The organism is Phytoactinopolyspora halotolerans, from assembly GCF_010550675.1.
GTDB lineage: Bacteria > Actinomycetota > Actinomycetes > Jiangellales > Jiangellaceae > Phytoactinopolyspora > Phytoactinopolyspora halotolerans.
Genome location: NZ_JAAGOA010000027.1, coordinates 1 through 57671 on the forward strand (window position 1 = coordinate 1; position 57671 = coordinate 57671).

44 protein-coding genes and 3 pseudogenes (1 of these 47 running past the window's edge) are annotated in these 57671 nt (G+C 62.6%); 21 read left to right on the forward strand and 26 right to left on the reverse strand.

Annotated elements, in window-relative coordinates:
• Positions 1–127 (forward strand): annotated as a pseudogene (locus tag G1H10_RS33470) (IS630 family transposase); the annotation flags it as partial.
• Positions 128–170: 43 nt separating this feature from the next.
• Entirely contained in the window at positions 171–1181 is a 1011-nt protein-coding gene (locus G1H10_RS27360; protein WP_163743960.1) for a zinc-binding alcohol dehydrogenase family protein, read from the forward strand.
• A 444-nt stretch (positions 1182–1625) separates the two neighbouring features.
• On the opposite strand, the gene G1H10_RS27365 is transcribed toward G1H10_RS27360, so the two are convergent.
• Entirely contained in the window at positions 1626–2714 is a 1089-nt protein-coding gene (locus tag G1H10_RS27365; protein WP_163743963.1) for a LacI family DNA-binding transcriptional regulator, read from the reverse strand.
• Positions 2715–2771: 57 nt separating this feature from the next.
• Between G1H10_RS27365 and G1H10_RS27370 the strand changes: the two genes are divergently transcribed.
• From G1H10_RS27370 to G1H10_RS35265, 3 genes and pseudogenes are all read left to right on the forward strand, one after another.
• On the forward strand, positions 2772–3905 hold the full coding sequence (locus G1H10_RS27370; RefSeq protein WP_163743965.1) for an MFS transporter: 1134 nt from the start codon (positions 2772–2774) through the stop codon (positions 3903–3905).
• 354 nt (positions 3906–4259) lie between these two features.
• A pseudogene (locus G1H10_RS27375) lies at positions 4260–5508 on the forward strand (IS256 family transposase).
• A gap of 339 nt (positions 5509–5847) precedes the next feature.
• A pseudogene (locus tag G1H10_RS35265) lies at positions 5848–6043 on the forward strand (hypothetical protein); the annotation flags it as partial.
• Positions 6044–6326: 283 nt separating this feature from the next.
• Here the strand turns inward: G1H10_RS35265 and G1H10_RS27380 are convergent.
• The gene (locus tag G1H10_RS27380; RefSeq protein ID WP_163743967.1) at positions 6327–7538 is read right to left on the reverse strand and encodes a hypothetical protein; all 1212 of its coding nucleotides are present in this window, start codon (positions 7536–7538) and stop codon (positions 6327–6329) included.
• A complete protein-coding gene (locus G1H10_RS35165; protein WP_163743968.1) occupies positions 7535–8086 on the reverse strand; it encodes a DUF4365 domain-containing protein in 552 nt (183 codons plus the stop codon). Before G1H10_RS35165 ends, G1H10_RS27380 begins: the two co-directional genes overlap by 4 nt.
• A 761-nt stretch (positions 8087–8847) precedes the next feature.
• Between G1H10_RS35165 and G1H10_RS27390 the strand changes: the two genes are divergently transcribed.
• Positions 8848–9189 carry a DUF6011 domain-containing protein gene (locus G1H10_RS27390; protein WP_163743971.1) on the forward strand — a complete coding sequence of 114 codons (342 nt, stop codon included), beginning with the start codon at positions 8848–8850 and terminating at the stop codon, positions 9187–9189.
• A 112-nt stretch (positions 9190–9301) separates the two neighbouring features.
• The gene (locus tag G1H10_RS27395) at positions 9302–9916 is read left to right on the forward strand and encodes a hypothetical protein (protein ID WP_163743972.1); all 615 of its coding nucleotides are present in this window, start codon (positions 9302–9304) and stop codon (positions 9914–9916) included.
• A gap of 625 nt (positions 9917–10541) precedes the next feature.
• Here G1H10_RS27395 and G1H10_RS27400 read toward each other — a convergent pair.
• The gene (locus tag G1H10_RS27400) at positions 10542–13391 is read right to left on the reverse strand and encodes a family 78 glycoside hydrolase catalytic domain (protein ID WP_163744121.1); all 2850 of its coding nucleotides are present in this window, start codon (positions 13389–13391) and stop codon (positions 10542–10544) included.
• A gap of 594 nt (positions 13392–13985) precedes the next feature.
• Between G1H10_RS27400 and G1H10_RS35285 the strand changes: the two genes are divergently transcribed.
• Positions 13986–15257 carry a glycosyltransferase gene (locus tag G1H10_RS35285; RefSeq protein WP_512700326.1) on the forward strand — a complete coding sequence of 424 codons (1272 nt, stop codon included), beginning with the start codon at positions 13986–13988 and terminating at the stop codon, positions 15255–15257.
• Here G1H10_RS35285 and G1H10_RS27410 read toward each other — a convergent pair.
• Positions 15250–16062: an ABC transporter ATP-binding protein gene (locus G1H10_RS27410; RefSeq protein WP_163743977.1), complete on the reverse strand. Its 813-nt coding sequence runs from the start codon at positions 16060–16062 to the stop codon at positions 15250–15252. The genes G1H10_RS35285 and G1H10_RS27410 overlap by 8 nt on opposite strands.
• Positions 16046–17053, reverse strand: a complete 1008-nt coding sequence (locus G1H10_RS27415; RefSeq protein ID WP_281354432.1) for an ABC transporter ATP-binding protein — start codon at positions 17051–17053, stop codon at positions 16046–16048. The genes G1H10_RS27410 and G1H10_RS27415 overlap by 17 nt, the downstream gene beginning before the upstream one ends.
• A 115-nt stretch (positions 17054–17168) precedes the next feature.
• Between G1H10_RS27415 and G1H10_RS35175 the strand changes: the two genes are divergently transcribed.
• A complete protein-coding gene (locus G1H10_RS35175; RefSeq protein WP_376778668.1) occupies positions 17169–18221 on the forward strand; it encodes a zinc-dependent alcohol dehydrogenase in 1053 nt (350 codons plus the stop codon).
• 143 nt (positions 18222–18364) lie between these two features.
• Here G1H10_RS35175 and G1H10_RS27425 read toward each other — a convergent pair whose 3' ends face one another.
• The 6 genes from G1H10_RS27425 to G1H10_RS27450 form a co-directional block, all read right to left on the reverse strand.
• Positions 18365–19399, reverse strand: a complete 1035-nt coding sequence (locus tag G1H10_RS27425) for a Gfo/Idh/MocA family protein (protein ID WP_163743982.1) — start codon at positions 19397–19399, stop codon at positions 18365–18367.
• 9 nt (positions 19400–19408) lie between these two features.
• Positions 19409–20185, reverse strand: coding sequence for a sugar phosphate isomerase/epimerase family protein (locus tag G1H10_RS27430; protein ID WP_163743984.1), 777 nt, complete (start codon positions 20183–20185; stop codon positions 19409–19411).
• A gap of 195 nt (positions 20186–20380) precedes the next feature.
• Positions 20381–21340, reverse strand: coding sequence for a zinc-dependent alcohol dehydrogenase (locus G1H10_RS35180; RefSeq protein WP_163743986.1), 960 nt, complete (start codon positions 21338–21340; stop codon positions 20381–20383).
• A 56-nt stretch (positions 21341–21396) separates the two neighbouring features.
• Complete coding sequence (locus G1H10_RS27440; protein WP_312856647.1) at positions 21397–22047, reverse strand: ABC transporter permease; 651 nt, start codon at positions 22045–22047, stop codon at positions 21397–21399.
• Between the two features lie 291 nt (positions 22048–22338).
• On the reverse strand, positions 22339–23295 hold the full coding sequence (locus G1H10_RS27445) for an ABC transporter permease (protein WP_163743990.1): 957 nt from the start codon (positions 23293–23295) through the stop codon (positions 22339–22341).
• A 77-nt stretch (positions 23296–23372) separates the two neighbouring features.
• Positions 23373–24932: an ABC transporter substrate-binding protein gene (locus tag G1H10_RS27450; protein WP_312856648.1), complete on the reverse strand. Its 1560-nt coding sequence runs from the start codon at positions 24930–24932 to the stop codon at positions 23373–23375.
• An 820-nt stretch (positions 24933–25752) separates the two neighbouring features.
• Between G1H10_RS27450 and G1H10_RS27455 the strand changes: the two genes are divergently transcribed.
• The 4 genes from G1H10_RS27455 to G1H10_RS27470 all read left to right on the forward strand — a co-directional run bounded on the left by G1H10_RS27455 (position 25753) and on the right by G1H10_RS27470 (position 30553).
• Positions 25753–27351, forward strand: a complete 1599-nt coding sequence (locus G1H10_RS27455) for a glycoside hydrolase family 13 protein (RefSeq protein WP_216853712.1) — start codon at positions 25753–25755, stop codon at positions 27349–27351.
• A 1-nt stretch (position 27352) separates the two neighbouring features.
• Positions 27353–28411 (forward strand): aldo/keto reductase, encoded by a 1059-nt coding sequence (locus tag G1H10_RS27460; protein WP_163743996.1) that lies wholly within the window; start codon positions 27353–27355, stop codon positions 28409–28411.
• Positions 28412–28539: 128 nt separating this feature from the next.
• Positions 28540–29535 carry a UDP-glucuronic acid decarboxylase family protein gene (locus G1H10_RS27465; RefSeq protein WP_163743998.1) on the forward strand — a complete coding sequence of 332 codons (996 nt, stop codon included), beginning with the start codon at positions 28540–28542 and terminating at the stop codon, positions 29533–29535.
• Positions 29536–29539: 4 nt separating this feature from the next.
• Positions 29540–30553 (forward strand): glycosyltransferase, encoded by a 1014-nt coding sequence (locus tag G1H10_RS27470; protein WP_163744000.1) that lies wholly within the window; start codon positions 29540–29542, stop codon positions 30551–30553.
• Here G1H10_RS27470 and G1H10_RS27475 read toward each other — a convergent pair.
• A complete protein-coding gene (locus tag G1H10_RS27475; RefSeq protein ID WP_163744002.1) occupies positions 30535–31989 on the reverse strand; it encodes a trehalase family glycosidase in 1455 nt (484 codons plus the stop codon). The two genes, G1H10_RS27470 and G1H10_RS27475, sit on opposite strands and share 19 nt — an antisense overlap.
• A 300-nt stretch (positions 31990–32289) precedes the next feature.
• Here G1H10_RS27475 and G1H10_RS27480 point away from each other — a divergent pair, with 300 nt between their 5' ends.
• Positions 32290–33303: a zinc-dependent alcohol dehydrogenase gene (locus G1H10_RS27480; protein ID WP_163744004.1), complete on the forward strand. Its 1014-nt coding sequence runs from the start codon at positions 32290–32292 to the stop codon at positions 33301–33303.
• On the opposite strand, the gene G1H10_RS27485 is transcribed toward G1H10_RS27480, so the two are convergent.
• Positions 33300–34151, reverse strand: coding sequence for a TIGR03621 family F420-dependent LLM class oxidoreductase (locus G1H10_RS27485; protein ID WP_216853714.1), 852 nt, complete (start codon positions 34149–34151; stop codon positions 33300–33302). The genes G1H10_RS27480 and G1H10_RS27485 overlap by 4 nt on opposite strands.
• A gap of 227 nt (positions 34152–34378) precedes the next feature.
• On the opposite strand from G1H10_RS27485, the gene G1H10_RS27490 reads away from it, so the two are divergent.
• Positions 34379–35167, forward strand: a complete 789-nt coding sequence (locus G1H10_RS27490) for a TIM barrel protein (protein ID WP_246220023.1) — start codon at positions 34379–34381, stop codon at positions 35165–35167.
• Here the strand turns inward: G1H10_RS27490 and G1H10_RS27495 are convergent.
• The 4 genes from G1H10_RS27495 to G1H10_RS27510 form a co-directional block, all read right to left on the reverse strand.
• A complete protein-coding gene (locus G1H10_RS27495; protein WP_163744010.1) occupies positions 35164–36426 on the reverse strand; it encodes a glycosyltransferase in 1263 nt (420 codons plus the stop codon). The two genes, G1H10_RS27490 and G1H10_RS27495, sit on opposite strands and share 4 nt — an antisense overlap.
• The gene (locus tag G1H10_RS27500) at positions 36423–37406 is read right to left on the reverse strand and encodes a glycosyltransferase (protein ID WP_163744012.1); all 984 of its coding nucleotides are present in this window, start codon (positions 37404–37406) and stop codon (positions 36423–36425) included. Before G1H10_RS27500 ends, G1H10_RS27495 begins: the two co-directional genes overlap by 4 nt.
• A gap of 10 nt (positions 37407–37416) precedes the next feature.
• Positions 37417–38616: a nucleotide disphospho-sugar-binding domain-containing protein gene (locus tag G1H10_RS27505; RefSeq protein ID WP_163744014.1), complete on the reverse strand. Its 1200-nt coding sequence runs from the start codon at positions 38614–38616 to the stop codon at positions 37417–37419.
• A gap of 346 nt (positions 38617–38962) precedes the next feature.
• Positions 38963–39454 carry a hypothetical protein gene (locus tag G1H10_RS27510; protein WP_163744016.1) on the reverse strand — a complete coding sequence of 164 codons (492 nt, stop codon included), beginning with the start codon at positions 39452–39454 and terminating at the stop codon, positions 38963–38965.
• 635 nt (positions 39455–40089) lie between these two features.
• Here G1H10_RS27510 and G1H10_RS27515 point away from each other — a divergent pair.
• Positions 40090–40395: a helix-turn-helix domain-containing protein gene (locus G1H10_RS27515; RefSeq protein WP_163744018.1), complete on the forward strand. Its 306-nt coding sequence runs from the start codon at positions 40090–40092 to the stop codon at positions 40393–40395.
• Here the strand turns inward: G1H10_RS27515 and rfbA are convergent.
• A complete protein-coding gene (rfbA, locus tag G1H10_RS27520) occupies positions 40359–41231 on the reverse strand; it encodes a glucose-1-phosphate thymidylyltransferase RfbA (RefSeq protein WP_163744124.1) in 873 nt (290 codons plus the stop codon). The two genes, G1H10_RS27515 and rfbA, sit on opposite strands and share 37 nt — an antisense overlap.
• Positions 41232–41840: 609 nt before the next feature.
• Between rfbA and G1H10_RS27525 the strand changes: the two genes are divergently transcribed.
• Positions 41841–42701 (forward strand): IclR family transcriptional regulator, encoded by an 861-nt coding sequence (locus G1H10_RS27525; protein WP_216853716.1) that lies wholly within the window; start codon positions 41841–41843, stop codon positions 42699–42701.
• On the opposite strand, the gene G1H10_RS27530 is transcribed toward G1H10_RS27525, so the two are convergent.
• On the reverse strand, positions 42695–43375 hold the full coding sequence (locus G1H10_RS27530) for a GNAT family protein (RefSeq protein ID WP_163744020.1): 681 nt from the start codon (positions 43373–43375) through the stop codon (positions 42695–42697). The two genes, G1H10_RS27525 and G1H10_RS27530, sit on opposite strands and share 7 nt — an antisense overlap.
• Positions 43376–43762: 387 nt before the next feature.
• Between G1H10_RS27530 and G1H10_RS27535 the strand changes: the two genes are divergently transcribed.
• Together G1H10_RS27535 and G1H10_RS27540 are read left to right on the forward strand one after the other, a co-directional pair.
• Positions 43763–45040, forward strand: coding sequence for a hypothetical protein (locus G1H10_RS27535; RefSeq protein ID WP_163744022.1), 1278 nt, complete (start codon positions 43763–43765; stop codon positions 45038–45040).
• A gap of 486 nt (positions 45041–45526) precedes the next feature.
• Positions 45527–46516 carry a Gfo/Idh/MocA family protein gene (locus G1H10_RS27540; protein ID WP_163744024.1) on the forward strand — a complete coding sequence of 330 codons (990 nt, stop codon included), beginning with the start codon at positions 45527–45529 and terminating at the stop codon, positions 46514–46516.
• Positions 46517–46681: 165 nt separating this feature from the next.
• Here G1H10_RS27540 and G1H10_RS27545 read toward each other — a convergent pair whose 3' ends face one another.
• The 6 genes from G1H10_RS27545 to G1H10_RS27570 form a co-directional block, all read right to left on the reverse strand.
• On the reverse strand, positions 46682–48007 hold the full coding sequence (locus tag G1H10_RS27545; protein ID WP_163744026.1) for a TFIIB-type zinc ribbon-containing protein: 1326 nt from the start codon (positions 48005–48007) through the stop codon (positions 46682–46684).
• A gap of 111 nt (positions 48008–48118) precedes the next feature.
• Complete coding sequence (locus G1H10_RS27550; protein ID WP_163744028.1) at positions 48119–49108, reverse strand: AraC family transcriptional regulator; 990 nt, start codon at positions 49106–49108, stop codon at positions 48119–48121.
• Between the two features lie 341 nt (positions 49109–49449).
• Positions 49450–50049 carry a helix-turn-helix domain-containing protein gene (locus G1H10_RS27555; RefSeq protein WP_163744030.1) on the reverse strand — a complete coding sequence of 200 codons (600 nt, stop codon included), beginning with the start codon at positions 50047–50049 and terminating at the stop codon, positions 49450–49452.
• Between the two features lie 733 nt (positions 50050–50782).
• Positions 50783–52420 carry an aminotransferase class I/II-fold pyridoxal phosphate-dependent enzyme gene (locus tag G1H10_RS27560; protein ID WP_163744032.1) on the reverse strand — a complete coding sequence of 546 codons (1638 nt, stop codon included), beginning with the start codon at positions 52418–52420 and terminating at the stop codon, positions 50783–50785.
• Positions 52421–52813: 393 nt separating this feature from the next.
• Complete coding sequence (locus tag G1H10_RS27565) at positions 52814–53548, reverse strand: class I SAM-dependent methyltransferase (RefSeq protein WP_163744034.1); 735 nt, start codon at positions 53546–53548, stop codon at positions 52814–52816.
• Between the two features lie 512 nt (positions 53549–54060).
• Positions 54061–55233, reverse strand: coding sequence for an MFS transporter (locus G1H10_RS27570; RefSeq protein WP_163744036.1), 1173 nt, complete (start codon positions 55231–55233; stop codon positions 54061–54063).
• A gap of 398 nt (positions 55234–55631) precedes the next feature.
• Here G1H10_RS27570 and G1H10_RS27575 point away from each other — a divergent pair, with 398 nt between their 5' ends.
• Together G1H10_RS27575 and G1H10_RS27580 are read left to right on the forward strand one after the other, a co-directional pair.
• Positions 55632–56000, forward strand: coding sequence for a winged helix-turn-helix transcriptional regulator (locus G1H10_RS27575; RefSeq protein ID WP_216853717.1), 369 nt, complete (start codon positions 55632–55634; stop codon positions 55998–56000).
• A gap of 525 nt (positions 56001–56525) precedes the next feature.
• Positions 56526–57671: the 5' portion of an alkaline phosphatase gene (locus G1H10_RS27580; protein ID WP_163744040.1), read on the forward strand. It continues 819 nt past the right edge of the window; only the first 1146 of its 1965 coding nucleotides appear in the window; the start codon lies at positions 56526–56528; the stop codon falls past the right edge of the window.

Genomic DNA, 57671 nt, shown 5'->3' on the forward strand with positions numbered 1-57671 from the left:
CGACGTCCGCGCCTGGATCAACGAATGGAACACCAGCCCAAAACCGTTCACCTGGACCAAGGACGCCGACGAGATCCTCGAAACCCTCGCTGCATACTGCCAACGAATTAACGACTCACGACACTAGTGGCCCTTGACGGTAACTACAGTGTTTGGGGAATCGTGGACGCATGAGCAAAGCAACCACAGCCATCGGCTACCACAAGAATCTCCCAGTCTCCGATCCCGAGAGCCTGACCAGCCAGCAGGTAGACGTTCCCGTACCCGGGCCGCACGACCTACTCGTCGAGGTCCAGGCAGTCTCGGTCAACCCCGTGGACGTCAAGCTCCGCGCCGGCGCTTCCGCCGACGGATTCAGAGTTCTGGGATTCGACGCCGCAGGCACCGTCCGTGACGTCGGAGCGAACGTCACGCTGTTCCGTCCCGGCGATGAAGTCTTCTACGCCGGCAGCATCGACCGGCCGGGGACTAACCAGCAGCTACATCTGGTCGATGAGCGAATCGTCGGCCCGAAGCCGACGGCGGTGTCCTTCGCTGATGCGGCCTCACTGCCGTTGACCGCGATCACCGCTTGGGAGTCTCTGTTCGACCGGTTTGGCCTGACCAGCCAGAGCAGCGGGACACTACTGGTCGCCGGCGCTACCGGTGGTGTCGGGTCGGTCATGCTCCAACTCGCCGAGGCACTGCTGCCAGGTGTGCGAGTCGTCGCCACCGCCTCAGACGCGGAGCGAGAACGCTGGGTGCGAGAGCTCGGTGCCGAAGAGGTGGTCAACCACCACGCTGACCTGGCCGCCCAAGTTCTCGACGTCGCCCCGGATGGCGTGGACTGGCTGTTCACGGCTCATTCCGAAGGCCAGATCGAAACCTATGCCCAGATCGTGCGGCCCTTCGGACAGATCGTCGCCATCGACGACGGACCGCGCGACGTCTCAGCGCTGAAGCCGAAGAGCATCGCCTGGCATTGGGAGCTGATGTTCACCCGCCCGCTCTACCAGACCCCGGACATGATCGAACAGCACCATTTGCTCAATCAGGTCAGCCGGCTCCTCGATGACGGAAGGCTCCGCCCGACGACGACGCGGACGCTGACCCCGATCACACCGGAGACGCTGCGCGAGGCTCACCAGCAGATCGAGGAAGGCCGAGTTGTCGGCAAGATCGTCCTCCACGACTGGCCGTGACGACACACGCCGCGACGCCACACATCATCGGCCAGAGCAGTGCCCGTAGCCCGGCTGGGCGGACCCAGCCACCGTCACCGTGGGTATCGGCGGTGTCCCGCCCCGCGTCTCCCTCGGTGGAACATGCGCATATGCCGCCCAGCTCACGCGGCCGTGGAGCCTGCGACGGACACGACGCAACGGCCATAGTCGGAGATCGCGATGCGCAGCCCTCGGACGGTGGCGCTGCTCCCGATCAACGTAGCCCACACGCAGCGCACTCCACATGGGTGCGGTTGAGAACGGTGATCTCTCACACGCCACGCGCCGACCGCGTAAGCTGCTTGGCCATCGACGTCACCGAGGAGCTGCCGCCACCCGGCGAAACGCCAGTCGAGCGCTGGCGCGCGAATCCGAGAACCCTTCTGAAGGTTGCAGCTCTTCACGACACCGCGAAACATGCGATTACGTGATTGGTGGCGGGGCGGTTGAGCTCCGTACGACTAGCTCGGTCGAGTAGGTGACGTCTTCGATGGGACGCAGGCCGAGAAGCTGTTCGGCGGCGGCCTGGCCCTTCTCCCCGTGGGGTTGGCGAATGGTGGTCAGTGCCGGAGTCGACCACGCCGCCGGCGGTGCGTCGTCGAAGCCGACGATCGACAGCTGCTCGGGTACGGCGATTCCCCGTTCAGCGGCGGCGCGCAGGGCTCCGAGGGCGAACTCGTCGCTTGCGGCGAGCAGTCCGGTTGGTCGGTCCGAGCTGTCGAGCAGCTGGGCGCACGCGTGATATGCGGCTTCCCGTCCGTAGGGGGATGCTTCCACGACCGGCACGTCTGCCCACCTCAGGCCCGCGCCTTCTATCTCGGCGCGGTATCCGCCCAGGCGTTCCCTGCTGACGTGGTATCGGGCAGTTTCTTGGCGGGCTAGGTCGGCTCGTCCGGAGAAGCCGTCGCCGTGCAGAGACGCGGTTAACACGGCCAAGCGCCGGTGCCCGAGCTCGAGCAGGTGCCGGGCGGCCGCGGCCGCGCCTTCGCGATCCTCCACACCGACGTGCCCCGCCCCCGGCCGCGCCGGCCCGTCGACAACCACGACGGGAAGGCCACGGCTAATCGCGACGTCCACCCGGCTGTCGCCGTCGATGTCGCAGTGGCAGATGAACCCGTCTACCAGGGTCTGTCGGATCAGGTCCTCATGTGGACCGAGCGGGATGAACGCCAGGCCGACGCCGGCGCGTTCGCACACCTCCCCGATGCCGGTCACGAACAGCACTTCGGCCGGGTCGGTGAGCGCGAAGGTGAGCGGGTCGTCGAAGACGAGTCCAATCGCGCCCGCCCGCCGACGGCTGAACGTGACGGCGATGGGATCGGGACCTGGATACCCGAGTTCACTCGCCACGTCCAAGACCCGCCCCCGCAGCTGCGCACTGAGCTGGTCTGGACGGTTGTACGCGTTGGACACGGTGGTCTTCGACACGCCCGCGGCTTTCGCTACGTCAGCGAGCGTGACACCGCGGCCGCGCCGCCCGCCGCCCGCTCGCTGGCCCTCGTCACCGTTCACCTCTGCATGGTAACGTCCTGAACTAGTTCAGAAGCTGAACTAGTTCAGGAGGGTGTCGTGTGGCGACTGCCGGCTCATCTGGCGGCGGCCGGGGCCTTTCTCGTCGCCGGCCTAGTATTCGGTACGTGGGCGGCGCGGATCCCCGCCATCAAGGCTGACCTGGGCCTGACCGACGGGCAGCTCGCGCTTGTGTTGATCGCGCTCAACGGCGGCGCGGTGGCCGGTCTACAGGTGGGTGCCTGGATCGTCGGCAGGCTCGGTGACCGAGCCACAGTGCGCCTCGCCCTGCCGGGCTACGCCCTCTTCCTGGTGCCCATCGCGCTTGCTCCCAACCTGCCGGCACTGACGGTGGCGGTGGCCATGTCGGCTGTGGTCAACAGCATCGTCGACGTGGCAATCAACACGAACGGAATTGGAGTCGAGCGTCGATCCGTACGCCCGGTGCTCTCCCGGCTCCACGCGCTGCTCACCCTCGGCGGAATCGTCGGGGCAGGCATCGCCGCCCTGGCCGCGCGGCTCGGCATCGGAGTCGTGCCCCATTTTGCGGGTATCGCGGTTGCCGCTGCGGCTGCGGCGATCGCGCTCTCGCGGTGGTTGGCGCCGGATCACCCGGCCGTACCGGTGACCGACGCGACGCCGGTTAGTGGTCGGTGGATCCTCGGTCTCGGCGCGCTGGCCTGGTGCGTCACGCTGGGCGAGGGCAGCGGGAACGACTGGACGGCCGTCTATCTCCACCGGCTCGGCGCCAGCGAGGCCGTCGCAGCAACCGGTGTGGTCGCCTTCTTGGGAGCGATGACGTTCGGCCGGCTGATGGGCGATCACCTGCGCGCCCGCTTCGGCACGGTGATCCTGTTCCGCGCCTCGGCCGCTACGGCCGCCGCAGGACTCGGCACAGCTTTGCTGATCAATGTGCCTGCCGCTGGCTTCGTCGGCTTCGCCCTGTTGGGCCTCGGCGTATCTGTGACGCTTCCGCTGTTGCTGGGCGCGGCAAGTCACCGGGCAGCGAACGCCGGACGGTCACCCGCCAGCGCGGTGGCGCAAGTCTCCATGGTGGCCTACCTGGGAAGCCTCTCCGGCCCTATGCTCATCGGCGCACTCGCAACCACGACAAGCCTCCGCACAGCTTTGATGGTGCCCGTCGCTGCAGCTGCCGTAGCCGCCGTCGCCGCGCGCATCATTGACCGACATTGAGCGTCGTTGCGGGCCCAGCCCGTCGCCATTCTTGGTATATTCCCGACCAGTGCCGTAACTTTACGACCCGCGTCGCCGGCCGCCGGCGGGGAAGGCTGTTGATCGCAACAGCGCACCGGGAGACGCCGTCGGCAGAGGCCATCTTGCGCACCGTGACCCCGATGGCCGGTGACGATCGGCGTGGACGTCTCCTTCGTTGTGGCTCTCGCCGACCGCGGATCGGTGGGTACGTCTGCAGTAGTGCCCCATAGAGTGGTGTAGCGCTGGTGGCCAGCCTCGTCGCGGACGTGGGCGCGGTCACCGTGTGATCCTTCGAGTCAACCTTCCACAGAATCCTCGAACGGAGTCATCACGATGACCGCACCTCATATTGTCGACCCTGCCGGCCTGCTCGCGGAAGCCCTGTCCGAGGCGTCGCCGGATCTGATGCGCAGCCTGCTGCAGACCATGATCAACGCGTTGCTGTCCGCGGACGCCGACACGGTCGTTGGCGCGGAATGGGGCAAGCCCAGCCCTGACCGGACGGCACAGCGCAACGGCTACCGGCACCGCGAGCTGGACACCCGCGTCGGCACCGTCGACGTCGCGATCCGGAAAGCTGCGCTCGGGCACCTACTTCCCGCAAATGGCTGCTCGAGCGCCGCAAGCGGGCCGAGACCGCGTTGATCACCGTGGTCGCGGACTGCTACCTGGCCGGCGTCTCGACGCGGCGGATGGACAAGCTCGTCAAGACCCTCGGGATCCACTCCCTGTCCAAGTCGCAGGTATCGCGGATGGCGAGCGAGCTCGACGAGCACGTCGAGCAGTTCCGCCACCGGCCCCTGGACGAGTCCGGCCCATTCACATTCGTCGCCGCCGACGCGCTCACGATGAAGGTCCGCGAAGGCGGACGAGTCATCAACGCCGTCGCCCTCATCGCCACCGGCGTCAACGCCGACGGCCGACGAGAAGTCCTCGGCCTGCGGGTCGCGACCAGCGAGACCGGCACCGCCTGGAACACCTTCTTCGCCGACCTCACAGCGCGCGGCCTGACCGGGGTGCGCCTGGTCACCAGCGACGCCCCACGCCGGACTCGTCGAGGCGTCGCGGCGAACCTGCCCGGCGCTGCCTGGCAGCGCTGCCGGACCCACTACGCCGCGAACCTGATGAGCGTGACCCCAAAGAGCATGTGGCCCGCCGTCAAGGCCATGCTGCACTCGGTCTACGACCAGCCTGACGCCGAGGCCGTGCACGCCCAGTTCGACCGGCTCCTGGACTACGTCGACGGCAAGCTCCCCGACGCATTCGACCACCTCGACACCGCCCGCGCCGACATCCTCGCATTCACCGCATTCCCCGACACCCCTGTGGTCACAAATCTGGTCGAACCCCCAACGAGCGCCTCAACCGGGAAATCCGCCGCCGCACCGACAGCGTCGGCATCGTCCCCAGCCGCGATGCCATCACCCGCCTCGTCGGCGCCGTCCTCGCCGAACAGACCGACGAATCGGCCGAAGGACGCCGCTACCTCGGCCTCGACATCCTCACCAAAAGCCGCCTCACCCTCGTCCCCGACACCAGAAACGAAGCGACCACCGAACCCGCCCTCGAACTCAGCGCCTAACACCCAGATCGAAGGACACCCCGCTACACCACTACCAGGGACTTGACCACGTCTGCTGCGCAGGTGATGGAGTTTGAGGATCTCGCATGTCCGCACGTGGTGTCTGTGGAAGGAGCGAAAAATCCTGCGATGCGCGTCGAAACGGGGGGGAGGTCTCCGTCCATACCGCATCGCTGTGCACGCGCTGACGCTTCTCATCGCTGCTGACTGAGGATCTGCCGCTACGTTGACACATACAGAGCGTCGATCCAACGTCTCAGCTAGCGTGTTTCCTGTCGCCGTCATGCGACGGCGGGTACGCCACTGGGCCTCACAGGGGAGACTTTAAATGGATCGCGTCGCGAGATCCAAGCCCGCATCGGGCTCGCGATCCGCAACATCATCAGACAACTCCGCCCCCTTCGCTCAGCGACCATCGCCATCAAACGGCACCCAACGAACCTTCGACACTCAGATCCCGGACGCGACACAGGCCCTCCTCGGCGCGATCCACGACCCAAACTCACGCACTAAGCGCATGAGCCAACGCAAGTGAGAGTCTGACCTGGGATGTCGCCAAGTCGTGGCGGTGCCGCCCAGCCATTGCTCGTTGAATACGACCTGCTCCGCAGACCGTGAGGCTTGTTCCCCCTGCTCATACAACTAGATCAGAGCAGACGTTCCACATGTGGCCATTGACGGAAGGCGCCCCACAGATCCTGACCCTAACTCACACCAGGCCACCCGGCCATGGACGTTCGACCTCTGTGACGAGTCCCAGCGGGTTATGCCCGCCATTCAGGAAAGTCCGCCTGGGGTGCAAGCCGTGCGCAGGATGATCAGTAGCCGGCCTCGAAATGTACGTCGCCCTCAAGCCACATCGCGTTACCCCTACGTGTCAGGGCTCCCGTTGCTGCGACTGGAAGGCGTTGGCGGTGCGCCCTGATGGCATCATCGTATTTCGTTCCAGCCAGGGAAACTTTGGCTTGGCGTCTCGTTGACTTGCCGATCACACCTCGGATTGTGACCACTCCCTCATCATCGTCGCCATCATCGCGCTCGAGGCGAATAACCTGACCGAATATTGTCTCTGTCGCAGGCGCAAGTTCCCTAAGCCCCAGCCTCTCCTGTAGGGGCTCAAGATTAGGTATTACGTCTCGATTGATCTCCACGTCTTCCAAGTCTGGCCTCATCGCAGGTTCGCTGGGCGCCCAAGAAAACGAAAGGTCGAGCGACCTAAGTCCTTCATACTTAGTCATGCGTCGAATAGACTTAACTAAATTCGCACTCAGTCCCTGAAATACCGCGTCATCCACACTAACTGAGCCTGTCTGCATGGCGGCCTCTCTAGCGGCCTGAACACCCGTTGCAAGTGTCGCCATGACCCTCCGCTGAAAAGGCGGGATGTGAACATCCACCTGCGGCTCGGCTTCGTCGGTTTCAACAGCGGCTGACTTTTTTGTCACATCACTCTGACTTCGGTCGTCAGTTTCGGATGTTTCACTGCCAGCGCTGTCTTGATCGTCAGCTTCTAGGCGTGCCAGGATGGTGATGATAAAGCTTCCGCGTTGTGTGTGCCCCATTCGTACATCATGCTCTATGAAGTCCTTCGCTGCGTTGGGCCGCTTCCCAGAGTAATGTGAACGCGGACTAATGGTGGACCACGCAGCATAGAGCAACATGTCACTCGCGCCATTTAGTAGATTTTCTGCCTGCCGCAGTGGAATGCTCCCATCGAGAGAAGTCTGGTCTGCACGGATGTAGAATAGGTCCGAGTTAGTTTGAACAATCCTTGTGGCAAGCTGATGCATATCCCAATCATAGATAAGACAAAGGCTCCGTAACGTTTCATTATAACGACGCGCAAAATCAACGTAACCATTATCTAAGGGAACCATCACTCTGGCGGCGAGCTTTCCTGCCTCGTAGAGTTCCCATATCTGCGCAGCCTTGTCCGCGTTAGATAGTTCCCATCCAGCCGTACCTAAGTAGGACGAAATGGCGCGCGGCGTGATCTCCAGGTCATTTGCTACGCTATCGAGCAGATTCATGGCACACCACCGTTCCCTATGCGGGACAGTATACCCAAGAGTTGCTCCACGCTGAATATTTGGGTCTTTGGTATCCTAATAGTCACACTCGACCTATTTGACGTAGCGGGCTCGCTGCGAAGTGACGTCCAGTATGCACCCTTGTGCAAACGAAGGTGTTCTTCATCCTGAATTAGCCACTCCCCTAGACCTTCTGGAACCAATAGAACGACCAGAATTGCTGGATTGTACCTTTTAATGCTGCGCAGTTCGTCATAGTACTTGACTTCAAGTGGATATGAGATATGACCGTCTCGAAGTATGTCTCGCGAAGTGCACTTTAGTTGAATGTCCAGTGGAGTATGGTCGTACACGGCGTGACTCGCCTTTTGCCTCACCTGAACGTCGACCGTCTCATAATCAACGCGAATGGTTTCAAGTGTGCAGCGTGCGGCGGTCGCAACGGCATGTGCGTAGGCGATACTAATCTGTTGCCTACATTCATTTGGATCCAGTGTGCCGTAAGGTAAGCCGCAACTGTGGTCAGTTGGAAATGGCGGTGCCGTCATTTTGCATCCGCCCCATGCGCTGCATCGTCACATAGAATGTCGTTCACCCACTACCCCTCTTCCCTCATCGCATCATCCGCCCATAAGCGAGCAACCCCATCGGCTCGCTTGTACCCCCGCGTGGCGACACGTTGGGACAAATCTACATTGATCACGGTACCCACGGAAGGGTGAAGGTGTACGTTCGCTGCAGACCAACCCATCCGACCCCAGAGCTGAGCTTCCCTTCATTGAAGGGAGGTCCTCTGAGCTCCCAGACCGGCGCTGAATCACTCATGCGATCCCGCGCATTGAAGCCGGTTTCACCTGGGCGCTACGTTGGCTAACGATCATGGGCGCACGTGCCCGCGGGGCTTCCCAGTGTGATCGTCATCTGCGACCAGCGCGATCAGATCAGCGGAGCCACTTGAGGACCTGTAGCGGAAAGCGGGGCGCAGGTGTCTGAGCTGTCCGGGCCAACGCTCGACGTTCCGTCCGGTGACCTGCCGACGTGGATAGCGACGACGAGGAGCAGCAATGATGACGGCCACGCAGGATGTGGTGCGACTCGCACCAGTGACCGTGGCCCGGCTGTCGACGGAGGAAGTCCCCTGGCCGATACGGCGATCCAGAGCGGCGCGCCGATAAGCACCCGTTGGGTCGCTGAGGCGACCCAGGAGGTCATGGATATTGCACGCTGGCTGGTTCGTCCTAGTCGCGACTGGTCGTGGTCAGGGCAACCGAGGTCCCTATCATCACGTTCCGGAACAGGGAGGCTCGCCGTGACGCTGTACATCCACGACCTCGAAGAGGCGTACTGCGCCGCCTGCCCCGAAAAGGGGAACTCGGCGGCCCGCTGCCGGTGGTGCAACCGCAAGCTGACCGAAGCGGTGAGCATCTGGCTGGGCACCGGGTCGACGTGCTTGCACGGTGACGAGAGGTCTCAGGCCCGCCTTCTCGACAGTGCGCAAGTCACAGGGCTGGGTCACGTTCAGCCCGCTGCCGCCAACGAGTGCGGATCAGATGCAGGACAGCATCGCCGGCTGCCCGGCGTCGAGTTGCACGTCCGCACCGACAACGATGGTGACCTGAAGATCTGGATCAGGATCGTGTCCGACGAGTAACCCGAAGCCGCGCGCGGGTGCTGAGGCCGGTCGCAGATGGGACGGGCCTCATTACGTTTGCCCGGGCGCACGTTGCACCCCATGTGTCCGCCCCTGGCAGTACTGTCCGCGTATGGGGAGCGAGAAGAAGACACCATCGCGACTGCCGCATACTGAGGGCCAGCTTGCGCGCGCCGAGCGCGTGCTCAAAGCGCAGCGACACCGGTCGACCGTCGGACCCGACTTCGCCGACTACGCGCCGTACGTCCTCGACTGCGCTGCGCACATCGGCCGCGTGTTCAAGATCGAGACGGGACCAACGCGTGGAGCGAACAACGCCTTCTCGGTGTGGTGGCACGACCTCCTGCAAGATGACGAGTTTGACTGGCTCCGCCAGTACCGCGACACCGAGCTCAAGGACGTGAAGCGGATCACGCGGATCCTGACGACGATCCGGACACAGGACGGCGGAATCCTGCAGGTCCACGACGTGGGTCTATCAGTGACCAAGCCCGACGGCACGACCAAGACCTCGCGAGCGAAGGATGTCAACAAGCTGCCGCCAGGTGGAACTGCCGAGTACATCATCCGCATCGGGCCGTGGGCGGACCAGGAGTTCACGGCGGCCATAGGCGGGTTCTTGACCCGGTGGCGGGACGTGCTGTTGCCCGCCGCCCTGGAGTTCGTGCGGCAGACGTCAGAGGCACCGCCAAGGCAGGGCCTGGCGATGGAAGACGGCCCGTTCTGACCGCGCGGGCTTCCTTCAGTCTGGCGACCCGGCTTGGGGGCGGCCCGCAGCCAGTGCGGCACACTGGCGAAAGCGTCGCGGGCAGTCACCGGAAACACGCCTTCGCTAACACCCGCGACTTGGCGTCGAACTGCGTCGAGACGTTCAGGGAACGCCCGAGTCTGCGCCACCAGGATGGGGACCTCGTCACGTCATTGAGGAGCCAGGTCCGGATCGGGCGAACGTCGTCACACTTGCGGCGGCCGCCTGGCGGGTGTGAGAGCGGCCCGAGATGCTGCTCGCGTTCTGGTATAGCTGGCGCTGCCGGTCGGTTTCGACGTCATTGCCAGCTACACCGGAAAGAAGTGGATGCCCGGTTCCGGATCGATCCTCTTCGGCATGACACTCATCCTTCCAGCACAGAAAGATGCGGCATCAAACCTGGGGCGCTTCAACCCCGGTCGCTGGAAACGACCGGCAGGGTAGGGCACGATGAGCCATGATGTCGAAACCGGCCTTGAACGCGTTCGACGGCCGCATCAAACCAGCCGGTAACCAACCATCACCGAGACTGAACCCCTCTGGTACCCCATTCTGGCCCAAGTCGCGTCTTATGCCGCGTACTCCCCTGTTCGGGCCTCATCCGTCACGCCAACAGCTCCTCGATGGCTTGACGGGCTTCGTCGCTATGGACGGGGGGCCAGCCCCGCCGCAGGAGCGCTGGAAGTTCAACCGCAGGCCAATCGAGGTAGCGGCCTGCGTGCCGGGCGATCTCCAGAGGGTCGTTGTCAAGTCCGTGTTCGATAAGGATGCCGACCGCAGTCGACCAGCGGCGGCTATCAATGAGGTCGCGCACCGTGGATATGCCACCGTCGTGGTTTTCACACGGGTCCGGGACTGCCCAGGCGTGCATGCCGTGCCGGACGGTGACCGGATCGGCGTCCGGAAGGTGCACCGTGGCCATCGCGCCGACCGGGACGACGACCTTCACGGTGAAGCGGCCGTCGCTGCGCTCCCAGGCCACCGAGGCTTCCCCGTACGGAGTTAGGTGCCGGGCGGACGCATAGGTCAGCGAACGGTGCGGCAGCGGATGCACGGTGATCTCGCGGTATCCGGGAAGGCGCGGCGCCAAACCCGCAACCGTGCGGTGCATCCAGTCGGCGACGGCCCCGAGCGCGTAGTGGTTAAATGACACCATCTGCCCCGGGTTGACCGAACCGTCCGGGCGCATGCTGTCCCAGCGCTCCCAGATGGTCGTGGCACCCATGGTAACCGGATACAACCAGGACGGGCAGGTCTTCTCCAGCAGCAGCCGATAGGCGACGTCGACATGACCGGTCGAGGTGAGCGCATCGGTCATCAGCGGGGTTCCGAGGAAGCCAGTGCTGATCCGGAAGCCATTGATGCGGACTAGGTCCGCCAACCGGTGTGCCGCATGCTCTCGCTGTTCAGGTGTTGGCAACAGTGCCCATTGCAGAGCGAGGGCGTACACGGTCTCTGCGTCGCTGATGACCAGGCCCGAGCCGGTCACATACTCGCGGGCGAAGGCCTCCCGCGTCCGCTCCGCGAGCTCCGCATAACGGGTCGCAGCGTCGTCGCAGTTCAGCAGCACGGCTGTCTCGGCGACGATCTGCGCAGACCGCGCCAGATAGGCCGTGGCTACCACGTCTGCATCAGCCTTCGCATCCCATGGATCATCCGGTGGCGCAGTCGGATCCACCCAGTCTCCCCATTGGAACCCACCCACGCGGACTCCGTTTCTGGTCAGCGAAGCCACCTTGTCCACCCAGGAACGCATGCTGTTGAACTGCCGGGCCAAGATGTCGAGATCGCCATAGCGCTGGTACAGCACCCACGGCACCACCGTGGCCGCGTCGCCCCACCCGGCCGCCACGGGTGGTTCCACCGGCAGCGCGCCAAGGCGGTAGATGTCCGGTATCACGAACGGCACCGACCCGTCGTCCTGCTGATCGACCGCCAAGTCCGCCAGCCACGAGCTAAGGAACCCGGCAGTGTCGAACAGGAAACACGACGTCGGGGCGAAAATCTGGATGTCGCCGGTCCACCCCAGACGCTCGGCACGCTGCGGACAGTCCGTTGGAACGTGCAGGAAGTTGCCCCGTGTACTCCAGACCACGTTCTCGTGCAACTGTTCCAGGTCAGGGTCGGAGCAGGAGAACCAGCCCGTGCGGCGCAGGTCCGTCCCGACGACGACGGCGTCGACGTCTGCACGCTCCACCTGCGGCGCACCGGTGATCTCGGCGTAGCGGAAACCGTGGAACGTCAGACTAGGCTCCAACACCACCTCGCGTGGCCCAGCCAGGACGTAGCTGTCCGTCGCCTTCGCCTTGTGCAGCGGGCGCACGCACAGTTCTCCGTCCTCAAGGACTTCGGCGTGACGGATCACGATCTCGTCGCCGGGGTTTGAACCACGCGTGCGCAGGCGCACCCAGCCGACCAGGTTCTGTCCGAAGTCCACCAGGGTCGACCCCGAAGCCGATTCGAACACCTTCACCGCGGGCACCACCTCAATAACACGCACTGGCGGCCCCTCTGGCGCGACCAGCCGCGCCAGGTCGGCATCGATCGTCTCGACGCCGCCAGCAGCAAACTCCCCACGGGTCCAATCAACGCGCTGCCCATCATACAGATCGTTCGCGACGACTGCGCTCTCCCGCGCCGTCCAGGTCTCGTCCGTGCCGACGACCTCGATAGAACCGTCCTCATAGGAGACCTCGAGCTGAGCTAGCAGGGCCAGACGTGCCCCGTACAGCGTTTGCGCGCCGTCCCGCCTCTCATCCTGCCTTTTCAGCAACGTGCTGGGACCGCCGCGATACCATCCTTCTCCAAGTAAGACTTCCACCGTGTTGTTGCCGGCACGTAGAAGCGACGTCACATCATGCGTGTTATATCGCAGACGCTGGTCATAGCTAGTCCAGCCGGGCGCCAGCACGTCCTTCCCCACCTGGGCACCGTTCACCGTGGCCTCGTAGATACCGTGCGCCGTGATGTAGAGGCGGGCCTTCGCCACGCCCTTACCGAGCTTTACCTCGCGGCACAGTACAGGGGCCGGGGCGCCGACCGCGCCCAATCCAACTGGAGTGATGAACTTCGCAGTCCAATCGTTCGGCTCAAGGAGCCCGACCTCTACCGACACAGGCTCGCTCCACGACGACCACGACTCCTCCGACCGGATGCGTGGCTGATGGGACGACGATTTTGCCCCATCCGAGGCCACCCTGACGCGGACAACCGGACGCTCCCGCGACTGCATGGGCCGGAACGGCCATGGGACCAGTACCTGTTCAGACGACTCGACGCGTACTCTTTCTACACAATTCAGTTCGACCTCGTAAGCACACTGCGACCACGCTGGATTCTCCGTACTCACCTGCCACGACAATCGCGGCGACGCAACACCGATCCCGAGTGCAGAATCAAAATGTTCAAACCGAACCGCCGTAACCGTGGCGGCACTCAAATTAGCAGACTGCATACCGACATTTTGCTCCGAAGTCATGGGATCTCCATATCGACGTCGACAAAGTGGATACATTTGAACCTACGAGTGAAACCGACACCTACGCCGACGGGGCGCTCGCGAGCACAGAGCATGTGAGGGCAATCTGAGGCGTCCCACGCCTAGACCACCGAACGGGCATGCGCGGGAAGGTATGTCGCGAGTTCTGGCAGTCTGGGTTGCACAGCAAGAATGATTGGCCCGGGCTCGGCGTAGAAATCATTCTCCGTCGTGCGCGGTGAGTATCGTCGAATAGCGCTCGCGTAGGCGCGCCAATCGCTCCTATCTCAGCCTCCTCCTCGTCAACCATTCGAGCAAGATATATACTGACCTGGGCACCAATCGATAGCAGAGGAAAAACACGACACCAACCTTGGGGTGTCCCATCACGTCAGAGCGAACCGTGCAACTCTCATCCCTGCGTTAGCTTTCTGGAGCGCGTTCCGTCTCATGGGCTTAAACAAGCCCCTTCAGCGCACGCATTGCGCCTGACAATATAGACACAATGATATCCGCAGCTGGGGATGGTCCACATACTCGAGGAGTGTCGCGCTCACAATGAAGGTCTTGATGATCACTACGGGAAGTCGAGGTGATGTCCAGCCATTCATAGCGCTTGCGAAAGCACTTGAGAAGCACGGACACTCGACCATATTGGCCGCATCTGCTTCGTCTCAACCGCTCTCGCGCGAACATGGTCTTTCCATTCACCCATTGGATGATGGCATCATGAACATAATAACCGAGCGCAAGGCACCGCCCTTCGAAAATAACATACTAGCCAAGGCGAGAGCGTCGGTTCGGTTGATTCAATACTATTCAAGGCAAGTTAGTCAGGTATTAGAGGGTATTGAGAACGCCGCCGAACCCGGCATAGACGCGGTCGTCTATAGAGCCGATACGCCGGGCGGATTTGATATTGCGGAGTGGCTCGGAATACGTCCCATTCAAGTTTGCATCTGCCCAACCCGAGTTCCGACGCGATCATTTCCCGACCCTCTCTTTCCGTATCGAATTCCGAAGCGCTTTAATCGCCTCTCATACACACTCTCACACATGACTTCTAGCAGAATTCTATTCGAAATATTGAATCGGCGTGCAGTTTCCAAGTGGCGCCGGAAACGGCTTTCGTTTCCGCGACGACCATTCCATGGCAGCCATTCTAGTAGAACCGCCGGGACGCGGATAACTACTTTGCAGGCTCTCAGTTCCTGCATAATGCCCCCGCCCCGTGATTACCCGCCTTGGGTTCACGCAACGGGTTTTTGGGTGGCCGGAGTTCCATCTTCTTGGCAGCCATCAGAAGAGCTCTTAGACTTTCTGGCCAACGGTGAGGACGCACCCATTTACATCGGATTTGGCAGTATGGTCGGCACTGACCCAGAGGGCACGACAAGAGCTATACTCAAGGCCATTGGTACACTGAACATTCGTGCAATACTGACCGTCGGTTGGGGTGGAATAAGACGTACAGAACAAACTGATAATCGAATACTATTTGTTGACGATGTACCTCTGGAATGGCTATTTCCTCGAGTTAGGCTGGCTGCTCATCACGGAGGTGTCGGAACCGTAAGCGCGGCGCTACGGGCAGGCATCCCTCAAGTAGTAATGCCCTTCATTGAAGACCAGTTCTTTTATGCTCGACGCCTGCATGATTTAGGAGTCGCGCCAGACCCGTTACCCCAGCATGCATTAACCCCTCAGAAGCTTGCGAAAGTCGTACGAGAGGCACTAGAAGACAATTCTATCTTCATGCACGCTGAAAGGCTGCGCCGACATGTTCAAGCAGAAGAGGGTGCCGATGGGGCAGTGAGAATAATTGAATCAATTATTAACTAGTTGCGTGGCCGCTTCTTGTGTTCGCAAGGCGATTTTCATACACGCCCGTTGTTGGGAGGCTGACGGCTTGTGCGGCTTCGATTAGGGTGCGAGTGTAGTCGGACTGGGGATTGTGCATGACGTTGAGGGTGGGACCGGATTCGACGATGCGTCCGCTCTTCATGACGATCATCTGTTCGCTCATACGTCCTACGATGGCGAGATCGTGGGAGACCATGACTAGGGTGAGTCCAAGGCGTTGGCGGAGGTTCATCAGGAGGTTGAGGACCTGGGCTTGCACAGAGACGTCGAGGGCACTGGTGGGTTCGTCGGCGTAGAGGACGGTCGGGTTGACACTGAGCGCCCGGGCAATCGCGATGCGCTGGAGCTGGCCGCCGGAGAGCTGATGTGGGTAACGGGCGAGCACGTCCGAGCCTAGCCCGACAAGGGCGAGCCACTGTTCGATCTCTTGCAGTGTCGGGACGCGGCGTTCCAACGCCTTGACCGGTTCAGTCAACGAGGTGCGAATCCGCATCCGGGGGTCCAGTGAGCTAGCCGGGTTCTGGAAGACGATCTGGTTGTGCCGGCGGAACTGTTTAGCGTCTCGGCGCAACCATTCGGTGATGTCTCGGCCGTCGTAGCGGGCCGTGCCCGATGCTCCGGTGATCAGCCCGCATAGCAGGCGGACCAGGGTGGATTTACCAGATCCGGATTCGCCCACGATTCCGAGCGTGGCCGACGACTCAACACTCAGCTCGAGCTCGGCCAGCGTCCATTCCTTACCGTAGCGGAACCACAGGTCGTGGGCTTCAACGAGCATTACCATCGAGCTCCCATTCCTTCGCGGCGATGGTGGGGTTGAAACAGGCGAACCGGTGCTCGCCGGCCAGCCGTTCCATCGGCGGATCGTCGGCGCAGGCTGCTACCGCGTGCGCGCAGCGGTCCCGGAAACGGCATCCGATGGGAAACGCATCGATCGAGGGCACCACGCCGGGGATGGCGGTCAACTGCCGCCCGTTCACCGCCGCGAGGTCGTCGGCGGAGGCGTGGCCGGGGTTGGCGCCAATCAACGCCTCTGTGTAGCGGTGCCGCGGCCGATGGATCACCGTGCGCACCGGCCCAGTCTCGACCAGCCGCCCGCCGTAGAGCACCGCAACGTACTCACACACCGCCCGCACCACCCCGAGGTCGTGGCTGACGAACAACAACGCCATCTGCCGCTCTTCGCTCAGGCGTACCAGCAGCCCGAGGATCTCTTTCTGTACGGTCACATCCAACGCTGTAGTTGGCTCGTCCGCGATCAATAGCCTGGGACCAGAGGCGATGGCCATCGCGATCAGCACGCGCTGCCGCTGACCACCAGAGAGCTGATGCGGATAACGACGCACGAGCCGCTCCGGCTCAGACAACTGCACATGGCTCATCAACTCCAGCACGCGCTCTCGCCGCTCGGCGCGAGAGAGGTTGGCATGCAGCCGCACGGCCTCGTCGATCTGCCGCCCGATCCGCATCGTCGGGTTCAACGCCCGCAACGGATCTTGAAATATCACTCCCATCTGTGCACCCCGGACCCGGGCAAGCTGTTTATCGCCTAGTCCAACCAGCTCATGCCCGTCGAGCACGATCGAGCCGCACTGCCGCGCCTCCGCCGGCGCGAGTCCGGCTAGGCTCATCGCTGTCATCGTCTTACCCGATCCGGACTCACCGACTAAGCCCAACCGTCGCCCGGCCGGCAAATCCAACTCATCGATCGACACGATCTCATGCCTTCCGATACGCACCGACAGATCACGCACTCCCAACACAGCGAACTCCATTCATACACCAGGCTCGTGAAACATTGGATCGATACGATCCGATCCGAACATTCCTGCGCCTTCAGCGATCCACCGAACCCCAGAATTAAGCGTTCCGAAAACGGCCCCCTCACAGATGACTAGTTTAATCAGGAACAATGATCACCAGATAGAAGTCACCGCCGCCACCTCTGGGCCTCACGTGTCCGCGCCAACAACGAGGAACCGCGAATTGAAGACTCTCATATACAAAGGCAAAGGGCAGGTAGAACTACAAGACGTGCCAAAACCCGATTGCCCACCGGGATATGCGCTGATACAAATCGAGGCGTCCGCGATATGTGGATCCGAACGCCAGGCCCTTATCCATGGCTATCCAGGAAATACGGGCCACGAAGCGTGCGGAATCGTGGTGTCACCAACAACTCCGTCCTTCGAACGCGGCCAGCGCGTCGGCCTATACGCCATACAGAGCTGTCGAAAATGCACACGTTGCCGATCCGGCCAAGAAATCCACTGTCCAACTGCGAGTGTTAGCAGCGATTGGCACTCCGAATTCGTCGCCTTACCCCTCGCCGCACTCCGACGCCTTCCACCCGGCACGCCGCCCGACATCGGCGTCCTTATTACAGGCGACACTCTTGGCCTCCCCACACGCGCCCTCAGCCGAGCACCGTCTTCGCCCGGCGAAACCGTCCTCGTTGTTGGCCTCGGGCCCACAGGACTTGGCCACATTGCCCTACGTGCCCACTCCGGTGCCAACGTTATCGCACTCGGGGGCCCAGAAATCCGACAGCGCCTCGCCTTGAAACTCGGTGCCTCCGAAGTCCTCCGATCCCCGCAACATCTCCGTAGTAAACCAAGTCTTGTGATCGAATGCAGCGGCCGCGCCGAACAGATAATCGACGCTTTAGAAAGCGTAGCAGACGGCGGAACCGTCATTGAATCGGCCGGATGCAGCACCGAACTCCGTCTACCTTCCTCAGATCACTTTGTTCGACGTGAAATCACTCATACGGGCGTGTTCTACTACGCATCTGAAAATTACGACGAAATGTTACGGATAGCAACTAGCGGCGCCCCTATTCGACCCATATGCACGCACTATGTAACGGCACAGAGGGCCCAACAGTCTATTGACGACTTTCTAGACCGCCAGACTGGAAAGGTAATTTTGCAGTGGTCGTAGCGCACCCGCCAATGACGCTGTCCTTCACGCCTCGACATCAACAACCAGCTACAAATCTTTAACGCTCGCCTCAGCTCGACCACAAATGCCCCAAGCCAGTGGCTTAAAAGATCCTATCTCGCCAACGCTAAGTTATCTCGAATCTATATTCGAAAACTAATGTCGCTCTTTCCGATTGGCGCATTTTCAATCGCGTCAAGGATTCTCATGGTCTCAATCGCATCGTCTATGCTTGGCGTCACCGACTTCCCCTCAATGATTCTCTCCGAGAAATAGCGGACCTCGCCCGCATATCCCTGAATAACCAGGTTGCTGTGCGAGGCCACTGGAATCGTAAACTCCGGTTCCCAAACAGAACTCATCGTCTCCTTCTCACTGAGTGCCGACCATGCTTCCATCGAAGGCGCACGATGGAATCTCCTCAAATGCGTCAGATTCCGAACTTCAACCAATTCAGAGGCGCCAAAGACATTGACGGACTCCTTTACACCAGGCGCGCATGACGATAGATTCAACTGGGTCGTGCCACCATCCACGTGATAAAGTTCAACAGTAAGCACGGAGCCGTCATCAAAGTGCCGACGATTAACTGTTCCGTCGGTGACATCACCAAGAAAGTATCTCGCCAGATCTACGGGATGAATCCCATAACCCACATTCTCATGCCAATCATCTACTACCCAGTGTGCGTAGTTCAATTGCACAAGGCGAGCACCAAAATCAGGCTGCGCTATGATCTCTCGGACGCGCTGGTATGCTGCGGCAAATCTCTTCATAAAACCAACCATAATACTAACGCCGGCTTGTTCGGCTGACTCTTTCATCTCCATAGCCTGAGTCAGACCAACCGCCGGCGGCTTCTCTACAAAAAGATGCTTACCTGCCTCAACTACATCGATTCCAACGGAATAATGCATCGCAGCAGGACCCACCACAAATACCGCGTCAACATCGGCCTTCTCCAGCAACTGCTCATGATCGTAATAAGTCTCGCTTGCTCCGTAGAGGTACGCGCACCGGTCAGCACGATCTCGAGCTATATCTGCTACAGCAACCAGTTCAATCGGCCCATAACGCAGGCTTGGATATATGGACTGCATAGCATGCGCGCCCGCACCTATGAAACCAACCCTCAACACTTCAAACTCACCACCTGGCTCCACATGTATTTCACCCATGAGCTAAGGTTAAAGAACTGACGCTTCTGCCACGAGATTTCTCAGATAATTCCGATCATGCTCGATCAAAGTGATTCTCTCATCTACCAACCGATCTCCGAGCTCCAGTTCTAACATTAGGTCACCGTCATAACCTTTCTCCATCAGCGCGTTCACAGCCGCACGAACATCAACTTCTCCATCGCCCAGCTTCACAAATCCAGCCCCCGACGACACAGCATCCGCAACCGCGATGTGAGCTAGCACATCGAAATACACGTCAAGAATCTGTACCGTCGGCACGCCACACGTCAACGCAGGCCTTAGGTCGACATCCAGGCCAACTTCTGCACCAACATCTGCAGCAGCCCCAAGTATTTCGACCATCCCGTCGTAGTCCTCAGCAAGCGTACCGCCATGGGGAGCCTCTACCACCAGACGCAAGCTACGCTCTGACGCCACACCGTATTGCATCGCGATTGTCCGCTTAAAACGTTCGATCGCTACGGTCCGCGTCTCGGAAGGGCGCCAAACTCCGGCCTCGACGATCCAGCTTTTCGCCTCGACTGCCGCGGCGGCGTCGGCCGCGATCACCGAGCGCCTACGTAGCTCATCTAGATCATCCCATGCATCGGGTGCCCACAACACGGATATTACCGAGTTAACATCCAATCCCAGATCGCTCACCAGCGTTGCCAGCCGCTTGGCCTGATTCGGAGGCGGGTCAATGGTTCGTATGTGATCGAATAGCGTGGGCACTGCCGCTATGTCGACAACCTCGAAGTCAAGTGATGCGATCGTCTTCAATGCATCTTCAACCGGTAGAGGCGCCAACGGTATTGTCGAACACCCAACGCGCATCGTATTTCTCCCTAAACTGGAAACGTTCGACTGGTCACTTTCTCGAATTTATGCCCACAATGCAGGGTTGCGCTAGGGGATTAGTTTATCCGCCGCTGACCGCTGCGCCTTTCCCCTATCGCACTCAACGTAACAACTCCTTCACGGCCACGTAATAATAACTTTACCGGAGTTTCCGTCCAGAAAGTCGCGGATTGCACCTTCAGCTTCATGCGGCTTTACGAGGTGGCTACATAGGGACTCTAACGCCAAGCCATTGCTAACAAGCTCACACATATACGCAAAATCCTCGGATGAATAATAGAAGCTCCCTGTATAAGTGATTTCGCGATCCACTATCATCTTCGATGGGTTTAGTGGCACATCCACATCGCAACCGGCAGACTCAATAACCGTGCCACCGTAATCCACGAGATCGAACGCTAACCGAACACAATCCGGTCTGCCGCTACACTCTACGACGATCATGGGCGCATCGCCAATTTCTCCCCCTGGGCCTATCACCCGCGTGGCGCCCAGCGCGTTAGCCAGCTCTCGACGATATTGATGGGGTTCTATCGCAACAACCTCGGCGCCCAAGAACGCACGTAACATCGCGTGCCCAAGACCTATAGGGCCGAGCCCTATGACTAGTACCCTATCTCCCTCATTTGAGGGCACTCTGCGGAACGCGCGTGCTGGCACCCCAAGGCCATCTCCCGTCAACAGCACGCCAATTTCTGGACCCAAACCCTTGGGAACCCTTCGTAATGCCCTCTCAGGCACCACCGCGTACTCCGCATGCCATCCGCCCTCGACTCCAGATATTCCCCGGCAGTGAATTTCACGACCCGCCCGACAACGTTCGCAGAAGCCACATCCAATCACAGCAGCCAGCCCCACCCGGTCGCCAACGCTGAACGTCGACGATGCCGGCTCTGCTACGACGCCACAAGCCTCGTGCCCTCCGTTGCTCCTGTGCCCAGCTAGCAAAGCCTGTCTCTCGGATCCACAAACTGCCGACGCCTCGATACGCACCAATGCCTCTCCCGGACCCGGTACTGGAGTAGGTACCTCCTCAAGTACAACGGCGCCTTGGCCCTCATAATGCAGTCGCTTCATAGCCGCTCTCCTTATATGCTTCCAACACCAGGTGCCTCGCTCTTGGCTATATCCATCTACGGCCGACTGGCGTTTGCATCGAGTTCTATTCCCTTCCTATGAGGATCCATGAGTGCCTGCACACCATTTCCCATTAGCATGAATCCCATGACAGCAAGTGTTATTGCGAACCCAGGAAACAATATAAGCGCCGGAGCACGATCAATGAGGGGTTGAGCTTCGTTCAGAAATCGCCCCCACGAGCCAGTCGGCGATTGCGATCCAAGGCCCAGGTAAGACAGTCCCGCCTCGGCAAGTATTCCCACTGCAAACATCACTGCTGTCTGCACGATAATCAGAGAGCCAATGTTCGGGGCGACATGCCGAATAAGCACAAACCAAGTGCTACGGCCATACGCAAACGCCGCCTCGACATACTCCCTCGAGAGTACCTGTCGAGCCGGGCCAATCGTAACCCGTGCTGCCCAAGGTACAAAACCAACCAGGAGCGCAATTATCACCGTATCCCTACCAACGCCAAAGACCGTCCCGAGAATAAGCGCAACCAGCAGTCCGGGGAGCGCGATGCCGACATCTGTGATACGACTAATCACATCCCGAACAACTGGTCTGGAGCCGGCCGCCATCAGGCCGAGGGTGCTCCCAATCGCCATTCCGCCTAATGCCGCAGTTCCACTCACCAGCAACGACGTTTGCGCCCCCCTCATAAGGGCACTGGCCGTGTCCCGGCCCAATCGATCTGTTCCTAAGATGTGCCCTCTAGCCCCCGGAGCCAACAGCCGTTTGGAGGTGTCTATTGAATCCGGGTTATAGGGCGTCCACGCGATCGATAGCGTCGCAATAAGTGTCAATAATACAACAATTATAGCCCCTGCTATCAACGGAGCAGGAATTGACCCGCGTAGTCGACGCACCTTCGGTCACCTCCTAATACATATCCTCGGAGTCAGCATCCGGTCCCACGAACCTCGACCGTCTATACGTATCCGCCGGAAGTACTAAGTCCCCTTTCGAGCGTCACGTATCCTTGGGTCCAGAAAGCCGTAGGCGATATCCATAGCGAAGTTCAGCATCAATATCAGTGCAAGAAACACAAAAGTAACTGACTGTACTACGACAACCTCACGCGCGAACACTGCGTCTAGCAACATCCGCCCCATCCCCGGCAGTGAGAACACTACTTCGACTACGACCACGCCCGTCAGCAGACCTCCGAGTGTTAATGTGCCGACCGTTACCAGGGGGACCGATGCATTTCGTATGCCATGTATCACAATTGCTTGTCGATACGTTCTTCCTTTTGCCACAGCCGTCTTCAAATAATCTTCACTCAAAACTTCAAGCATAGTCGATCTAACGTATCGTGCCAACGCTCCGGCGAGAGATATTGATACCGCGGTCACGGGAAGTACAAGCGATTGTGCAGCGTGCCATGGGTTTATCGCCCAGGGCACATAGCCGCCAGAAGGGAGCCATCCGAGTTTAACCGACAGGAGGCCAACCAGAAGTATCCCGACCCAGAAACTCGGCATCGCCACCGCCACTTGAGCGAGCATATCGACAATAACACCGCGTCGACGATCTGCGTAGACCGCAGCGTATACGCCCGCAAAGAGTGCCACCATGGCCGATACTACGAGCGATATTAGCGCGATGCTGACTGTCAGGCCCAGCCGCCTACCTATTTCGTCTGCAACATCGAACACGCCAAAGTGGGGCTTTCCAAGGTCGCCCCGCAGCACGCCATTAATCCACCCCAAGTACTGTGCGTACCAGGGTTCGTTCAAACTGAGCTCGGCTCGAAGACTCTCCAGCGCTTCGGGTGTCGCGTTCATGCCCAACATGACGAGCGCCACGTCACCCCTCAACATTCTTAGCATAAAGAATATGAGAAGTGATCCACCCAACGCAGAAGCAATGAACATCATCAATGACCGTGCGGTCAACCGGAGCATGAATTCACTCCTCCACTCGCGCAGTATGCAACGACTTTTCGGCTCGACACGAGCCTCCCGGTTGGCAATCGCGCCAACTAATCTCGCCAGCCCAGGTTTCTCAGGTCAAACTCATCGCCCGACGTACCTAGCGGGCTAATGCCCACAAGGTCATCAGGTACAACAACAAGAATCGGCGTCTGAGTAAGGGGAATCCAGTGCGCCCACTCCGCGTGGGCCTCAGCGGCCCTTTCACGGAGTTCGGACCACGTCACAGGATTCGGCGCTACCGCTGCGTCGTTCACAGTGGCTTCCACCTCATCAGGAACACAGTCGTGCGTCCAAACAGCTGGACACCCCACGATACCTTCGACCGAGATAAAGGCCCCGGTGACCAGCGATAGTTGGTATGCCTTATTCTCAAATACGTCCGCGAACCACGATCCACCTTCCATAGCTCGTGTTTCGACCGTGATTCCCACGTCGGCCATCTGAGAAATAAGTATGTCACCAATCGTCGCGGACAACTGGTCGCCTGTAAGTATCTTCAACTCAAGCCGCAAGTCGTCCACGCCTGCTTCCTCCAGCAATTCCCGTGCACGCGCAGGATCATACTCATACGGACAGAGATCAGGGATCGCATCGCCCGTGGGCGGATCCAGCGGAATGCACGTAGCATCAGTGCGGCCCGCGTATGCGCCGTCCACAATAGCTTGTCGATCAACCGCGTGCGCCACCGCTTGGCGAATGCGGTGGTCCTCAAACAAGGGCTCGGCGCCATTGAGCCAGATTGCGCTATAGAATGCGCCTCCAACATTCTCTACCGCTATTCCGTCAGTCTGATCTAGCACGTCCGCCAACTCATATTCGTTCATGCGGTAAGCTACATCCACGTCTCCGGCCTGAGCAGCGTTCGCGCTGGCGGTGCTGTTCGCAAAAAATTGCCACGTCACCGTAGCGAAGTTCGGCGCGTCTCCCCAATAATCGGCGAATCGCGAAATTTCGACATGCGAGCCGGGCTTCCACTCCGAGAACCGATACGGGCCCGTTCCGATCGGCGCTTCTCCATCTCTTAGTTCCTCGTAGCTCCCTTCAGGTATTACGAGACTCAACTCGCCTGCCATTAGCTGAACCAGAGACTCTGCGGTAGGCGCGTTCAACTTGATGCTTACGCTTCGATCACCAATCGCATCGACGGACTCCACGCCTTCATACGGCCCGGACCAGAAGGTGTCATCGATTTCACGCATAATTTCTATCGAATAGACGACATCTGCGGCTGACACCTCAGTACCGTCGTGGAACGTGGCCCCACGGATCTTGAAGGTCACCGACCGACGGTCGTCGCTCACCTCATAGGACTCTGCCAATCTGGGCTGGACAGGTTCACCATTACCGGGCTTCTCGAGCAAGGGTTCTAGAACGTTTCCGTTTACAATCGGACCTACTTCACCGCCGTCGCCCCAAGCAAAATGCTCGGGCTCCGACGACAGTCCGATCCTGAGTTCGCCTCTCGCGTTCTGCTCAGTGGACGAGTTCTCACGAGGCCCTGCCCCGCCTCCGCCGCAAGCCGTTACCGTAAGGAATACAGCGACCAATGCGCATATAGAACTACGAGTGTGCCAATTGATGGGCCTCAGCCAGTCAACACCGTACACAGCGTCCCCCAATCAGTAGGTATTTGGCCGACAGGCTTCGTCGATAGTGCACGCGTGATCCGCTGACGGCCGGGTTTGTTGATTCGGTTGATTTGCCCAGACTCCGCCTATGTTGAGCCCAAGCTTAGGGAACGGACTTCGCGCTCGAACCGACCGCGTTGAAGGTTTCCTCAGAGTCAACTGCAATTCAGGAATGTCGGTATATCCATAGGCTAGGTGCCTAGCTAGTAGAGCACTTAATTTGAATATCGAGTCCATTGGTTCACGTCGGCGAAACCGTGACCGTAAGGCATTCAGGCCTCGGACATTAGCTGGCGTGCTACGCCGTTACCGCACACGCGGTTTCGAGCACCCCATCCTCGACTTACCTTCGCCAGCCACTCATCGTTGGGTTCGTACCGATCATACCGAAGTCGTTGGTGAACGTCAGACGAATACGCCCGGATGTCTGACCGGCGTCGCCGCAATGGCTGGTGAGGCACCACCGGCCCAAGGCGTGGATCCGCCATTTGCGTCATCCTTTGGAAAGGGCGATAGGACTGGTCTCCGTGCTGCGTCCCTGGTGTAAGTGTTCCCCATGATTGCGCCCATCTATGTCCCATTTGTACGCTATGCTTGGAATGACTTCGTTGGCGTCCATCAGGCTATTGCTGGCTCGCCTGATGGCCCGCCACCGAGCCACCCACGAGAGATGGTTCCGTTAGTTCGTGACAGTCCTAGGCAAATCTATGACCGTTAAAGGAGCCCAGCCTTGTCGCATTGTTCAAGCCCGACAAACCCGGCGGGTACGCGCGACCCCGACTGGTGGCGACACGCCGTCGTGTATCAGGTCTATCTGAGGAGTTTTGCAGATTCCAATAGCGATGGCATAGGCGATCTTCTCGGCCTTCATTCACGCATTACCTACCTGCAGAAGCTCGGCATTGACGCCATCTGGATCAGTCCGTTTTACCCTTCGGCTTTTGCGGACGGTGGCTACGATGTCGATGATTACCGAGACGTTGACTCTACTTTTGGCGGATTCCGAGAATTTGCCTTGTTGATTTCATCGCTCCACGCAGCTGAAATCAAGGTGCTTTGCGATATTGTTCCGAACCATACCTCAGTTCGACATTCATGGTTCCGTGAAGCGCTCAGGTCTCCCCCGGGATCTCCCGCCCGCGATCGGTACATATTCCGTGATGGAATCGGTGAAGACAACTCCCTCGCGCCCTCAGATTGGTCGTCAAAGCTTGGGGGGCCTGCGTGGACACGAGTATCTGACGGCCAATGGTATCTTCATCTCTTCACACCGGCGCAGCCCGATCTAAACTGGCAAAATCTTGAAGTAAGGAAGGATTTCCTCAAAACGATCCGATTCTGGTCAGATCTGGGCGTTGATGGCTTTCGCGTTGACGTCGCGCACGGTCTCGCGAAGGATATAGCATCTCCGCTGCCATCCATGGCCGAGATTAACAATCTACCTCCTGGATCGCACTTATTCTGGGATCGAGATGAAGTGCAAGAGATCTACACCGAGTGGCGTCAGGTCTTCAATCAGTACGACCCACCACGCATGGCTATTGCCGAAGCGGAGGTTCCCGTCTCTCGCCTGAGCCGCTACGCGAGTCCTACTGGGTTGGGACAAGCTTTTTGTTTCGACTTACTGAGATCCAATTGGGACAAGGACGAGTTTCTCGCAGCCATAGACGAGAATCTTGCCCAAGCTGAGCTTGTAAATTCATCGCCAACCTGGGTCATCTCTAATCACGATTCGGTTCGGCACGCCACGCGATATGGTCTGCCCCAAGGCACGCTAGGTGCGGGCCAGGATGGCAAGGCGTGGTTGCGGAGCAACGGAATGGAACCGCCGCTCGACACGGACCTTGGGCTGCGGCGAGCCCGTGCCGCTGCGTTGTTTATCCTCGCCCTTCCAGGATCACCGTACCTGTATCAGGGAGAGGAGCTCGGTTTACACGAGGTCGGTGATCTGCCGGCGCATGTTCTACAGGATCCAATATTCGAGCGTTCCGGTCGTACGATTAAGGGCCGTGATGGCTGTAGGGTTCCTTTGCCCTGGACGCGCACGCGCCCGTCGTTTGGTTTCAGTACGGTGGAGGCGTACCTCCCCCAGCCGGATTGGTTCTCACGCTGTTCAGTTGAAGCGCAGGATGCTGATCCGACGTCAACCTTGAACATGTATCGGCGGGCGATCGCTTTGCGAAGGAAACTCGAAGGCCCCGGCGATTTGCATTGGGTGGCAAGCCGGCATCGGGAGCTACATTTTATCCGACCTGGTGGTTGGCATTGCGTCGTGAACTTTGGCCCAAATTTGGTTCCCCTGCCTGGAGGAGAAGTAATCATAACCAGTGGGCCGCTGGTGGGCAGCCGACTGCCCGCTGACACTACCGCGTGGATAGTCCAACCTGAAAGGGTATGAGATGACGGCACGAGATCCTCTATGGCAGTACTACATACTCGGCTCGACCGGCATGCGGGTATCACCCCTCGCACTCGGAACCATGACCTTCGGGAACAGGGAGTGGGGCGCTAATGAAGAAGTATCCCGAACGATCTTTCACCACTATATCAACTGTGGAGGAAACTTCGTCGATACGGCCAATGCCTACGCCGATGGAACGAGCGAGGCGCTGCTCGGTAAGTTTATCGAAGAGACCGGAAACCGCGACGAACTTGTACTCGCAACGAAGTTCACAGCTCCCAGGCGACAGCGGGATCCCAACGCCGGCGGGAACGGCCGTAAGAACATTATAGCGTCGCTCGACGAGTCACTGCGCCGACTCCGGACTGACTACATTGACCTGTATTGGTTGCACATATGGGACACGTTGACTCCCGCTGAGGAGGTAATGTCGACACTGGATACGCTCGTCCGCGCGGGCAGGGTCCGGGCCATCGGATTGAGCGACGTTCCAGCATGGTACGCGGCCAAGTCGCACACTATAGCCCAAATTCGAGGGTGGGAGCCCTTAGCTGCACTACAGCTCCAGTATTCTCTGGTCGAGCGCAATATCGAGCGGGAACACGTTCCCGCGGCCGTCGATTTGGGCGTCTCCATAGTTCCGTGGTCTCCGCTGGCCAATGGGTTCCTCGCAGGAAAGTATGCACGAGGGTCCGACGGCGTGACGGGGGAAGGTCGAGTACAAACGTTTGGCTCAAAGCCGGACTGGAACGGACATTCAGATACGGACTGGCATGTGCTGGATACACTGCTTGATGTGGCTTCTGCTCTAGAGCGCAGTCCCGCTCAGGTAGCGCTCAATTGGATTACAGGTCGACCAGGCGTCGCCTCGACACTAGTCGGAGCTCGAACGGTCGATCAACTTTTGGACAACATCGCCGCTCTCGAGTTCTCGATACCTGACGAGCACGTTGAAAGACTTGAAGAGGCCGGTCGCCCGGAGATCCACCACCCGTATGACATGCATCTTCCTGAAGTCAGGCGTTTCCTTCATGGTGGAACCATTGTCTCAAGATAGCTTACCTGCGGCTTGGACTACCATCGGGACTACCGCCTACGGTCGATCGCCCGCCGGAAGCCGTCGCCATGCACAGTGCGCGTAACTGGGGCAGGTTAGCTATATATCCCCATGAGAGGCTTGAGGAAATGCAAACACTTGTGACAGGCGGAGCCGGGTTCATCGGATCTCATCTAGTGGACGTCTTGATCTCACGCGGCCAACGCGTCATGGTCGTCGACGACCTGTCATCGGGAAGCCTCGCAAATATCTCGCAGCATCTGGGCGGAGGAAACCTCGACTTTGTCGAGGCGGATATCTGCTCCGAGCTACCCCTGGCTGGGCCGTTCGATGTGATATTTAACCTCGCGAGTTCTGCGTCACCGCGTTACTTCGTTGAGCGACCGTTAGAGACCCTGATGGTCGGCTCGATAGGAGTGCGCAACGTCATTGAACTTGCGGTTCAGACCAATGCACGCTTGATCCAGGCGTCGACCAGTGAGGTGTACGGAGAACCCGAGCAGCACCCGCAGACGGAGTCCTATTGGGGCAACGTCAATCCCATCGGCCCTCGCAGCGTATACGACGAGTCTAAACGTTACGCCGAGGCCATGATCGCCGCATACGTCAGGCTTGGGCGGCTCGATGCGGGCATCGTGCGCATCTTTAACACCTACGGTCCCCGACTGGCAGCTTCGGACGGCCGTGTGGTATCTAACTTCATCGATCAGTCGTTGCGGGGGTTACCGCTGAGCATTCATGGTGACGGCAGGCAGACGCGGAGTTTCTGTTACGTCGACGATCTGGTCCGAGCTCTGTTGATCTTCGCTCGACGACGAGAGCGCCTTGGACCGGTCAATCTCGGCAATCCACAGGAGCTCACCATACTGGAGCTAGCCAGAGCAGTTACCGAGCTAACCGGCGCGGAAGATGCGATTGTTCACCACCCACTTCCACAGGACGATCCAACACAGCGCAGGCCGGATATTTCGCGAGCCAGGGAGCTTCTGGGCTGGGAGCCGGAGGTTAGCCTCCGTGACGGTCTGAGCCGCACGATCGAATGGTTCCGCAGCGAGCTGGATGCGTCCCGCCGACAAGCGACGGAACTGGGCACTCAGGAGCAGGTCACCGAAGCAGGAGCTTAGTGCCATGTCCAATCGGATCATCTATGTTGCCCCTGACTTTCCGCAACCAATCGGAGGAGTCCGGGCGTCCTATCGACACGTCGAGTTGCTGACCAAGGCCGGATACGATGCAGCGGTCTGGCACTGCGGGGCGCAAGTGTCATTGGAGTGGTTCGGCGCCTCAGCACCCGTTCTTCGTGGCATGAGTTTGTCTCTAGACCGCACCGATCTACTCGTCCTTCCGGAGGCATTCGTGTTCGAGGGCGTCGACCCGGCTCCGGGGTGCAGGAAAGCCATCTATAACCAGAACCACTTCCTCACCTTCGTTAGCGTCTCACCTGACAGGTACCCCCGTTGGACGCCCCGGCCGGCTGTGTGGGTGTCATCGCTGATGATTCGACATGTTGTCGGACGGCTTCAGCCAGCGCTCGATTTCGCTAGCATCCACGACCTCCCTTACGTCATCGACCTGCAACTCTTTCGACCGGCCGAGACGCGACGGGCCAAGATTGCTTGGATGCCACGCAAGCGGCCCAACGAAGCCGCATTGATCCACGGCTTGCTCCTAGCCGATTCCCGGTTCGACGGTGTCACACTGTCCCCCATCGAGGGATTGAACGAGGTCCAGACCGCTTCGGAGCTCGGTACGACCTCTGTTTTCATTGGGCTCAGTAGAGAGGAAGGTTTCGGCCTGCCCATAGCTGAGGCATTGGCTGCTGGCTGCGTGGTGGTCGGCTATCCCAGCGGTGGAGGAGTCGAACTCTTCGACGCGCCCGGTACGTTGGCCTTGCCGGACTCGGACGTCCTCACGCTAGTGGATCAAGTGGCCGAGATCGTCGCCGATCCGCCGGCCGAACAGGATCGTTTCAAATCTCGGGCCTGGGTTGAACAGCACTACTCTGAATCACGTCTGCTCGATCGGCTGATAGGGGCCATCGACGCTGCGCGCGACATGCCTGGCGATGCGGGGGATGCAATCCATCCGTGGCCGCAGTTCCAGCGAATCCATGGGTTGACGGGTCAAACGGCAGCCTCCTGACCAGGCGTAGTCGCGGCTGGCGTGTTCGCGAGCCGTTCACGCTCCGACCTCAGGTAATGAGTCTCCTCCGAGAACAGTCGCCGCCCAAGCAGCACACCCGCAGCCGCCGTCCAGCTCAGGTACGGGGAGTTGCCGTAGCGTGAGTTCGGCAGCGTCACGGTCCCGTCGAGAACGTTGTACTTCTCCCACAACTTTCCAGTCTTCTCATGCTGTTCGACAACCGCGGCCAAGAAGCGAGACGCGATCCGCCGGGCAAAACGCGGGTAGCCGTACATGTCCAGGCCCTCGACAGCTGCGAGCTGCATACACGCCCACCCGGCCGGATACATCCACTGCAGCTGATCCAGGCCGCCTACGGCGTCCTTGGGAAGATCGGCTACTAAGTCAGCCGAGGACGGTTTGGGATGTGGGTCTCCGTACTTGTGGTCAGTCAGAGCTAGCCCGTAGCGACACTCGAGCAGCTTCAGGTTGTGTGCCAGATAGTACGCCTGCGGCGGCGTCGCTACACCAGCCCACATGGGCCAGTACGTACAGCCCGACACGTAGCTGAGCTGCGAGCCGGACACAAAGTCGTACTCTACGAACAAGCCGAACTTCTCGCTCCAGCAGTACTTGCGGATCAGTTCCGTCCGTGTCGATGCCTCGTCGGCGAACTCCGACGCTTCCGAGTCGCGGCCGAGCTCTCGTGCTATCAGTTCCAGCACCCGCGCATATCGCACCAAGGCACAGTTGGTTATCAACGGCACACAACGCCGGACGTCGCCGGTATAGATCGGGGTCCAGTCCAGCCCTGTCTCGGCCTCAGCTGCCATCTGTGGCGTCAGGCCCTGATCTCCGAGATCACGGTTGGTGGTCAGACCGATGGGAGTCTGGTGATGTGGCGCATTCCAATAGTCGCGGTACTCCCTCTTGAGCAGCGGGTATGCCTGAAACAAGATGTCAATGTCGCTGCTGGCCAAGTAGTAGCGCCAGATGCCGTCCGGGTACACGGGGGTCTGCGAACGGGTCACCCCCGAGTCGTTGTTCATGTTGGGCATGTAGCCGTACCGGTCCACCATGAACAGGTAGTTGCGGATGTGATCTCGCACCAGGTCAAGGCGACCGTGTGCTAGCAGAGCACGATCAACGAAGTAGGTGTCCCACGCGAACATCGGCTTGGCAGCGTCACCATCAACGTCAAAGGTTGTGACGAATGGAAATGGCAAGAATCGCATGCCAGTCCCCTGCGCGTCCGTGACCTCGTTCTCCGTGGCGTGCCGTAACTTGGCATCCCAGGCGCTCCGGACGTCGTCGTCGAGTTTCCTCCAGGCTTCCTGATCCGGCACAGGCAGATCAGGGTCCGACCCATCGCGCTTCGTAGTGGCGTCTCGATTGTCGTCAGCAGACAGGCTACCCACCGCTTCATCTCCCCTCAGAACGTCCTCCGGCAACAGCACACGCCAGGAGACTCGAACAGTCAGAACGGCCCCAACAAGGGCTTTCGCTAATCAAAAACGTAGGTTTAAGATGGAGGCTACGAAGGTCGTCGTACGGCGTCAAGAGCACCTCTGAGCGGCATGGCTCAACAGGGCTTCGGCGCAGACCGTATATGACGACGACAGGCCATTGTCTGGTCCACTCTACCCGCAGCAAGCGTGATTTGAAACTCCCTTCTCTATCGGAGAGCCACGTCGTCGCCTGACGGTACGCCGTGCCACCCAGACCACAAACGCACATCCCGACCGAAAGGATTGCGCATGGCGCAAATGGTGATCTTTCCGCGTCCGAGAGAAGCTCGGCTTGAAGACGTGGAGCTCGACTCGATGACGGCGGAGACCATCCGCATCCGGACCACGGTAAGCCTGGTCAGCACAGGAACCGAGACCATCCAATTCGCCGCAAGGTTCAAAGACGACAGCAAGTGGGCCGACTTCGTCACGTACCCGTATCGCCCGGGCTACTCGTGCGTCGGAGTGGTCGAGGAAATTGGCGCAGACGTGCGGAACGTCGCTGTCGGGGACCGCGTGGTGATCCGGGGACGCCACGCGTCGCATCATGTCACCGCAGAGCAGGGCGGCTACGGCTACACGCCCTTGCCTCCTGGGTTGGAAGGAGACCACGCCGCTTGGTTCGCGATGGCGAAGATCGCGTTCGTCGGGGCACTCGCGGCCGAAGTTTCACTCGGGAAGCGTGCATTGGTGATCGGGGCCGGCCCGATTGGGCAGATGGCGACGCGATGGGCCGCCGCGGCGGGCTGTGCGTCCGTCGTGACCGTCGATCCACTCGCCGAGCGCCTGCCATTGGCCGAAGCGGGCGGTGCGACCGGCACCGTGTGCGACATCGTCTCCGAGGGAGCGGATGCCATCGTCGAGGCGTTCAACGGACATCGACCCGAGATCGTCATCGACTCCACCGGGAACCCTGCCGTTCTGGCCGAGGCACTGAAGGTCGTCGACGATCACGGGCGGGTAGTCATTCTGGGCACCGCCACATCTGATACGGCTCAACAAGTCACGTCAGACATCCATTGGCGAGGGGTGACCGTTACGGGCGCTCACGATAGCCACACACTCGCTGTCCCGCGCTGGGACCGCGATCAGGAGATATTCCGGCTGTTTTTCCACCTGGCCGCATCCGGCCGTTTTCCCCTGGACGGGCTCACCACGCATCGGTTCTCCCCGGTCGAGTGCCAGGAGGCGTTTGAGTTGCTCGAGGATCAGCGAGGGAAGACCCTCGGCGTGATCTTCGATTGGACCGACGTCGATCCCTAACGAGCAAGCTCGATGACACGACCGAAGGCTTCAAGATCATCCTCAGTCACTGTGACGTAGGTGAAGCCGAAGCGCTCCCGATACTCGACAAGCTGATCGAGTATCTGGGGCGCTGTTCCTATCAAGACACTCGGCACGTTCAGCATCTGGTCAGCCGATAGGTTACGCAAGGCGGCCAGACGCTCGGCCTCCGCGCGGCGGTTGCCGGTCACGATGACGCGCCATACGTTGATGTTCAACTCCACGTCGTCATCGCGATCGCGCAATAGGTGGTGCACGTAGGCTGCCCGATCGGCGAGGCCGTCGCTGTCGATCAGATCGGGGATGTCATGGTCATGACGAGGAGCGAAGCCGCTGAAGCCGACGATGTCGGCGTGGCGAGCCGCCATCCCCAATACGCGGCGGCCGTGCCCGGCGAGGAGCAGCGGAGGCCCAGACGGTTGAGACGGTCGCGGCCGGAAATCCGGATCGGCGAGTAGCCGTCCAGTCTCAGCCACCAGCCGTTCGAGATGATCAACCCGCTGTGCCGGACTCGGCCGCGAGATCTGAGCAGTGTCGAAATCTATCTTGGCGTAGCCTGTTCCGATTCCAAGCTCGAACCGCCCTTCCGTCAACTGATCGAACCCAGCGGCATCGCGAGCGAGCAACGCCGGGTTGTAGAAGCCCGCATTGAGAACTGTCGTCGTCAACCGAGGTCGTTGGGTTACCTCGGCGGCCAACATGAGCGAAGGAAACGGAGCCATGAGGGTCAGATGATCGGCGACACCGATCACGTCATAACCGAGGTCCTCCGCCATACGGCACTTCTCGATAAGTGCCTTCCTCGACATGGAGGTCATCATGTACATGCCGAAACGGAACGGCCTGGTGCCTCGGTCAGTCGCTGAACTCATCGACGTGCCCTTCCGTTCGTCAGCATGGCACGATCCATGCTCCCCGCGCGATCCACCGGCTCACAGAAGCCGAGTTACGCCGTCCTGCAAGACAGAACATGACCTCATGACGAACAACGGCCACGTGGCAACAATCGAGACAGATCGCCGCAGAGCCGACAAGACGGGAAGGTCGTCAACGCATGTACGAAGTATCCGCACACCTTGAGGCGCTATTCACCGAACGAAGGGACAGCTCTGCCGATCCGATTGGCACCCAGGTATACGCTGCCGCGGAGCATCATGTGCCTGCTGTAGAGATCCTGTGGTGGCGCAACAAGGATCTAGAGCGTCTCTCCGCGGCGTTGACCCAAACCGGAATCGACCTCCAGACCATGGGTGTCGATCCGATCATCTCCCTGGTGGACCCAGCCTCACATGACTCGTTCATCACCGCTCTTGAACAGTCCGCGCAGGCTGCCCACAATCTCAACTGCCCGTATCTCGTCATCAGCGCCGGAGAGGTCCTTGATGACGCGACACGCCCTGTTCAGCACCAAGCGGTCGCCGATGTTCTCCACCGCGCGGTGCCCGTGCTTGAACCCACCGGGCGTACTCTCCTGCTGGAGAACCTGAACTCTCGCGTCGACCACGTCGGCACCTATCTTGACTCGACTGCCGAGTGCCTCGACATCGTCGACGAGGTGAACTCGCCCAGGGTCAAGGTGCTCTACGACCTCTACCACTCCATCACCATGGGAGAACGCCCCGAGCAGGTGCTCGACGGACGGGTCGACCGTGTAGCGCACGTTCAGATCGCCGACACCCCGGGCCGTCACGAGCCTGGGACCGGCACCATCGACTGGGCATCCGAGCTCACCACTCTTCGCAAGCTCGGCTACGAAGGACGGATCGGCCTGGAGTACATCCCGACCACGGAGACACCCCGCTCATTCGCCTACATCCGGTCGGTGATAGCTGACCTGGGCTAGATCACCGACTCCACGATTTTGACCGCGGCTGGGGCGCCGCCCTCCGCACGGACCAGCCGCCCCAGTTCCGCCGCGCGCTGGCCATGCACCGGATCCTTCACGGCCCGGCGCATGGCGACAGCGAGCCTCCTCGGGGACAGGTCCACCTGCGGAATGACCGCGGGGGCCACGCCGCTGGCACACATACGGCTCGCGAGGAAGCGCGTGGCCTCCTGGAACGGGCACACCACCTGCGGCCGGCCGGAGGCCAATGCCGATCCGATGGTTCCGCTGCCGCCGTGGTGCACGATCGCTGCCATCCGCGGGAAGAGCCAGTCGAACGGCGCCTGCTGCAGGACCAAGACATCAGTGCCAGGGCTGTCCAGCTCGATCCCACCCCATCCGGTCACCACCACCGCCCGCGCACCCGCCAGCCGGATCGCCTCGGCGACGATCTCACCGGTGCGGCGGGGGTTCAATCCCGCCATGCTGCCGAAACCGACATAGACGGGCGGCTCCCCCGCATCCAGAAAGGCGGTGAGTTGCCGCGGGGGCTGCCAATCCGCCGGCCTGGGCAGGAACCAGTACCCCGTCGTGTGCACCCAGTCGGGGTAGTCCAGCTCCGCCGGCAGCATGTGCCGGCTGAACGCGTGCAACACGGTGGACGGTGACCCGTCCGGCTGGCGCAGCACGTCGGCCTGGTGGCGCCGATACGGCAGGCCCAGTTTCCGCGTCCGCCACCGCCGCGTGCCGCCCATGAACCCCCACAGATACGGCCGGGACCACGCGTAAGACGCCCGATACAACGGCCGCGGCACCCGGTACAAGGACAACGGGTTCGGAAAGGCGCTGGTCGGCACCGTGTCCGGCACCAGGAACACCGGGATCGAGGGAATCCCTGCCCGCTCGGCGAGTTGGTTCCCCGGAACGGTCGACTGGTGGATCAGCACGTCGGCGCCGTCCGTGTCCAGCTCGGCCATCCGGTCGCGCGCCTGCTCCATCTCGCGCCGGTGCGCCCGCATCAGCTGGATCATCAGCTTCTTGCCGCGCAGCCCGCCGTAGTTGGTCTCCAGCGCCTCTCGCACCCGAGGGTCCTTCATGTAGTCACTGAACGTGTCCCCCAGGTGCTCGCACGGGATTCCGTACGGTTCGGCCAGCGATGCCGACGACCCCGACACCGCCAGCACCGCCTTGTGCCCGGCCGACTGGAATGCCCGTGCGAGCGCGACAAAGGGCTGTGTGTCTCCCCGAGAGCCGAACGACAGGATCAACACCTTCACGGGATGACCGGCCTGGTCTCGAACGGATGGACGGCCTCCCCGGCACCGCCCGGCCCGTCGAACGCGGTGCTGACAGCCTCCAGCAACGCCTTACGCTGATCCTGATCGGCGTAACGCGCCGCCACCCACTCGGCATAACTGGCGCGCTCACGCTCGGAGGGCTCGTTGCAGAGCAGCTCCGCCACCTTCTCGACGATCGCCAAAATGTCCGATTCGGCCACCGGATGGGCACCCGGGCATTCGAAGAGCTCGGCCCCTCCCCCGGCCGGATAGCCGACGACGGCGCAGCCGGCCGCCAGTGCCTCGGCCACCGGGAGGCCGAAACCCTCGTCGCGTCCCAGGGCGACGAAGACCGACGTGGTACCGAGCTCCGCCGCGGTCTGGCGCTCGGTCAGCCCTTCGATGGGCATCAGGGTCACGCCGGCCATCCGCTCGTCCGCGTCCAGCAGCGCGTGCAGCAGCGAGCCCTCGTTCGGTCGCTTGCGCGGCATCCAGGAGACCTTCCGTTCCTTCCGGGTAGGCCGGAACAGGCTGGTGTCGATCGACAGCGGGATGTACTCGACGCCGCTCACATGCAGCAGATCCTTCAACCGGAGCTGCGCATCGCGGTTGGCCAGCGACGACACCCAGACCGCCGGCCGTGGCCGCCAGACCGGATACTCGACCGGCGGAGCGCTGAAGAACGTGTAGAAGTGGTTCTGGTTGTAGATGACCTTCCGGCAGCCGGGCGCAGGGTCGATCCCGGACACCACCCACGGCTCCGGCACCACGAGCAGATCGTCATCGCCGAGCTCGAGCGTCGTCGACGAGATGGTCCGCACGGCGCTGCTGAACCAGTCATGGTTCAGGATCCGTTTGCGATACCAGGCATACGCACGGTAGCCCGCGTTGGACAGGATCTCGATATGCCGGTACAGCACACGCACACCGCCTGTAGGCACGGTGATATCGGGGATGGCGTAGATGACTCGGTGGTTCATGGGTGCCTCGTCATGCGTAGACCAACGACAGTGATTCGAGGATCCCGACGGCCGTCGACACGCCGTTCTCGGCCCGGATCTTGCGCCGCATCTCCTCGGCGTTGGCGGCCAGCCGCTCGTCGGTCACCGCCTGCCGGATGGCGGCCGCCAGGCTCTCCGGCGTCAGGTCGCGCCGGACCAGCGGCGGTGGTGCCACGCCGGTCGCGTGGGCACGCCAGCCGTTGAACCGCTGCCCCGGCTCCGCCGCCGGACACACCACCTGCGGCCGGCCCGCCGCGAGCGCCGTGCCGCTGGTGCCGCTGCCGCCGTGGTGGACGATGGCGGAGACCCGCGGAAACAGCCAATCGAACGACGCCTTGCCGACGTAGAACAGATGGCCCGTGGGATCCGCCCCCCGGTCGTCACCCAGGCCTGTGACGACGGCACGGACCCCAGCACGCCGCACGGCTTCGCCGACGATCGTGCGGGCCAGGGCGGGAGGCAGCCCCAGCAGGCTCCCGAAGCCGATGTAGACGGGCGGTTCATCCGCGCGAAGATAGTCGACCAGGTCACGCGGCGGAACCCACGCGGGCACCTCAGGAAGGAACCAGAATCCCGTGGTCCGGACCCAGTCCGGATAATCCGTCCCGGCCGGCAGAATGTGCCGGCTGAACGCATGCAGCACCGTGCTGTGTTCGTCTCCCGGCCAGCCGTATGGCGACGCGCTGGAGCCGGGCCGCCGGGGCCACCTGCCACCGTTTCCGACAAAGCCGCGGATCCACAGGTCCGTCGCACGGTACGACGCGCGGTTCAGCGCCCGTGGCAGCCGGAAAGGGAGGACCGGGTTGGTGAACGAGCTGGTGGGCACCCACGCCGGTTCCAGGCAGGCGGTGACGCACGGCACCCCGAGTTCCTCGGAGACCAGCCGTCCGGGGAGGATCGGATGCGACACGACCAGGTCCGCGCCGTAGCCGGGCATGGTCGCGATGTCGTCCAGCACGCGCGTCATCGCCTGCCGAAACCTGCCCATCAGCTGTACCAGCAGCTTCTTGCCGCGCAGACCTCGGTAGTTGCTCTCCAAGGCCCGGCGCACGAGGGGGTCCGTGGCCAGAACATCCCAGGTCTCGTGGGTTGGGACGAAGTGGATGTCGAACGGCGTGGTCAGATAGCCCGACGCGGCCGGCGCGGCGAGCACAGCGTCATGCCCGGCCGCGTTCAGCGCCGCAGCCAAGGCTACGAATGGTTGGACATCTCCACGGGATCCCTGGGTGAGTAACAGGATCTTCATATATCGGTCCCCTGCACGTGACGAGAATTGTCCAGAGCCAGTCAACACATCAGCACATCCATGCGGCTCCTGCGGTAAGTATCGGCTCGACCGTTCACCGAGCCATCCACAGACAATGTCTCATTCGATGGCGGTAATGAGCAGGGGGCTACTTCTGCGAGCGCATTCCGGTGCGCAAAGGTCCGCTTAGGATACGTCTCCCAAAGATTCTACGCAGGCCCGTTTACCGTGCGTGTCCCGTGCGTGTGCCGTGCGCACGTATGCGTGAGGAAAAACGCGGGCCACGCAACTATTCTTTCTCTAGTTCGTGGTAGATCCGGTAAAGTGTCCGATCCGAAGGAAACTCGATCCCCTCGGGCGCCGAGGCATCCCATATCTCTCGGGCCCGGCGGAAGACGACGGTTGCCGGGACGGGAGGTCCGTCGCGATACTCGTTCACGGCCGTCCGCATGGCTTCGACCACGGAAGGGTGACTCCGTCCGAAGCGGTGCGTCTCCCGGCGTTTGCGGCCGTCGACCATGGCCATCACGCCGTCGCGCTCATACCGTTGACGCCGTTTACGGACGCCGCTGGCCCCGATGCGTACGCCCAGGGCGTTGAGTTCTTCCGCCTTCATCCGCTCCCGCTGGGTCAACGGCACGGCGGCCGGATCAAAGCCGGGGCGCGGCGCGGTTCCGCGCGGGGCCTCCGGCGGCACACCGGTCCGCAGTTCCACCATGTGCCATTCCCACCACTGCGCCTGTTGCCACGGATCCTCGGGAAATGGGTCGCGCGAATTCACCGTGAGCTCATCTGTACGCGCACCCGTTCCGGCACGCCCGCGTTCTTGCCGACTAACATTGCCGCTATACATCCTTTCGCCGTACCGCTGTCCCCTTGATGAGCCATGAGTCCGACAGTGAAGCATGCCCGCGCACTCCCGCGTTAGCGGCGATGACACGGACCTCAAGAAATGAACAACTCACGCGGACTCACCATCGTTTCCCCGCTCATACAGCTCCCCGTTTTGCCAGTGCTCATTCCACTTTTTCAGCCACCCTTGCGTGACTGAAACGACAGCTTCACACAAACCCGCGCAGAAGGCAAGCGGCCCGCCAAACCGGACGCGGCGGACTATTCAATGACAGCCTCGATTCCCCGATATGCGCCGCCATCTCGATTGACAACTCGTAGAAACCGCAAGCGAATCCCCGCAACACTCCACATGACCGCCACACCGCGCGCGACGTCAACAATCGTGAGCTCTCTGACCTCGGCCGGGCGAAGCCAGGCGAATCCCGACGCCAGACGACACACGCCGTGCGCGCTGCCGACCTCCGCTGCTCATTTCGAGCCTATGTACATCACTACCTGGGATGTAACGATTTTCGCATAACTATTTTAGTCAGACCAAAACAGCTCTGATGAAATTCGCATGTGGTCAATATCCGACGGTCAGAGTACGAGCGGTTGCGTCAAGCGCTACGTGAGATCCGCGAGGAGCGCCGATTGAGCCAGTTCGACGTGGCGCACCGGCTGGAACACAGGATCAAGCAGGAGCAGATCAGCCGCTACGAACGCGGCGAGCGCCGGCTGGACGTCGTCGAACTGCTCGACATATGCCGGGCGCTCGAGGTCTGGCTCGGTGAGGTGCTCGATCGCGCCAATCTCGACTGGCGGCAGGGCGGCCCAGAAGGGAAGCCCGGCTACGAGGCCACGCCGAGGCACAAGCCGAGAAGGTAGGTGCCGTAACCGGACTTCTCCAGATCCCGGCCGCGCGCCTCCAGCTGGTGGTCTCGGATCAGCCCGAGCCGCCAGGCCACCTCTTCGGGGCAGCCCACCTTCTCACCGTGGCGCATCTCGATCACGCGCACATACTCTCCGGCAGCCATCAGGCTCTCGAACGTGCCCGTGTCCAGCCACGCCGTCCCCCGCGGCAACACCTCCACCCGGAGCGCACCGGCTCGCAGGTAGGCCATGTTCACGTCGGTGATCTCCAGCTCGCCTCGCGCCGACGGGCGCAGTCCACGGGCGATCTCGATCACGTCGTTGTCGTAGAAATACAGCCCGGGGATCGCATAGCTGCTCCGCGGCCGGGCCGGCTTCTCCTCCAAGGACACCGCCCGGCCATCGGCGTCGAACTCGACCACGCCATACGCGGACGGATTGGCCACGTGATAGGCGAAGATCACCCCGCCGTCCGGGTCGGCGTGCTTGGCCAGCTGCAGGCCGAGCCCCGGGCCGTAGAAGATGTTGTCGCCCAGCACCAGCGCCACCGAGTCACCGCCGATGTGCCCGGCGCCGATCAGGAACGCCTGGGCGAGGCCTTCCGGCTTCGGCTGGGCAGCGTAGGTGATGCTGACGCCGAACGCCGAGCCGTCCCCCAGCAGCCTGTGGAACGCGTCGGTGTCGTGCGGCGTGGTGATCACCAGGATGTCCGTCACGCCGGCCAGCATCAATGTGGTCAGCGGGTAATAGATCATCGGCTTGTCATAGACCGGCATCAGCTGTTTGCTGACCGGAATCGTCAGCGGGAACAGCCGCGAGCCGGTACCGCCGGCCAGAATGATTCCCTTCACCACACACCTCTCCTGCTGCGACCGTGCCCACGCTAGGCAGACAGTCGCCAGAAAGCAGGAGGGACCGATTGCGCCCTACCCTTTTCACCACCCCGGCTCGGGCGTCGGCCGCGCCGGGCGCAGACGGGCGCCGCCGGCGGACGACGCGTGGCCGCCGGCGAGATAGTAACGGGGGAACTACCTCGCCGACGGCCACTGTCCCTTTCCCCACCCCGCACAAGGCGGCCGTGCGTCGTGCCGCGAGGCGCTGAGCGCACACTCACGACACGACATCCCCACACACGCAACGGAGAAAAACTTCCGTTTTGTATTGCGTCTTGAAGTATGCCGGGACAGGGCCGACGTGTAAAGACCCGGAGCCGCATCTTTCGCACCCATCTTCCGGCATGCGAACGTCGGTGGAATCGAGCACCACGACCGCAAGCAGCGCGCAACAGGCCACCATGACCAGCGACGGGAAACCGGATCGCCCCTCCCGCGGCAAGAGCACCGCGGTGCACCGAAGTAGACACGGTACGAGCTTCGCAATCCGGTCTCTCAAACCGGCCCTAAACCGTTGTACACTCACGAAACCTAAGATCCGGCACGCGATACGAAGGAGCCGATGCTATGGCGACCGGCCGAAACAGCCGACGGACCAGCCCGGCCGATGACGCGGACGATTTGGCCAACGACGAACAATTCGACATGGACGGTGCGCCGCACCCTGCAACCGCTTCCCCGGAGCTGGCCCGGAAATACACGAACCGCTCGGTGGAGCGCGTCATCAAGATGCTGAACCTGCTGCAGGAGTCGGTGCAGGGCCTCTCGCTGGCGAACATCAGCACGTCGATCGACATGGCCAAGCCAACCGCGTTCCGATACCTCTGGACGCTCGAGTCGGCCGAGTACGTCGAACGTGACGCGGACGGCTTTTACCGGCTCGGCCTCGGTTTCGTCGGCCTCCAGTCCCGCGGCCTGCAGGTACTGCACGAGCGCTCGCGACCATGGCTGGAGAAGCTACGCGACGAGACGGGCGAGTCCGCCAACCTGGGCGTGCTTCAGGGCAACTCGATCGTCTACGTCGAGACGGTGGCCAGCCGCCGCGCGGTCCGCATGGAGAGCGCGCCCGGCAGCCGGGACCCGATCCACTGCACGGCGCTGGGCAAGGCGATCACTTCGGAGCTTCCGGACTCCCGCGTCCGCGAGCTGCTGGAGCACACCGAACTCGAGCAGCGGACGTCGAACACGATTGCCTCTGTGCAGGGCTTCCTGGACGAGCTCGGCAAGGTGCGGGACCGCGGCTACGGCACCGACGACAAGGAGAACGACGTCGACGGCCGCAGCGTGGCGGTGCCGATCCGTGGCACCCACATTCCCGCCGCGCTCAGCATCAGCGCGCCGGCCAGCCGCCTGACGATCAAGGAGATGAAGACGATCGCCGGTGCGCTGACCGACGTGGCGAACCGCCTGGCGGCGCCTTCTCAGTAGACCGCGACGCCCTCGTCCGGCGTTCGCTGCCGGACCAACCTGTCAGGTGCCCATTGCCGGACGAGGCCGAGGCTGGCGTCCCGCAGCGTGGGGTCGTTCAGGTCGACGACGTGTACGCCCTTCCAGTGGAAGAACCCGACCGACTCCAGCAGATCCGACAGGCGGGTGCACGCGAACTCTGCCGCTACCGGGTCGACCGACCCGATCGGCAGGCACGACGGCGCGATGCGGCACACCGCTAGCCTCGCGGTACGGGCGAACCGATCGAGCGCGGCGGCGATCAACGGACCGGCCAATCCGTGCCCGCGCCACTCCGGCGCCAGTTCGAACCAGCGGATGATCACCATCCGCGGCACGCCCGGGGTGATACAGGTATCCAGCTCCGGCACGAGCACGCCATCGGCGAGATCGATCACCGACTCGGCGATGTACTCCAACGGTCCCTGCTCCGGCTCGATCTCATCGAGCAGGTTGCGGTCCCGATCCAGGTCCGCGACCACCAGGGACATTCCGCCCACGTGCCGATGCCGCGGCGAGCAGGCCTCGTAGTCCCAGACATCGGCCGACACCTCCCAATGCTCGAGGACGTCGTCGTCATCCCCTGCCTGCCACCACAGTGCGCTGTTCGTGATGGAAAGCTCGATTGAGAGCGGGTTCGCGGGAAGTCCACGCATCACGGTCACCTCATCGGCTAAGAGCGAAATGTTCGACAGGATCCTCCGGCCGCCTCCGCCGCGGCCTCCCGTCACAGCAGGACAGGAAACGAAGTGCCTGCGTACCTGGCACGACCGGGGAATGCCCCAAAGGCGTCCGTGCTTGAGTCGCACGATGACCGGAGGATCCGCCTTAACTCACCGAGTGGAGATGCGTCCCATACCATCCGATCCGATGACACCATTGTCCACAACTTGCGGCTACGCGCAAGCGAAAATGATCTTCAGGTGCGCTACTTGTAACCGCCTCCTCACACGATCGTGACATATATCGGGTATTGCGTAACGCCCGTTTCTCCGTACTCTAGACAGTCAAAAGTATCGTTTCAATCGACACGCGGAGTGGGCATGAACACCATGTACCGGTCGATCCTGAACGTCGACCCAGACGAACCGCTGATCGATACCGTCGCCGAACACCTGCATCGGTGGATCGCGACCAAGAGCGTTCATGTCCCCTCGGAAGCGCCAGGGCGCTACCTGCTCAGCCCGGAGGACATGATCACCGTCCTGCGCGAGAACGTCGACGGTAAGCGCGTCTTCCGCTGGCATCGGGAGCGGCCGTTCGACCGCCGCGATCCAGAACTCATGACGACGACGGTCACCGCGGTCGAGGATCCAGACGGCCGCGGATGGCTGTGGACCCAGGTGCAGCCACCGTCGTCACACAGCCGCACGCCGCGCGGCAAGGGCTTCATGTGCGTGCCCAGCTTTGTGCGCAGCATGCTCGGCTCGCTCGCCTGCTTCGACGGCCAGACACCGATACTGGCCGACCCGCAGTGGATCTCCACCGGACATCTGCCCGACCTGATGGATTTCCTCGCCGACGACACGCGGCGCGGCCCGATTCTGGTGGTCAGCCCGAGTATCACCGGGCCCAGCGCCATCGAAGGGGCCACCGCGCTGACCTTCCGGGAGCTGATCGGCATCGGCACGATGTTCCTGCTCGAGGAAGATGCCGAGGAGGACTTCAACACGATGATGGGGCCCGACCACGCGCTGCTCCCCGGCACGATCCGCACCTACGCCCCCGGCGTCAACCTGGACGAGCCCGACGACCCCGCCCGCCACCCCACGCTGGGCCGGCGGCGCATCGAGACCAAGAGCGTCGGTCAGCTCGCCTACCTTCTCGGGCTGTGCCAGCGCAGGCTCACCTGCTCGGCCCCCATCCCGCCGTACCTGGACGAGATCGACCAGGCACTGATGGATGCCGAGAGCCGGATGGAACAGACCGTGGCCTCCGTCCATCTCTTCCCCACACCGAACGGTCGCGTCCCCGGACAGCGCACCGGCAGGCCGCACGGCCCGGGAGTCCCGTCCGCACCGACGCTCACCGCCCGGGATGCGCGGGCCCGGCTCCGGCCCGGCGGGCACTACCCGCCGTTCCTGCGGGTCCTCGACGAGCCGATCCCGTTCCACCACGACGACGAGCGGACGATCGAAGACCTGCACGCCGAGAACGACATGATCCGGCGGCAGATCGAGATGTTCACAACCATGGTCCAGGCGTACGAGCAGTGCCAGACCAATATCCGGGAAGCAGTGGAGACGTTTGGCGAGCAGATGCGGAGGCTCCGCAGTCAGATCGACAATGTGGCGTCCGGCGGTGGCAGCGCGTCAGGGTAGCGGCCGCGTGCCCGGACCCCGGCCCGACGTCTGCCTCCGCCCGGATGCGGAGCGAATCCACCGACTTCCTGTACCAGAGGTATACGACCGGAGCCGAGATCAATTCGTCCACAGTTGTCGGCAATGACCCCGTGGCCCGGGACAGCACGGGCGGGCAGTGCTAACGTCGTCCTCACCACGGTCGATCATGTGGCGCCGCAGGTGACATTAGCTATTAGCAACTATCGCGGGCCGCGGGTATCGACGATCACGATCCATAGCTATGGCGTTCCAGTCCACCAGGCCCATGGTGCGGTGGACAGACGTGTCGGTTGCCGCCAGCGCGCGGTGACCGGCACGTCGTTGGGCTCATGCAGGCCCACCATCTCCTTGTGGCTCCGCTCTGGCCACAACACACGAGTGCGGTCCGCCGTCGGTGGCGTCGATCGACGCCGCCATGCTCCATCCTCGACCACTACCGATCCAACGACAGCAAGGGGGCTGCTCGTGGGTGCAACGGGCATTGACCACCGCGTTCGGCTCGGCGTCATCGGCGCCGGCAAGCATGCCATGGAGAGGATCTATCCCTGCCTGCCCTACCTTCCGGTGGACCTCGCCGCCGTGTGCGACCTGGACGAATCGCGTGCGCGGCATATGGCCCGCGCCTTCGCCGGGGAAGAGGTCTACACCGATCACCGCAAGATGCTCAGCGGGATCGAGGTCACCATCGACGCGGTCTTGATCTGCACCGGCCACGCGTCGCAACCGGCCCTGGCCATCGACGCGATGGAGGCCGGCTATCCCGTCTGGACCGAGGCTCCGCCCGGCCCGTCCGCCGCGCACGCCACCGCGATGCTGGAGACGAGCCGGCGGACCGGCCAGATCTGCATGACCGGGTTCGCCAAGCGGTTCGCGCCCGTCTACCAGCGGGTGCGTACGGCGATCGCGTCGCCCGAGTTCGGCACACCGAGCATGCTCGGCATCGACTGGTCGTTCGGGAAGCCGGCCAAAGAATGGCAGGAGTCGTTCGTTCTGGTCTTCGGCATCCACATGATCGACATGGCGCGTTACATGTTCGGCGAAGTCGATCAGGTCTTCACGCGCGAGCGCGACGGCCACTCGTTTGCGACGACGCTCTCCTTCGCCGACGGCGCGATCGGCACGCTGACCATGACCGCCAACCGGGGGCAGCACGTGACCGAAGAGGTCGAGTTGGCCGGGCACTACGGCCAATACATCAAGATCGACAGCTCCGGGCGGATGATCCGCTACCACGGTGGTGATGTGGTCGAGTTCTACGACCGCCCGCTGTCCATGCAGGACAGCCTGCGAGATCTCGGCTATCTGGGACAGCTCACCGAGTTCGTCGGTGCGGTGCGAGAGGAGCGCGCGCCGGCAACGTCGACCATCGAATGTGCCTGCCGGACGATGCGCCTGCACGACGCCATCATCCGCTCCGCGCGGGAACGGCACGCCGTTGACGTCAGCGACGGATGACGACGGCGAACTCGGTACTGCGGCGGCCAGGATTCAATCCCACACGGCCGCGAACCGAACGGCCCGGGGCGGCCCCGTGCACCATCCCTTCCTCTACCGGCACCATCACGTGGGCTTGCACAGGTTGAGGAAACCGTCGGCACTCCGGGCGTCTCCCGGATAGGACTATTCAGGCGAACCGTCGGTGTTTTTCCGGGTCATCAGGTCCGCGACTCCGCCCAGGCCGTGTTCGCTGAGCCTCTCGGCGAGCCGGAACGGGGTGATGTGTTCGCGATACCACGGGCCACCGAACAAGCTGCGCCGATCATCGGGCGTCGTCGTCCCGCCGTGTGCGCCCTCGCCGCGCATCAACCTCACCATCAACCCGGCCAGGCTAGGCACCAGCGCGACCGTGACGCCGTCGAAGGTCATCCGCACCTCCGAGCCATCGACGATGACCTCACGGCTCGTCAGCGACGCGATCTCCTCGGTGCGCCGGCCATACAGCAACACCAAGCAGGCCGCCACCCGGTCGGCGACATCCAGCCCCTCGTCGTCCAGGAACCTGTCCACCATGTTCCAGTAGCGCTCCACGTCGTCGTCGAGGCGTAGCAGATCCTCGGCCGTCGGGACACGCACCCGGACGCAATAACCCTGCGTGCCCGCCCACATCACGAAGCTGGCGACGTCGTTCGCCTGCGATCCGCGGCGCAGCCACTCGTTGACGTGCATCTGGCGCAGCTCATGCAGCCCGAGGCCGCGGTGCTCCAGCCAGACCAGGAAGTCAACCGCTCCCCTGACCTTGCGCTTCGCGCGGACCGTGCCGAGCTGGCGGGTTGCGGCCTCGTCCGCGGCGGCCACGTTCGGCCCGACGTGATTCGACCAGAACTCCTTCACCGTCTGCCGGTTCCGGGCATCGCGGACGGTGCGCAGATGCCGAAAGACCCATCGTCTGACCCGCTCCAGCCCTTCGTCCCGGCGTTCCAGCACACCGCCTCTGACCAGCATGTACCGGACGTAATCGGCGGCGTCGTGCTCCTGGTAGGAATCCAGCACGCCGTGTGTCACCGGAGCGACACTCGTCGCCACATCGGTCAGGATCCGCGGAGTCGCGCCCTCGCGAAGCCAACGTTCCGTCATCCGCGGGTTCGGCGCGGCGCAGATCGCCTCGTACACGCGAGACCAGCGCTCCGGTATCTCCGGTGTGTCCGGCGCGATCAGCTCCTTGGCCCGCACCTTCAACCCACAGCGATCGCACGGGCCGCGCTCGTCGGCGTCGACCTTCATGCCGCACCTGGCGCATCTGCCGTTCGCCGACCGGCCGTCGTCGGTGCTGCCCAGCGAGCCGTCCCGGTCCGCGTTCTGCCCCGGCGAGCCATCCCGCGCCGCGTCGTCGCTCATCGACTTGTCCCTGGCAGAGCCTCGGTTGGCCGAGGAGCCACGGGAGCCGTCCTCGCCGGCCCGGCCCTTGGGCTGGCGCGGCGTCGGCTCGCCCTCGGCGTATCTGTCCATATACTCCGTGCACGCATTGAACTTCTCATCTCGACAGACGCGGCAAACCTGGCCAGGCCTGTCCAACGGGTGTCCCTTCGGGCACCGGTACCTATGGCGTCCCATGATCACCTACCGTGAGCGCGGAGTACGCAAGAGTGTGTCATACGGGCGCTCGCCATACCTCTGCCGGTACAACGTCACGAAGCGACCGTAGTGTTTGAACCCGTAGTGCACGGCTACCTGTCCCACCGTCACCTCACCTCGGGACGCCGCGAGCAAGGCGTCATATACCCGATCAAGCCTAACGTTGGTGAGGTACGCCTTGGGCGACAGCCCGACGTGTTGCTTGAATTGAGCCTGAAGCGCCCGTGGACTGATAGCGGCGAATTGTGCAAGGCTGCTCGTCGTGTGTTCCCACTCCGGATTATTGTCGACAATCTGCAACACCTTGCGCAGATACAGTGGGTAGCCTGACACGGCATCCAGCGCCACTCCATTCCGATCGACGTTTCCCGGCTCGTCACCTTTGATGAGATAACTCGTGTGGTTGTGCGGCTGCACCCGCAACAACGTGGACATCAACTGACGCTCGAACGCTACCGCCTCGTGCTGCTCCTCGACCAGTGCTCCCGGACGGTCAAGTTCTTCGGTGAGCAACGTCCACCAGCGCAGCCAACTCAGCCCGCGCCCGCTGGCGACATCCATGACCGGCTGGATGCGAAACGGTTCGCGCAACGGTCCGCGTATCACGTCCATTAATCGAGACTCAACCGCATCCAGCTCCATGCGCAGGACCGACATGCGGCAGTCGGGGCTCCAGCGCATCATGAGCCGGTCCGTGTCGCAGGTGATGACCGCCCGGCCGGGCGTCAGGTCGAGATCTTCAACACCCAGCCGGATCCGTGCGTGCCCGGCCATCGGTCGCTGGATGATCAACACCCGTTGATCGGTGTCCACCGTCATCTCGGCGGGACAACCGAACTGAATATAACTCAGTAACAGATTGTGGATCCGGTGCCAATGAACCCGCGGCCGTGCCGCACTGTCACAACCTTTCAACTCCAGCAGGTGCCAGCCGAGGACACCGTGCAGCGTTTCAGCAATACCTTGAGTTCCCACACCCCGAAAGACCTCATACCGCCCCAGCGGTAAGGGTGACATATATTCCACCGGGCACGTCGCCTCCCACACTTATCTCCACGCCCCTGACGCACCAATCTTCGATGAGTTGCCCGACCGGCGCAAGTGTCAGTATGTAGCTCTTCCTCCCGCACCCGAAGGGCAACGCGTGCGCTTATCGGAAGAGAGCACCGGCATTCATCGCATGACCTGGCCAGTATTGAGGCAGGCAGGCCTGTGAATAGCTGCGTCGGCGTCCCCACCGGCGAAACTCGCCCCCTCCGTTCAGGACTTGTACTCACACGGAATTCGATATCTGTACCGAGCAAACGGTCCGTTTGCTACTGTTCGCCATCTGGCGCCTCCGTGGATGGCGCGTGCGGCGGCGGAGTGGCCCCGGCGCTCTCCGGCGTGTCCGCCACACTCTGCCGTTGCCGCGGTATCGGCGTTCCCGACTCAGCAGCCGACGCCACCACCTGGCCGTTGGGGCGGGGCGGGCGGTACAGAGCCTGTGCGGGCCGCTCGTTGAACCGCTGGCTGTACATCGTGGAGAAATGCCCGTAGTGCCGGAACCCCCAGCGTTGGGCGATGCGGTCCGCCGTGACCTCGCCCGGCGACGCCGCCAGCAGGTCGGTTCGCACACGCTCCAGACGGACCGTGCGCAGGTGTGCCTTCGGCGTGGTCTCCAGATGCCGCTTGAACCGGTACTGCAATGCTCGCTGGCTGATCGAAGCGTACCTGGCCATGCTTGCCGTGGTGTGCTCATACTCCGGGTGCGCCTCGATCAACTCCAGCACCTTGTGCAGGTACGCAGGCGCCAGCGACAACGGCTCTGTCTCGTCGTGCGAATCTTGCCGCGGCCGCCGGGGTGCCTTGTCACGTTTGCGACGTGCGGCCGCATCGTCGTCTCCGGGCGTCGCCTTGTCATCGTGCGTGGCCACGTTTCCCGTCCTTTCGTCAGATCTCCCCTTGTGCGATCTCAGCGCGCTCATCGACGAGAGCGGCGGAGACCATGTGGTGATGCTCAGGCTCGCGGCCGGCCAGCGTGAGTGCCGCGGTCATGAATGCCGCCGACGCGGTAGGTCGACATGTGGCGGTCGACGCGACGCCGCGGGTCGTCATGCCGCCGGTCGTCATTGTGAAACGCCGAGTCATGGTGACATGCCGACGGCAGCGCGACACCGGATCCCGGCATCGTGGCAAGACCAAGCGCGCCAGAACGCCGGTAGACGTCTGGCACGGGGTATCGCGGTCCGTCGCCTGGTGAGGCTTGTCGCGGTGCAGCGAAGCCGGAAGCAGAAATGTCTAAGATCGATACTCGCCGTCAGCGCGACCTGTCGAATGTTCATCGGTCACGTAACCACCCATCCCCTCACGGGCCTGATCTACCCCATCGGGCCCTGTTCGGTTGACTCCGCCCTTAAGCGAACAATCCTTGCCCCACAAGACGGTCCAAGCAATCACAAACGCGCACATTTCCGTCCCTCACGCGAATGAACCGCGGTACGTGTGCCGGGTCCGCCGGGGTTCGGATGTCTGGTGGCAGTTCGGGGCCGCCGTCCCTCGGAACCGGACCGCCGTCGCTCGGAGCCCCGGCCCGCCGCCGCTCGCGAACGGGACGGTTGTCCCTTCGAGCCCGGGCCGCGATGCTCCGGATGCGTAGGCATCGGGTGCTCAGGCCAAGTGGCTGACGCGCTGCGGCTGCAACACGGCCGCCAGATCCGTCGCAAGCCGGCGACCTTCCGCGGGTTCCAACGTCGCGGTCGTGACCCGGACGAAGCTCTCCGAGCGGATACGATGCAACTCCCCCGCGCGCAGCCGCCAGCCGCGCGCCTGCATCTCCTGGATCACCGGCGCCTCCTGCGGCACCGGAATCTGGACGTTGAACCCCGTGCGGCCGTGCGCGACGATCCCCTGCTCGGCTAGGCACGCGAGAAACGCATCCTGCCGTTCTTGATACGTCGCCGCGGCGCGTTCGACGTCCGCCCGCACGCGCTCATCGCGCCACAGCTGAACCACGGCGTGCTGCAGAATATGGCTGACCCAGCCGGCGCCCAGCATCTGCCGCCCGGCCACCCGGTTGACCGTGCGCCGGTCTCCGGTGACGAACCCGAGGCGCAGATCCGGGCCGAGATGCTTGCTCACCGAGCGGACCACCGCCCACGTACGACGGCCGGCGCACACGGAAGCGTACGGCACCGAGCTCAACCGCCACGCGTGGTCGTCCTCCACGACGGCGACCTCGGGATAGTCCGCCAGCACCCGCCGAAGCCGCGCCGCCCGTCGCTGGTCGATGGCGGCGCCGGTCGGGTTCTGCGCGCGGGGCGTCACGACGACAGCAGCCGGGCGTTGCCGCAGGGCCTCGTTGAAGTCGGCCGGAAGTGGGCCGGCGTCGTCCATGCGGACACCGATCGGCTCCAGTCCCATCGCCTGCACCAGATCCAGGATGCCGGCGTGCCCAGGATCCTCGACGACGACGCGGTCGCCGATCCGGGTCCACGCCGACATGAGCCGCTCGATGCCGTCCAGCGCGCTGGCGACCAGGCAGATATCCCCCACCGCGCCGCCCGATGCTGCCGCCGATGCCGCAGCCGGGCGGTGACCGTCGCCATTGCTCTCGGCCGCACCGGGCGAGGCCCCGTCGCCGTCGCTCTCGGCCACGCCGGGCGAGCCCACGTCGTCGGCGCCGAGCTGCGCGAACACGTCGGCGAACGCGGAACGCACGATCTCCACCAGCGCGGGCAGGATGGTCGCCTCGCCGTACAGGTAATGCCGGACCTCGACGCTGTTCAGCGCAGCTTGGACGTCCGGCAGCAACCGCGGGTCCGGATTTCCGTCGCTGACGTCGCGCAGGCCGCTGAGTTCGCCGGCAGCATCGGCGCCGCCGTCACCCGGCTGCCCGGCCGGTCCGCCGCCGGAAGGCCCGTGGTGGGCTCGGCCGCGCGCGTCGTCGGCGGCGGCATATTCGGCGTACCCGGAGATCGCACCGTCCGGCGGCAGCGGGCCTTCGTACCAGGAAGCACCGGAGCGTGCGGCCTGGGCCGCTGCGGTGGAGACGGGCGGGTGTGTGCCGATGCGGGTGTCGCGGCCGGCCTCGCTGGTCACCATGCCGCGCAGCCGCAGGTCACGGTAGGCGGTGGCGACGGTCGACGGGCTCACGCCCAGCCGGGAGGCCAGCCCTCTGACCGACGGCAGTGCCTGCCGGGGACGCAGCACGCCGAGCTCCACACCGGTCTCGATACTCTCCGCGATCTCCCGGGATGTTCGGCCGGTGATCGGTAAGTCCTCGTTCAGCCGTCTGACTCGCCCCATCGTCGTGCCCTCCGCCCGCTGTCGTCGACGTCCACCACGTCGCTCACTGCCGCGCCCGGCTATAACTGTACTGGTACAGATATCTGAACCCACCCTGTGCGCACGTACCGATCCCCTCGTCGCGTCGGGACCCACCGGTTCCCGCGCCCCGGCACCGTCGTCACGGATGTCTCTCGCATACGTCGAGAAGCTCCGGACACTCCTTGCGCAACCTCTAGCAACCACAGGCACTGCCGCCCGACTGGTGAAGAACTCGGGTACGCGTCGATCGTGTCGCGTCGCGGCATCATGCCGACATACACGTTAATCCACATTCGTGCCGATGACGACCGGTTGGCGGCGAAAACTTCCAGCCCGCCGGCGCGAAACATTCGCGCGGCGGGAACCGGACGGTCAGGCCCGGGCGATGACCAGGAACTCGCCGTCCGGGTGGCCGATCGGGTCGCGGTTCCAGCCGCCGTAGATCTGCTCGACGTCGAAGCCGGCGGCGTCGAGCGATGCGCGCAACTCCTGCTCTGTGCGGAACCGCAACGTCGCCACGCTCAACAGTTCCTCGCCGTCCGGGAACAGGAAGTGCATCGTCGAGTCGACAGCACCGTCGCGCACCAGCTCGGCGTCGGTCCAGATCGCGACCTCGCGGCCGTCGGGCAAGGTCGCCGTGCGGCGAGAGTTAACCGGGTTCCAGTCCTCCCACGTGCGAGCGCGCGGGTCGCGGGTGTCGAACACGAGGCGCCCGCCCGGCACCAGGGCACGCTTGAGGTCGCCGAGGACGCCCGCCCACTCGTCGTCGTCGACCATGAACTGCGCGACGTGGGCGGACATGACGGCGACGTCGAACGAGGAGTCCGGCAGGACCGAGGAGGTGCCTTCGATCCAGCTCACCCGTTCCGCTCCAGGCTTGGCGCGGGCGGCCGCCAGCGACGCGGCCGCCGGATCGACACCGGTGACGGTATGCCCGGCGTGCGCCAAGGCGAGCGTCAGGCGGCCGGTCCCGCATCCGAGATCCAGCACCCGGGACCCGGGTGTCTCGTTGACGACGGATAAGAAGAAGTCGTCGTCGCGCGCCCAGCCGAACTGGGCGTCGTAGAGGGGCACGAGGCGGGGATCGTTGAACTCGGCGACAGACACATCGTGGACCCTAGCCGCGCTGCGCCGCGCCGTCGATCGAATTTCATACGCGTAGCCGAGCACTATGGTGGGCGAATTCTCGAGGGTGAACATACCCACGGCCGCCAGTGAAGTGGCGCTGATCGAGGCGTGAGCGGCGGCTCGGCGTCTCTACTCGAAAGAAGCATACGTTGCGGTCGTGATCACGACCGCAACGCATGCTTGTTACACCGACTACCACTCACCACCTGGCAGGACACCACACTCCGCGCTCAAGCAAGCGGTCTACGGTCAACGCACTCCGCCATCAGCACTTCGGCGGAGTATCGCAAGCGCCTGATGTCGTAGCGCTACAAGCATGTGTTGCTGTGCCATTGCAAGCATTCGATGTTGTGGGATCACAAGCATTCGATGTCGTGCAGCTCCAAGCATCCACTGCATCGCCGCAGGCAGCAGCACGATGAACCCTCGCCGCACCTGCACCTGGGCCGCCCGAAGAGATGACACTCAACCGAACGACATGGCGGTCGCGATCACGACCGCAACGCATGCTCGTTCACGGGCACGCGGTCACGGCGCGCTGAGAAGATCGCGATCGCCAGGCCCACCAGGGTGAGTGCGGCGCCGACCAGGCTGATGGAGCGTAGCCCGAGCGCGTTACTATCGATGACCCGCCCGCCCAGCCAGCTGGCCAGAGCCGCAGCCACCTGGAAGCCGGATGCGTTGACGGCGACCGCGAGCGTGGGTGCGGCGGTAGCAGTGGAGATGACATGCGTCTGCATGCCCGGAATGATCGCGAACGCCAGCGCACCGACGACGAAGGTCAGCGCTACGGCAAGCACCTGCACGCCACTGACCGCCCAGAACACGACGAGGATGGCGGCGAGGACGGTCAGCAGGCCGACCAGTGACGGCATCAGTGCCCGGTCCGCGAGCCAGCCACCGAGGAAATTCCCGACCACGGCGCCCGCGCCGTACACGAGCAACAGGACCGGGACCGCGCCCGAACCGAATCCGCTGACGTCGGTAAGCAGCGGCGCGAGGTAGGTGAAGACGGTGATGATGCCGACGTTGCCGGCGGCGGTGAGCAAGATGGCGAGTTGGACGTCGCGGTTGAGCAGGATGCGCAGCTCGGAGGCGACGGAGCCAGTTGACGTCGGCGGCTGATCAGGCAGGAAGCGCAGGATCAGGAGCAATCCGACGGTGCTGACGGCCGCGATCGCGACGAACGTGGCGCGCCAGCCGAGATTCTGCCCGACGAACGTGCCCAGCGGCGTGCCCAGGATGATCCCGAGATTCATACCGAGCGTCAGTTTCGCCACGGTGGAGGCTTGCCTGCCGGCCGGCGCCATCGAGACGGCCGTGGTGATGGCGACCGCGAAGAACGTCGCGACAACCAGGCCCGCAACGAAGCGGGTGGCGAGGAGAACCGCGTAGTTGGGGGCGAGCGAGGAGCCGAGGTTCGCGATCACCGAGACGGCGACAAGGCCGGTGGTGACGCGCTTGCGTCCGATGCGCGCGGTGGCGACGGTGACCGTCGGCCCGCCGGCGATCATGCCGAGCGCGTAGGCCGTGACGAGGATGCCAGCCGCCGAGATCGACACGTGGAGGTCGTCGGCGACCTCCGGGAGGATACCGACGATCACGAATTCCCCGGTGGTGAGGCTGAACACCACCAGCATGAGCGAGAAGACAGAAATGGGCATGGCGAAGTGGTCCTATGGGCGCAGGGTGCGGTGGCAGGGAGGGTTGTTAAGCGCTGCCGTTCATTGCCGAAGGGCAGCGCTGAGATGGGTGTGGGTGGCCGGGCGTCAGGTGTGGTGGTGACCGCGGCGGCCAGCACGCGACGTGTACGGCTCGGATTCGAGCGCGTGGACCGGCCGGATTTCAGATCGCTGAGCCAGTGCCCGCGGTATTACGAGGTCATCTCACGGTTGGCGCGAGCATGGGTGCGGCGCGGGATGCACGGCGGCGGACTTGGTCGTCCGCCCCTTTGCAATGCGCACATATACGCAACGGGGTCATGGATCGATCATCGCGCGGTGGTTACGATCAGACAAGAACCGACTAAATAGTAAGGTACCTACCGAAAGGTGTGTACAAGGTGTCGCAGCGCAATCCTCAGTCGTACGTGTGCGGGCTCGACGCCGCGATCGACGTCGTCGGTGGGAAGTGGAAGGTCCTCATCCTCTGGACGCTGAGCGAGGGCCGGAAACGGTTCGGCGAACTGAAACGCTGCTTGGACGGGGTCAGCGAGAAGATGCTGATCCAGCACCTGCGCGAGCTGGAACGGGACGGCGTCGTCCATCGTGAGGTCCACAACGTGGTGCCGCCACGGGTCGAATACTCGCTGACCGAATACGGCGTCGCGCTGAACGAGGCGCTACGTCCGCTCGGTGCATGGGGATGCGAACACAAGACGCGTCTCGAGACCATCCGCAACGCGCCGGAGGACACACCCACCGCAGTGTGAACGGGATCCGCAGTCAACAGCAGGGACCGACGCATCCCCCGCTGCTGCGCCTGCGCCACGTCCCCGCTCGTTCCTGCCCGGCCGGCGAAACGGAACGACAATCGGGTCGCCATCTTGACCACAATGCATGTCCGTCGCTACCGGCGAGCCACCCTCATTGGCGATCATGGTCACCGACGCATCCGGGGCGAAGACGACGGAGTCGGGCGGGACCCCGGTCTCCGTCCGCCCGACGACCTCCAGGGAATCGGCGTCGAGGAACACCACAGTGTCGGCTCGCACTGGGCGTCGTCGTGTGGATCGTGACTGCGGCAAGGCCGTCGGCGGCGGCGAAGCTGTACGGGCGGTGAACATCTGAAGCCTTGGCCGCTGCAAGGTTACCGGCGCCACCCCAGAGCGGCGCCGAGTTCACCAGACGTACATCAGCCCGGCGACGTGTGTTGAATGGGCCGGCCAAGTCATGGTGCAGGCTCAAGCCCGTCTGACCGAAACACCTTGGGGCTATCGACGAGAGGCGGGCAAATCGTGAACAACGATCCTCGACACACGGATGGGCAGGGCGACACGACGACGACGTCCGGAATCTCCCGACGGGCATTCTTCGCAGGTGGCGGAGGCGCCGCGGCAGCGGTGATCGTCGGTCTCGGCGCGTCGCCAGCGCTGGCGACGCCCACCACGGCGACACCGGCGAGGCGGGCGTCGGCGCACGGCCTGCAGGAGGCCGACCCGCACGCGTCGACAGGGCGGAGCGCGGCGTCGAATGCGCGTCGTCCAGCATCGCCCGAGATCCGTATCCTCCCGATCGACCGGGCGAAGTTCCGCGCGGGCGCCCGGTTCGACCTGCGGGTAGAGGCCGCCGGCGTAGACCCACAGACGGCGCGAATCGACATCTCCGTGCAGGGCCCCAACGGGCCCGCGCCGATCCTCACCGGAGACCCCGTCCGCACCAGCTCACAGGAGGACAGCCTAGAGGTGACCTACCCGGGCGTGTTCTACGCCGAGCCAGGCGACTACCGCGTCTGGGTCAACGTGCGTTCGCGCGGGCGCACCGCAAGGCAGCAGGTCGATCATGACGTGGTGGGCGTGCCGGCTGAGGGGCAGCGGGCGAAGAATGTGATCTTCTTCCTCGGCGACGGCATGGGCTCGCCCGCGATCACCGCAGCACGGATCCTGTCGAAAGGGCTGACTGAGGGCAAGTACCACGGGCTCCTCGAGATGGACCAGATGCAGTACCGCGGCTTGGTGGGCACCTCCGGCGTGGACTCGATCGCGACCGACTCGGCGAACTCCATGTCGGCCTACATGTGCGGGCACAAGTCTTCGGTGAACGCGATGGGTGTGTACGAGTCGAACGAGCCGGATCCGAACAAGCACCCGCGCGTGGAGACCATAGCGGAAATCGTCAAGAGGACCCGCGGCATGTCCGTCGGCGTGGTCACCACCTCGGAGGTCCAGGATGCCACCCCGGCTGCGGTGTTCGCGCACACCCGCCGCCGCTCCGAATACGCCGAGATCATGGACCAGGCTCTCGCCGCCGGGCAGACTCCGGACGTCTGGATGGGCGGCGGCCAGGCATGGTTCCTCCCCCAGTCGCAGGACGGATCGAGGCGTGACGACGACCGCGACATGATCAAGGAGTTCGAAGACGCGGGCTACACGCATGTTGCCAAC

What these genes read in the sequence shown, in the direction of transcription:
- G1H10_RS27360 (WP_163743960.1), top strand. Translation starts at nt 171, where the DNA reads ATGAGCAAAGCAACCACAGCCATCGGCTACCACAAGAATCTCCCAGTC.
- G1H10_RS27380 (WP_163743967.1), bottom strand. Translation starts at nt 7,538, where the DNA reads ATGAATCTGCTCGATAGCGTAGCAAATGACCTGGAGATCACGCCGCGC.
- G1H10_RS35165 (WP_163743968.1), bottom strand. Translation starts at nt 8,086, where the DNA reads ATGACGGCACCGCCATTTCCAACTGACCACAGTTGCGGCTTACCTTAC.
- G1H10_RS27395 (WP_163743972.1), top strand. Translation starts at nt 9,302, where the DNA reads ATGGGGAGCGAGAAGAAGACACCATCGCGACTGCCGCATACTGAGGGC.
- G1H10_RS27400 (WP_163744121.1), bottom strand. Translation starts at nt 13,391, where the DNA reads ATGCAGTCTGCTAATTTGAGTGCCGCCACGGTTACGGCGGTTCGGTTT.
- G1H10_RS35285 (WP_512700326.1), top strand. Translation starts at nt 13,986, where the DNA reads ATGATCACTACGGGAAGTCGAGGTGATGTCCAGCCATTCATAGCGCTT.
- G1H10_RS27410 (WP_163743977.1), bottom strand. Translation starts at nt 16,062, where the DNA reads ATGGTAATGCTCGTTGAAGCCCACGACCTGTGGTTCCGCTACGGTAAG.
- G1H10_RS27415 (WP_281354432.1), bottom strand. Translation starts at nt 17,053, where the DNA reads ATGGAGTTCGCTGTGTTGGGAGTGCGTGATCTGTCGGTGCGTATCGGA.
- G1H10_RS35175 (WP_376778668.1), top strand. Translation starts at nt 17,169, where the DNA reads ATGACTAGTTTAATCAGGAACAATGATCACCAGATAGAAGTCACCGCC.
- G1H10_RS27425 (WP_163743982.1), bottom strand. Translation starts at nt 19,399, where the DNA reads ATGGGTGAAATACATGTGGAGCCAGGTGGTGAGTTTGAAGTGTTGAGG.
- G1H10_RS35180 (WP_163743986.1), bottom strand. Translation starts at nt 21,340, where the DNA reads ATGAAGCGACTGCATTATGAGGGCCAAGGCGCCGTTGTACTTGAGGAG.
- G1H10_RS27440 (WP_312856647.1), bottom strand. Translation starts at nt 22,047, where the DNA reads ATGAGGGGGGCGCAAACGTCGTTGCTGGTGAGTGGAACTGCGGCATTA.
- G1H10_RS27445 (WP_163743990.1), bottom strand. Translation starts at nt 23,295, where the DNA reads ATGCTCCGGTTGACCGCACGGTCATTGATGATGTTCATTGCTTCTGCG.
- G1H10_RS27460 (WP_163743996.1), top strand. Translation starts at nt 27,353, where the DNA reads ATGACGGCACGAGATCCTCTATGGCAGTACTACATACTCGGCTCGACC.
- G1H10_RS27465 (WP_163743998.1), top strand. Translation starts at nt 28,540, where the DNA reads ATGCAAACACTTGTGACAGGCGGAGCCGGGTTCATCGGATCTCATCTA.
- G1H10_RS27470 (WP_163744000.1), top strand. Translation starts at nt 29,540, where the DNA reads ATGTCCAATCGGATCATCTATGTTGCCCCTGACTTTCCGCAACCAATC.
- G1H10_RS27480 (WP_163744004.1), top strand. Translation starts at nt 32,290, where the DNA reads ATGGCGCAAATGGTGATCTTTCCGCGTCCGAGAGAAGCTCGGCTTGAA.
- G1H10_RS27485 (WP_216853714.1), bottom strand. Translation starts at nt 34,151, where the DNA reads ATGTACATGATGACCTCCATGTCGAGGAAGGCACTTATCGAGAAGTGC.
- G1H10_RS27490 (WP_246220023.1), top strand. Translation starts at nt 34,379, where the DNA reads ATGTACGAAGTATCCGCACACCTTGAGGCGCTATTCACCGAACGAAGG.
- G1H10_RS27500 (WP_163744012.1), bottom strand. Translation starts at nt 37,406, where the DNA reads ATGAACCACCGAGTCATCTACGCCATCCCCGATATCACCGTGCCTACA.
- G1H10_RS27525 (WP_216853716.1), top strand. Translation starts at nt 41,841, where the DNA reads ATGGCGACCGGCCGAAACAGCCGACGGACCAGCCCGGCCGATGACGCG.
- G1H10_RS27530 (WP_163744020.1), bottom strand. Translation starts at nt 43,375, where the DNA reads ATGCGTGGACTTCCCGCGAACCCGCTCTCAATCGAGCTTTCCATCACG.
- G1H10_RS27535 (WP_163744022.1), top strand. Translation starts at nt 43,763, where the DNA reads ATGAACACCATGTACCGGTCGATCCTGAACGTCGACCCAGACGAACCG.
- G1H10_RS27545 (WP_163744026.1), bottom strand. Translation starts at nt 48,007, where the DNA reads ATGGACAGATACGCCGAGGGCGAGCCGACGCCGCGCCAGCCCAAGGGC.
- G1H10_RS27560 (WP_163744032.1), bottom strand. Translation starts at nt 52,420, where the DNA reads ATGGGGCGAGTCAGACGGCTGAACGAGGACTTACCGATCACCGGCCGA.
- G1H10_RS27570 (WP_163744036.1), bottom strand. Translation starts at nt 55,233, where the DNA reads ATGCCCATTTCTGTCTTCTCGCTCATGCTGGTGGTGTTCAGCCTCACC.